The sequence below is a fragment of the Pseudomonas sp. MIACH genome (assembly GCF_001269925.1).
Lineage (GTDB): Bacteria > Pseudomonadota > Gammaproteobacteria > Pseudomonadales > Pseudomonadaceae > Aquipseudomonas.
On record NZ_LHVO01000051.1, the window covers coordinates 1 to 57,671 of the forward strand.

47 protein-coding genes, 1 tRNA gene and 2 rRNA genes (1 of these 50 running past the window's edge) are annotated in these 57,671 nt (G+C 60.4%); 40 read left to right on the plus strand and 10 right to left on the minus strand.

The window, feature by feature from the left end:
• Together AD670_RS18435 and rrf are read left to right on the plus strand one after the other, a co-directional pair.
• Positions 1-181 (plus strand): 23S ribosomal RNA (locus AD670_RS18435); the annotation flags it as partial.
• A gap of 157 nt (positions 182-338) precedes the next feature.
• Positions 339-454 (plus strand): 5S ribosomal RNA (gene rrf, locus AD670_RS18440).
• A gap of 467 nt (positions 455-921) precedes the next feature.
• On the opposite strand, the gene AD670_RS18445 is transcribed toward rrf, so the two are convergent.
• Positions 922-1,006: transfer RNA gene (locus AD670_RS18445), tRNA-Leu, on the minus strand.
• Positions 1,007-1,114: 108 nt separating this feature from the next.
• Between AD670_RS18445 and queA the strand changes: the two genes are divergently transcribed.
• The 6 genes from queA (at position 1,115) to AD670_RS18475 (ending at position 7,192) form a co-directional block, all read left to right on the plus strand.
• Positions 1,115-2,164: a tRNA preQ1(34) S-adenosylmethionine ribosyltransferase-isomerase QueA gene (gene queA, locus AD670_RS18450; protein ID WP_053135477.1), complete on the plus strand. Its 1,050-nt coding sequence runs from the start codon at positions 1,115-1,117 to the stop codon at positions 2,162-2,164.
• Between the two features lie 5 nt (positions 2,165-2,169).
• Positions 2,170-3,285, plus strand: coding sequence for a tRNA guanosine(34) transglycosylase Tgt (tgt, locus tag AD670_RS18455; protein ID WP_162303237.1), 1,116 nt, complete (start codon positions 2,170-2,172; stop codon positions 3,283-3,285).
• Positions 3,286-3,328: 43 nt separating this feature from the next.
• On the plus strand, positions 3,329-3,667 hold the full coding sequence (gene yajC / locus AD670_RS18460) for a preprotein translocase subunit YajC (protein WP_053135483.1): 339 nt from the start codon (positions 3,329-3,331) through the stop codon (positions 3,665-3,667).
• A 62-nt stretch (positions 3,668-3,729) separates the two neighbouring features.
• Positions 3,730-5,601, plus strand: coding sequence for a protein translocase subunit SecD (gene secD / locus AD670_RS18465; RefSeq protein ID WP_053135485.1), 1,872 nt, complete (start codon positions 3,730-3,732; stop codon positions 5,599-5,601).
• Between the two features lie 9 nt (positions 5,602-5,610).
• Complete coding sequence (gene secF, locus AD670_RS18470) at positions 5,611-6,525, plus strand: protein translocase subunit SecF (protein WP_053135488.1); 915 nt, start codon at positions 5,611-5,613, stop codon at positions 6,523-6,525.
• A 124-nt stretch (positions 6,526-6,649) separates the two neighbouring features.
• Positions 6,650-7,192: a glycine zipper 2TM domain-containing protein gene (locus AD670_RS18475; RefSeq protein ID WP_015885750.1), complete on the plus strand. Its 543-nt coding sequence runs from the start codon at positions 6,650-6,652 to the stop codon at positions 7,190-7,192.
• A 143-nt stretch (positions 7,193-7,335) separates the two neighbouring features.
• Here AD670_RS18475 and suhB read toward each other — a convergent pair whose 3' ends face one another.
• The gene (suhB, locus tag AD670_RS18480) at positions 7,336-8,151 is read right to left on the minus strand and encodes an inositol-phosphate phosphatase (protein ID WP_003175971.1); all 816 of its coding nucleotides are present in this window, start codon (positions 8,149-8,151) and stop codon (positions 7,336-7,338) included.
• Positions 8,152-8,296: 145 nt separating this feature from the next.
• Between suhB and trmJ the strand changes: the two genes are divergently transcribed.
• The 21 genes from trmJ (at position 8,297) to AD670_RS18585 (ending at position 27,076) form a co-directional block, all read left to right on the plus strand.
• Complete coding sequence (gene trmJ, locus AD670_RS18485; protein WP_003210307.1) at positions 8,297-9,067, plus strand: tRNA (cytosine(32)/uridine(32)-2'-O)-methyltransferase TrmJ; 771 nt, start codon at positions 8,297-8,299, stop codon at positions 9,065-9,067.
• A 2-nt stretch (positions 9,068-9,069) separates the two neighbouring features.
• Positions 9,070-9,852: a serine O-acetyltransferase gene (cysE, locus tag AD670_RS18490; protein ID WP_053135491.1), complete on the plus strand. Its 783-nt coding sequence runs from the start codon at positions 9,070-9,072 to the stop codon at positions 9,850-9,852.
• Positions 9,853-10,091: 239 nt separating this feature from the next.
• Positions 10,092-10,583 (plus strand): Fe-S cluster assembly transcriptional regulator IscR, encoded by a 492-nt coding sequence (gene iscR, locus AD670_RS18495; protein WP_003194020.1) that lies wholly within the window; start codon positions 10,092-10,094, stop codon positions 10,581-10,583.
• 50 nt (positions 10,584-10,633) lie between these two features.
• Positions 10,634-11,848, plus strand: a complete 1,215-nt coding sequence (locus tag AD670_RS18500; RefSeq protein WP_017530022.1) for an IscS subfamily cysteine desulfurase — start codon at positions 10,634-10,636, stop codon at positions 11,846-11,848.
• A 99-nt stretch (positions 11,849-11,947) separates the two neighbouring features.
• Entirely contained in the window at positions 11,948-12,334 is a 387-nt protein-coding gene (gene iscU, locus AD670_RS18505; RefSeq protein ID WP_010565229.1) for a Fe-S cluster assembly scaffold IscU, read from the plus strand.
• Positions 12,335-12,362: 28 nt separating this feature from the next.
• Positions 12,363-12,686 (plus strand): iron-sulfur cluster assembly protein IscA, encoded by a 324-nt coding sequence (iscA, locus tag AD670_RS18510; RefSeq protein ID WP_048722793.1) that lies wholly within the window; start codon positions 12,363-12,365, stop codon positions 12,684-12,686.
• An 8-nt stretch (positions 12,687-12,694) separates the two neighbouring features.
• Positions 12,695-13,216 carry a co-chaperone HscB gene (hscB, locus tag AD670_RS18515; protein ID WP_027605413.1) on the plus strand — a complete coding sequence of 174 codons (522 nt, stop codon included), beginning with the start codon at positions 12,695-12,697 and terminating at the stop codon, positions 13,214-13,216.
• A 51-nt stretch (positions 13,217-13,267) separates the two neighbouring features.
• A complete protein-coding gene (gene hscA, locus AD670_RS18520; protein WP_053135495.1) occupies positions 13,268-15,130 on the plus strand; it encodes a Fe-S protein assembly chaperone HscA in 1,863 nt (620 codons plus the stop codon).
• Positions 15,131-15,133: 3 nt separating this feature from the next.
• Positions 15,134-15,475 (plus strand): ISC system 2Fe-2S type ferredoxin, encoded by a 342-nt coding sequence (fdx, locus tag AD670_RS18525; RefSeq protein WP_015885743.1) that lies wholly within the window; start codon positions 15,134-15,136, stop codon positions 15,473-15,475.
• Between the two features lie 14 nt (positions 15,476-15,489).
• Complete coding sequence (iscX, locus tag AD670_RS18530) at positions 15,490-15,690, plus strand: Fe-S cluster assembly protein IscX (protein ID WP_017846180.1); 201 nt, start codon at positions 15,490-15,492, stop codon at positions 15,688-15,690.
• A 92-nt stretch (positions 15,691-15,782) separates the two neighbouring features.
• The gene (gene ndk, locus AD670_RS18535; RefSeq protein WP_017846179.1) at positions 15,783-16,208 is read left to right on the plus strand and encodes a nucleoside-diphosphate kinase; all 426 of its coding nucleotides are present in this window, start codon (positions 15,783-15,785) and stop codon (positions 16,206-16,208) included.
• Between the two features lie 29 nt (positions 16,209-16,237).
• Entirely contained in the window at positions 16,238-17,386 is a 1,149-nt protein-coding gene (gene rlmN / locus AD670_RS18540; RefSeq protein WP_053135498.1) for a 23S rRNA (adenine(2503)-C(2))-methyltransferase RlmN, read from the plus strand.
• Between the two features lie 12 nt (positions 17,387-17,398).
• The gene (gene pilW / locus AD670_RS18545; RefSeq protein WP_053135501.1) at positions 17,399-18,157 is read left to right on the plus strand and encodes a type IV pilus biogenesis/stability protein PilW; all 759 of its coding nucleotides are present in this window, start codon (positions 17,399-17,401) and stop codon (positions 18,155-18,157) included.
• Positions 18,157-19,152, plus strand: a complete 996-nt coding sequence (locus AD670_RS18550; RefSeq protein WP_053135504.1) for a RodZ family helix-turn-helix domain-containing protein — start codon at positions 18,157-18,159, stop codon at positions 19,150-19,152. The genes pilW and AD670_RS18550 overlap by 1 nt, the downstream gene beginning before the upstream one ends.
• Before the next feature lie 2 nt (positions 19,153-19,154).
• Positions 19,155-20,264: a flavodoxin-dependent (E)-4-hydroxy-3-methylbut-2-enyl-diphosphate synthase gene (ispG, locus tag AD670_RS18555; RefSeq protein ID WP_034115889.1), complete on the plus strand. Its 1,110-nt coding sequence runs from the start codon at positions 19,155-19,157 to the stop codon at positions 20,262-20,264.
• Positions 20,265-20,287: 23 nt separating this feature from the next.
• Positions 20,288-21,577: a histidine--tRNA ligase gene (gene hisS, locus AD670_RS18560; protein ID WP_053135507.1), complete on the plus strand. Its 1,290-nt coding sequence runs from the start codon at positions 20,288-20,290 to the stop codon at positions 21,575-21,577.
• Between the two features lie 41 nt (positions 21,578-21,618).
• Positions 21,619-22,260: a YfgM family protein gene (locus AD670_RS18565; RefSeq protein WP_027605420.1), complete on the plus strand. Its 642-nt coding sequence runs from the start codon at positions 21,619-21,621 to the stop codon at positions 22,258-22,260.
• The gene (bamB, locus tag AD670_RS18570; RefSeq protein WP_053135510.1) at positions 22,253-23,404 is read left to right on the plus strand and encodes an outer membrane protein assembly factor BamB; all 1,152 of its coding nucleotides are present in this window, start codon (positions 22,253-22,255) and stop codon (positions 23,402-23,404) included. The genes AD670_RS18565 and bamB overlap by 8 nt, the downstream gene beginning before the upstream one ends.
• A gap of 139 nt (positions 23,405-23,543) precedes the next feature.
• Positions 23,544-25,013, plus strand: a complete 1,470-nt coding sequence (gene der / locus AD670_RS18575; protein WP_053135513.1) for a ribosome biogenesis GTPase Der — start codon at positions 23,544-23,546, stop codon at positions 25,011-25,013.
• 135 nt (positions 25,014-25,148) lie between these two features.
• Positions 25,149-26,297, plus strand: coding sequence for a pyridoxal phosphate-dependent aminotransferase (locus AD670_RS18580; protein ID WP_053135516.1), 1,149 nt, complete (start codon positions 25,149-25,151; stop codon positions 26,295-26,297).
• Complete coding sequence (locus tag AD670_RS18585) at positions 26,285-27,076, plus strand: amidohydrolase (RefSeq protein WP_053135520.1); 792 nt, start codon at positions 26,285-26,287, stop codon at positions 27,074-27,076. The genes AD670_RS18580 and AD670_RS18585 overlap by 13 nt, the downstream gene beginning before the upstream one ends.
• A 116-nt stretch (positions 27,077-27,192) precedes the next feature.
• On the opposite strand, the gene leuA is transcribed toward AD670_RS18585, so the two are convergent.
• The 4 genes from leuA to AD670_RS18605 form a co-directional block, all read right to left on the minus strand.
• Positions 27,193-28,872: a 2-isopropylmalate synthase gene (gene leuA, locus AD670_RS18590; RefSeq protein WP_053135522.1), complete on the minus strand. Its 1,680-nt coding sequence runs from the start codon at positions 28,870-28,872 to the stop codon at positions 27,193-27,195.
• A 324-nt stretch (positions 28,873-29,196) separates the two neighbouring features.
• Complete coding sequence (locus AD670_RS18595) at positions 29,197-30,018, minus strand: M23 family metallopeptidase (RefSeq protein WP_053135525.1); 822 nt, start codon at positions 30,016-30,018, stop codon at positions 29,197-29,199.
• A 3-nt stretch (positions 30,019-30,021) separates the two neighbouring features.
• Positions 30,022-31,401, minus strand: a complete 1,380-nt coding sequence (xseA, locus tag AD670_RS18600; protein ID WP_053135528.1) for an exodeoxyribonuclease VII large subunit — start codon at positions 31,399-31,401, stop codon at positions 30,022-30,024.
• A gap of 10 nt (positions 31,402-31,411) precedes the next feature.
• On the minus strand, positions 31,412-32,302 hold the full coding sequence (locus tag AD670_RS18605; protein WP_053135531.1) for a LysR family transcriptional regulator: 891 nt from the start codon (positions 32,300-32,302) through the stop codon (positions 31,412-31,414).
• A 99-nt stretch (positions 32,303-32,401) separates the two neighbouring features.
• On the opposite strand from AD670_RS18605, the gene AD670_RS18610 reads away from it, so the two are divergent.
• The 4 genes from AD670_RS18610 to guaA all read left to right on the plus strand — a co-directional run bounded on the left by AD670_RS18610 (position 32,402) and on the right by guaA (position 37,026).
• Positions 32,402-33,169: a sulfite exporter TauE/SafE family protein gene (locus AD670_RS18610; protein WP_053135533.1), complete on the plus strand. Its 768-nt coding sequence runs from the start codon at positions 32,402-32,404 to the stop codon at positions 33,167-33,169.
• 75 nt (positions 33,170-33,244) lie between these two features.
• Positions 33,245-33,793 (plus strand): hypothetical protein, encoded by a 549-nt coding sequence (locus tag AD670_RS18615; protein ID WP_053135536.1) that lies wholly within the window; start codon positions 33,245-33,247, stop codon positions 33,791-33,793.
• Positions 33,794-33,897: 104 nt separating this feature from the next.
• Positions 33,898-35,367, plus strand: coding sequence for an IMP dehydrogenase (gene guaB / locus AD670_RS18620; RefSeq protein ID WP_003209646.1), 1,470 nt, complete (start codon positions 33,898-33,900; stop codon positions 35,365-35,367).
• Positions 35,368-35,448: 81 nt separating this feature from the next.
• On the plus strand, positions 35,449-37,026 hold the full coding sequence (gene guaA, locus AD670_RS18625) for a glutamine-hydrolyzing GMP synthase (RefSeq protein ID WP_053135539.1): 1,578 nt from the start codon (positions 35,449-35,451) through the stop codon (positions 37,024-37,026).
• 69 nt (positions 37,027-37,095) lie between these two features.
• On the opposite strand, the gene AD670_RS18630 is transcribed toward guaA, so the two are convergent.
• Together AD670_RS18630 and treR are read right to left on the minus strand one after the other, a co-directional pair.
• Positions 37,096-40,140 (minus strand): membrane-targeted effector domain-containing toxin, encoded by a 3,045-nt coding sequence (locus AD670_RS18630; RefSeq protein ID WP_053135541.1) that lies wholly within the window; start codon positions 40,138-40,140, stop codon positions 37,096-37,098.
• Between the two features lie 65 nt (positions 40,141-40,205).
• A complete protein-coding gene (treR, locus tag AD670_RS18635; protein WP_053135545.1) occupies positions 40,206-40,910 on the minus strand; it encodes a trehalose operon repressor in 705 nt (234 codons plus the stop codon).
• Positions 40,911-41,149: 239 nt separating this feature from the next.
• Here treR and treP point away from each other — a divergent pair, with 239 nt between their 5' ends.
• The 5 genes from treP (at position 41,150) to AD670_RS18660 (ending at position 48,565) form a co-directional block, all read left to right on the plus strand.
• Positions 41,150-42,592, plus strand: a complete 1,443-nt coding sequence (treP, locus tag AD670_RS18640; protein WP_053135548.1) for a PTS system trehalose-specific EIIBC component — start codon at positions 41,150-41,152, stop codon at positions 42,590-42,592.
• A 70-nt stretch (positions 42,593-42,662) separates the two neighbouring features.
• Positions 42,663-44,309 (plus strand): alpha,alpha-phosphotrehalase, encoded by a 1,647-nt coding sequence (treC, locus tag AD670_RS18645; protein WP_053135551.1) that lies wholly within the window; start codon positions 42,663-42,665, stop codon positions 44,307-44,309.
• Between the two features lie 164 nt (positions 44,310-44,473).
• Entirely contained in the window at positions 44,474-45,694 is a 1,221-nt protein-coding gene (locus tag AD670_RS18650) for a carbohydrate porin (RefSeq protein ID WP_053135554.1), read from the plus strand.
• A 61-nt stretch (positions 45,695-45,755) separates the two neighbouring features.
• On the plus strand, positions 45,756-48,281 hold the full coding sequence (gene ptsP / locus AD670_RS18655) for a phosphoenolpyruvate--protein phosphotransferase (RefSeq protein WP_053135557.1): 2,526 nt from the start codon (positions 45,756-45,758) through the stop codon (positions 48,279-48,281).
• Positions 48,282-48,283: 2 nt separating this feature from the next.
• A complete protein-coding gene (locus AD670_RS18660) occupies positions 48,284-48,565 on the plus strand; it encodes a PTS transporter subunit EIIB (RefSeq protein ID WP_053135560.1) in 282 nt (93 codons plus the stop codon).
• Between the two features lie 178 nt (positions 48,566-48,743).
• On the opposite strand, the gene mltF is transcribed toward AD670_RS18660, so the two are convergent.
• A complete protein-coding gene (mltF, locus tag AD670_RS18665; RefSeq protein ID WP_053135563.1) occupies positions 48,744-50,204 on the minus strand; it encodes a membrane-bound lytic murein transglycosylase MltF in 1,461 nt (486 codons plus the stop codon).
• Between the two features lie 286 nt (positions 50,205-50,490).
• On the opposite strand from mltF, the gene purL reads away from it, so the two are divergent.
• Positions 50,491-54,387, plus strand: coding sequence for a phosphoribosylformylglycinamidine synthase (purL, locus tag AD670_RS18670; protein WP_053135566.1), 3,897 nt, complete (start codon positions 50,491-50,493; stop codon positions 54,385-54,387).
• 4 nt (positions 54,388-54,391) lie between these two features.
• Positions 54,392-54,703, plus strand: a complete 312-nt coding sequence (locus AD670_RS18675) for an NGG1p interacting factor NIF3 (protein WP_053135569.1) — start codon at positions 54,392-54,394, stop codon at positions 54,701-54,703.
• Positions 54,704-54,789: 86 nt separating this feature from the next.
• On the opposite strand, the gene AD670_RS18680 is transcribed toward AD670_RS18675, so the two are convergent.
• Positions 54,790-57,671, minus strand: the 3' portion of a protein-coding gene (locus AD670_RS18680) for a membrane-targeted effector domain-containing toxin (RefSeq protein ID WP_053135572.1). 2,857 nt of this gene lie beyond the right edge of the window; 2,882 of the gene's 5,739 nt are visible here — the last part of the coding sequence; its start codon lies beyond the right edge, outside the window — the gene reads right to left on this strand; the stop codon is at positions 54,790-54,792.

Here is a 57,671-nt window from a genome sequence, read left to right on the forward strand (position 1 = left end):
TATGTTCGGAATAGATAACCGCTGAAAGCATCTAAGCGGGAAACTAGCCTCAAGATGAGATCTCACTGGGACCTTGAGTCCCCTGAAGGGCCGTCGAAGACTACGACGTTGATAGGTTGGGTGTGTAAGCGCTGTGAGGCGTTGAGCTAACCAATACTAATTGCCCGTGAGGCTTGACCATATAACACCCAAGCAATTTGACTACTCGAAAGAGCATCAGATTGCGGTGTGTGAAGACGCAATGAACCGAAAGTTCGATGCTCACAAAACACCGACAGCTGTCACATACCCAATTTGCTGAAGCGAGGCCAACTGGCCACGACTCAGTACCCGAATTTCTTGACGACCATAGAGCATTGGAACCACCTGATCCCATCCCGAACTCAGCAGTGAAACGATGCATCGCCGATGGTAGTGTGGGGTTTCCCCATGTGAGAGTAGGTCATCGTCAAGATTAAATTCCGAAACCCCATTTGCGAAAGCAGATGGGGTTTTGTTTTGGGCGGTCGAAAAGTGCGCTAAAAATTTCTAGGGTGAGTTCTTGACTGTTCTCGGCGATAAAATTGCTGCGGTCGTCCCATTACTTCTCCCCTGGCAGGCATCGGATCTATCTAGAGTCAGCATCTATCAATGGACGTGCTAACACCCTCCTGAATCTTGATGGGCCCTTTGCGCGGATTAGGAAAAGCACTATTCCAGCTCGAAGTACGAGCTATGGTCCGTATGGGCTCATTGATAATGAGTAGAGGTGTTTTCAGCGTCCTTAGAGTGCCCCTGAGAGGCTTTGCTGGATTTTATGCTGGGTGGGGTGGGTGTCGCGTTATCTCGCCCTCTGAGCGCCATTAAAGCCTCAGGGCTTCAAGTTCTCACTTTTCTGCAGGCGAAAAAAAAGACCTTGAAATTCAAGGTCTTTCTTTAAGATGGTGCCCCGAGGGAGACTCGAACTCCCACTCCTTTCGAAAACGGATTTTGAATCCGCCGCGTCTACCAATTCCGCCATCAGGGCTCAATGGCGGCGAAGTATAGAGATGAGATTACCGTTGGTCAATCACGTTTCATGGTCTATTTTCACTATTTCCGCTAGACTTCCCGGCCCTGCTAGACGAACCCCATCATGCGCGTTGCTGACTTTACTTTTGAACTCCCTGATTCGCTGATCGCTCGCCACCCTTTGGCCGAGCGTCGCGCCAGTCGACTGCTGACCCTGGACGGGGTGAGCGGTGCCCTCGCACACCGTCAATTCACTGATTTGCTTGAGCATTTACGCCCGGGCGATCTGATGGTGTTCAACAATACCCGGGTGATTCCGGCGCGGCTGTTTGGCCAGAAAGCATCCGGCGGCAAGCTGGAAATTCTGGTGGAGCGCGTGCTGGACAGCCATCGAGTGCTGGCTCATGTACGCTCCAGCAAGTCACCGAAACCGGGTTCGAGCATCCTCATAGAAGGGGGGGGTGAAGCTGAGATGGTGGCGCGCCATGATGCGCTGTTCGAGCTCCGGTTTGCCGAAGAGGTTTTGCCGCTGTTGGAGCGCGTCGGCCATATGCCATTGCCTCCTTATATCGACCGTCCCGATGAAGACTCAGATCGCGAGCGCTATCAGACGGTGTATTCCCAGCGCCTCGGTGCGGTCGCCGCGCCGACTGCCGGGCTGCATTTTGACCAGCCGCTGCTGGATGCGATTGCTGCCAAGGGGGTCGAGACTGCCTATGTGACCCTGCACGTGGGGGCCGGTACGTTTCAGCCGGTGCGTGTGGAGAACATCGAAGATCACCATATGCACAGCGAATGGCTGGAAGTCAGCCAAGACGTTGTGGACGCTGTTGAGGCGTGCAAGGCGCGCGGCGGTCGGGTGATAGCGGTGGGTACCACCAGCGTGCGTTCGCTGGAGAGTGCGGCACGCCACGGCGTGCTCAAACCGTTCAGTGGCGACACCGATATCTTTATTTACCCAGGCCGGCCGTTCCATGTGGTCGATTGCCTGGTCACCAACTTTCATTTGCCGGAATCCACGCTGTTGATGCTGGTATCGGCCTTCGCGGGTTATCCCGAAACAATGGCAGCGTATAAAGCCGCCATCGACAATGGATACCGTTTTTTCAGCTACGGTGATGCGATGTTTATCACCCGCAATCCGGCGCCGCGCGGCCCAGAGGAAACCTTATGAGTCGTATGTCGTTTGAATTATTGGCCACCGACGGCAAGGCCCGTCGCGGCCGCCTGACTTTTCCGCGCGGCACCGTCGAGACTCCGGCATTCATGCCTGTGGGCACCTACGGCACCGTCAAGGGCATGCTGCCCCGTGACATCGTCGCCACCGGCGCCGAGATCATTCTCGGCAACACCTTTCACCTGTGGCTGCGCCCAGGCACGGAAGTGATCAAGAAGCATGGCGACCTGCATGACTTCATGAAGTGGCAAGGCCCGATCCTCACTGACTCGGGTGGTTTCCAGGTGTTCAGCCTGGGCGCCATGCGCAAGATCAAGGAAGAGGGCGTGACCTTCGCCTCGCCGGTGGACGGTTCCAAAGTGTTCATGGGCCCGGAAGAGTCGATGCAGGTGCAGCGCGACTTGGGCTCCGACATCGTGATGATTTTTGACGAGTGCACGCCGTATCCGGCTGATGAAGACGTCGCGCGCATCTCCATGGAGCTGTCGCTGCGTTGGGCCCAGCGTTCGAAAAACGCTCACGGCGACAACACCGCGGCGCTGTTTGGTATCGTCCAGGGCGGCATGCATGAAAGCCTGCGCAAACGCTCGCTGGAAGGCCTCGACAAGATCGGCTTTGACGGCCTCGCCATCGGCGGTTTGTCGGTAGGTGAGCCCAAGCACGAGATGATCAAGGTGCTGGATTACCTGCCGGGCCTGATGCCTGCTGAAAAACCTCGTTACCTTATGGGTGTTGGCAAACCCGAGGATCTCGTAGAGGGTGTGCGCCGCGGTGTGGACATGTTCGATTGCGTGATGCCAACCCGTAATGCCCGCAATGGGCATCTGTTCATTGATACAGGCGTGCTGAAGATCCGTAACGCGTTCCATCGCCATGATGATTCGCCGCTGGATCCGACCTGTGATTGCTACACCTGCCAGAACTTCTCCCGTGCTTATCTGCACCATCTGGACAAGTGTGGGGAAATGCTGGGTAGCATGTTGAATACCATCCACAATTTGCGTCACTACCAAGTCCTGATGGCTGGTTTGCGCGAGGCTATTCAACAGGGTACATTGGCCGCCTTCGTCGATGCCTTCTATGCCAAGCGCGGCCTCCCTGTGCCGCCCTTGGACTGAGTTTTCCGACCCTAAGATTCACTATTTGCAACTGGAGTGCTAAATGAGCTTTTTTATCTCTAACGCCATGGCTGACGCCGCTGCGCCTGCTGCTGCCGGCCCTATGGGCGGTGGTTTCGAGTGGATTTTCCTGGTCGGCTTCCTGGTCATCTTCTACCTGATGATCTGGCGTCCACAGGCCAAGCGTGCCAAAGAGCAGAAGAACCTGCTGGGCAGCCTGCAGAAAGGTGACGAAGTTGTGACCACCGGCGGTATCGCCGGCAAGATCACCAAGGTTTCCGACGCTTTCGTGATTCTGGAAGTCTCCGACACCGTAGAAATGAAGTTCCAGAAGGGCGCCATCGCCGCCACGCTGCCAAAAGGCACGCTCAAAGCGATCTAAGTTCCAACCTTTACCAATCGACGGGGCGCGCAAGGCGCCCCGCGTTATAAGCGGGCGGCGTGATGCTGAACAAATACCCTCTGTGGAAATACGTACTGATCCTGGCGGTGCTGGCGATCGGTTTTATTTATTCCGCTCCCAATCTTTACCCTGATGACCCGGCGATCCAGATCACTGGCGCCAGCACTTCGCTGCAGGTCAACCAGGCTGATCTGGAACGCGCGAGCAAGGCACTGACCGACGCGGGTATCCAGGTTAAAGCGGCAACATTGGCAGCTGGTGCGAAGGGCGGCTTGTTGCGCCTGACCAAGCAAGAAGACCAATTGCCGGCAAAAGATGTCGTACGCAAGGCCATGGGTGACGACTACGTCGTTGCGCTGAACCTGGCACAGACCACGCCACAGTGGTTGCGCAGCATTGGCGCGCACCCGATGAAGCTGGGTCTGGACTTGTCCGGTGGTGTGCACTTCCTGCTGGAAGTCGACATGGACAAAGCCCTCGACGCACGCCTGAAAGTCTATGAAGGCGACGTGAAGAGCCTGCTGCGTAAAGAGAAGCTACGTTATCGCAGCCTGCCGCAGCTCAACGGTGCCATCCAGCTGGGCTTCTCTGATGAAGCCTCGCGCGAACAGGCCCGTGCGCTGATCCGCAAGAACTTCAACGATTTCGACATCGTACCGGCCGACCTGAATGGTCAGGCTGTACTGCGTCTGGCGATGAGCCCGGCCAAAATCGCAGAAATTCGCGAATACTCCATCAAGCAGAACTTGACCACGGTACGTAACCGCGTCAACGAGCTGGGTGTGGCCGAGCCGATCGTTCAGCGCCAAGGTGCCAACCGCATCGTAGTTGAGCTGCCGGGCGTGCAGGACACCGCTGAAGCCAAGCGTATCCTGGGTAAAACCGCCAACCTGGAGTTCCGTCTCGCGGCTGAGCCGGGTGCTTCCCGTGCTACTTCCGAAGAGTTCGAGTTCCGTGAAGGCAATCGTCCTCCAGCGCTGATCGAGCGTGGCTTGATCATCACTGGTGACCAGGTAACTGACGCCAAGGCTGGTTTCGACTCGCAGCACGGTAGTCCTGAAGTGAACATCCGCCTGGATGGTCATGGTGGCGAACTGATGAGCCGCGCCACGCGCAGCAACGTAGGTCGCAGCATGGCGGTGATCTTCATCGAGCAGCGCCCGGTGACCACTTACACCAAGCAAATGGTCAACGGCGTCGAGAAAGACGTTCCGGTGCAAACCTTCAAGGAAGAGAAGAGGATCATCAGCCTGGCGACCATCCAGTCGCCGCTGGGTGCTCAATTCCGCATCACCGGCCTGAACGGCCAGGGCGAATCCTCGGAGCTGGCCCTGTTGCTGCGTGCCGGTGGCCTGGCTGCACCGATGTACTTCGCTGAAGAACGTACCATCGGCCCGAGCCTGGGTGCCGACAACATCACCAAGGGTATCGACGCGGCCTTGTGGGGCATGCTGTTCGTCTCGCTGTTCATCATCGCCATCTACCGCTTCTTCGGCATCATTGCCACAGTGGCCCTGGCGGGCAACATGGTGATGCTGCTGGCCCTGATGTCGCTGCTGGGCGCTACGCTGACCCTGCCAGGTATCGCCGGTATCGTTCTCACCATGGGTATGGCGGTGGACGCCAACGTGCTGATCTTCTCGCGGATTCGTGAAGAGATCGCCGCGGGCATGACCGTACAGCGTGCAATCAACGAAGGCTTCGGCCGGGCATTTACCGCGATCCTCGACTCCAACCTGACCACATTGCTGGTCGGCGGGATTCTCTTTGCCATGGGCACCGGCCCGGTCAAGGGTTTTGCGGTAACCATGTCCCTCGGTATCTTTACCTCGATGTTCACGGCCATCATGGTGACCCGCGCAATGGTCAACCTGATCTTTGGCGGGCGTGACTTCAAGAAGTTGTGGATTTAAGGGGCTGCCATGTTACGTACAATCAACTTCATGGGCGTTCGCAACATTGCGTTCGGCGTCACCGTGCTCCTTACCGTTCTGGCGTTGTTCAGCTGGTTCCATAAGGGCCTGAACTACGGTCTGGACTTCACCGGCGGTACGCTCATCGAGCTGACCTACGAGAAGCCGGCCGACGTCACCCTGGTGCGCAGCGAGCTGGTCAAGGCCGGCTATCACGAAGCCGTCGTACAGAGCTTTGGCGCGACCACTGACCTGCTGGTGCGTATGCCTGGCGAAGACCCGCAGCTGGGTCATCAGGTAGCCGAAGCCTTGCAGAAGGTCGGTGGCGACAACCCTGCGTCGGTCAAGCGCGTCGAGTTCGTGGGCCCGCAAGTGGGTGAAGAGCTGCGCGACCAAGGCGGCCTCGGCATGCTGATGGCGCTGGTCGGCATCATGATCTACCTGGCATTCCGCTTTCAGTGGAAGTTCGGTGTCGGCGCCATTGTGTCGCTGATCCACGACGTGATCGTGACCGTGGGTATCCTGGCGTACTTCCAGATCACCTTCGACCTGACCGTACTGGCGGCCGTGCTGGCGATCATTGGTTACTCCCTCAACGACACCATCGTGGTATTCGACCGGGTTCGTGAGAACTTCCGCGTACTGCGCAAGGCGTCGCTGATCGAGAACATCAACATCTCGACCACCCAGACCCTGCTGCGGACCATGGCGACGTCGATCTCCACTTTGCTGGCGATCGCGGCGCTGATGATCTTCGGTGGTGACAACCTGTGGGGCTTCTCCCTGGCACTGTTCATAGGCGTTCTGGCGGGTACCTACTCGTCGATCTACATCGCCAACGTGGTGCTGATCTGGCTGAACCTCAACAGCGAAGACCTGATCCCTCCTGCCGCCACGGGCAAGGAGGTCGACGACCGTCCTTGATGGGCGCTTGTTGATCTGCTGTTACAAAATAGGCACGAGTATTGAACTCGTGCCTTTTTTTTTGCTCCAAGGCTGGGTATAGCGCGGATCTTTCGGTCCGTTTGTGATGGTCAGGAGGTTCAACGTGAACAAGTCGTTACTGGTTGGTGCGGTATTGGGTGCTGTCGGTGTGACTGCCGGGGGTGCTGTTGCCACCTACAGCCTGGTAAAAAGCGGCCCTGAGTATGCGCAAGTGCTGGCGGTGCAGCCGGTGAAAACCCAGATTAAAACGCCTCGCGAGGTCTGCAAGGACGTCGCGGTGACCCGGCAGAAGCCGGTGCAGGATCAACATCAGATCGTCGGTACAGTGGTTGGTGCGCTGGCCGGTGGCCTGTTGGGTAACCAGGTCGGTGGCGGTAACGGCAAGAAGCTGGCCACCGTAGCCGGTGCGGTCGGTGGTGGTTACGCTGGTAACAAGGTTCAGGAAGGCATGCAGAACCGCGATACCTACACCACTACCCAGACTCGCTGTAACACCGTCAACGACATCAGCGACAAAGTAGTCGGTTACGACGTGCGTTACACCCTGGACGGCAAGGAAGGTTCGGTGCGTATGGATCGTGATCCAGGTGGTCAGATCCCGGTCGACAAGGAAGGGCGTCTCGTCCTGGGTCAGAACCAGCAGTAATCCCAAAGCCTGGTTCAGTTCAAAGTGTGGGAGGGGCACGCCCCCTCCCACATTTGATTTGTGGTGCTGCTGGTATTTAAGCCCGCACCAAATCACAGGCATAAAAAAAGCACCCCGTAGGGTGCTTTTTTGTGCTCGCTCGCTTAGCGCTTCAGCGAAGCCGGCAGGTGCGGCTGGATCGCCGTCAGTACTGCCTTGAAGCATTTGGTGTTGCCGGCAACCACGTGGCCTTTTTCCAGGAAGTCATGACCGCCGGTGAAGTCGCTCACCAGGCCGCCGGCCTCTTGGATCAGCAGGGCGCCTGCAGCCATGTCCCACTCGGACAGGCCCGACTCCCAGAACGCATCAAAACGACCGGCCGCCACGTAAGCCAGGTCCAGGCTTGCCGCGCCAGCGCGACGGATGCCGGCGGTCTGGCCAACCAGGGCGCGGAACATGCCCAGGTAGTTTTCCAGGTTGTCCATCTGGTCGTCACGGAACGGGAACCCGGTACCCAGCAGGGCGCCGTCCAGGCTGGTGCGACCGCTGACGCGCAGGCGACGACCGTTCAGTTGGGCGCCACGGCCACGGCTGGCGGTGAATTCTTCCTGGCGAACCGGGTCAAGCACGACAGCGTGTTCCAGGCGGCCACGGTATTTGCAGGCAATGCTCACGGCAAAGTGCGGGATGCCGCGCAGGAAGTTGGTGGTGCCATCCAGTGGGTCGATGATCCACAGGTAGTCTTCGCCTTCGCCGCTGCCTTTGTGCAGGCCGGTTTCTTCGCCGAGGATGCCGTGGGTAGGGTAGGCCTTGCGCAGCGCGTCGATGATTTTCTGTTCGGCGGCGCGGTCCACCTCGGATACGTAATCCTTGGCGTCTTTTTCGTCGACCTTGATGGTATCCAGGCGCTCGATGGAGCGGAAGATCAATTCACTGGCGCTGCGGGCGGCGCGCAGCGCGATATTCAGCATGGGCTGCATGGATGTGTCACCTAAGGTTGTTAAAGAAAGCCGAGCATTCTAGCAGAAACTTTCTTCAGGTGAAGGACGACGTTAGCTTTCATGGCATAACCTTAGGCTGTTCTGTAAGATTTGCTCCCCTTTCCCGTGTCCGAGAGCGCCTCCCTTGCTGCAAAACATTCGTGTCGTCTTGGTCAATACCAGTCATCCCGGCAATATCGGTGGGGTGGCGCGAGCCATGAAAAACATGGGGTTGACGCGTCTGGTGCTGGTCGAACCGCGCGTGTTCCCGCACCACGAGGCCGATGCCCGCGCATCCGGCGCCAATGACATCCTGGAAAAAGCCCAGGTCGTCGCCACCCTCGAAGACGCCTTGGTCGGCTGCAATCTCGTGCTCGGCACCAGCGCCCGTGATCGCCGTATTCCCTGGCCGCTGCTGGACCCACGCGAGTGCGGGACCAAAGTGGTGGAGGAGGCGGCCGGTGGAGCTGAAATCGCCCTGGTGTTTGGCCGTGAAGACTCCGGCCTGACCAACGAAGAGCTGCAGCGATGTCATTACCACGTGCACATTCCATCAGACCCCGAGTTCAGCTCGCTGAACCTCGGGGCTGCGGTGCAGGTGTTAAGTTACGAAGTGCGCATGGCCTGGCTGGCCGCAGAAGGGCAGCCGAGCAAGGTTGAAAAGGATGAAGTGGCATCGACCAAAAGTGGCGAGCTGGCCACCATGGACGAGCTGGAGCGATTCTATGAACACCTGGAGCAAACCCTGGTGGCCATCGAATTCCTTGATCCGGAAAAGCCACGCCACTTAATGGCGCGCTTGCGCCGCCTGTACGGGCGCAGCTCGGTCAGCCGAGCGGAAATGAATATATTGCGTGGCATCCTCACGGAAACCCAGAAAGCGGCCCGTGGTGAGCTTCTTAAGCGGAAGGATTAAAAATGTTCGAGCGTTTGCGAGAAGATATCCAAAGTGTTTTCCACCGTGACCCGGCGGCGCGCAACGCCTTTGAAGTGCTGACCTGCTATCCGGGCATGCATGCGATCTGGATCCATCGCCTGTCTGGTGCCTTGTGGAATATGGGCTGGAAATGGCTGGCGCGGCTGGTGTCGAACTTCGGTCGCTGGTTGACCGGGATCGAGATCCACCCGGGTGCCAAGGTGGGGCGTCGCTTCTTTATCGATCACGGTATGGGCATCGTCATTGGTGAGACTGCCGAGATCGGTGATGACGTGACCCTGTACCAGGGCGTGACGTTGGGCGGCACCAGTTGGAACAAGGGTAAGCGCCATCCGACGCTGGAGAATGGCGTGGTGGTGGGTGCGGGCGCCAAGGTGCTGGGTCCGTTCACTGTCGGCGCGGGTGCCAAGGTTGGCTCCAATGCCGTCGTGACCAAGGCTGTGCCGCCTGGCGCAACCGTGGTGGGTATCCCTGGACGAATCATCGTCAAGCCGGAAGTCGGCGAAGAGCAGGAAGCCAAGCGCAAGGCCATGGCCGAGAAAATCGGTTTCGACGCCTACGGTGTCAGCGAAGACATGCCTGATCCGGTGGCGCGCGCCATCGGTCAGTTGCTTGACCACCTGCAAGCGGTGGACGGCAAGCTGGACGGTATGTGTGGTGCGCTGAAAGAGCTGGGCAGCAGCTACTGTGCGAAAGATCTGCCCGAGTTGCGCGAAGAAGACTTCGCGCAGATCAAGGACGAAGTTGCAACCAAGGCCGGCTGAAGTCTGATCATCACCACAAAACCCCTGTGGGAGGGGGCTTGTCCCTCCCACTTTTGATCTCCATTGGTCTCGGGATTCCTGCTTGGCCCTGTTCCCGCTGTTCGTCGCGACCCCATCCTGCTATGATTCGCGCGCCCTTTTTACGGGTAATCCTGACTAAAGTACTAGGTCTTATAGTTGACTTAAATACTCGGGAATCGCATACTTGCTCCCATTCTGAAACACCTTGGTACTTGTCCATGAGACTGACTACAAAAGGCCGATACGCGGTGACTGCCATGCTTGACCTGGCCTTGCACGCGCAAACTGGGCCGGTGTCCCTGGCCGATATCTCCGAGCGCCAAGGCATTTCCCTGTCCTACCTTGAGCAGCTGTTCGCCAAATTGCGCCGTAGCAATCTGGTCTCCAGCGTGCGTGGGCCGGGCGGTGGCTATCAACTGTCCCGCGACATGCAGGGCATTCAGGTAGCCCAGGTGATCGACGCGGTCAACGAATCCGTCGATGCGACCAAATGCCAGGGCCTGGGTGACTGCCACGCCGGCGACACCTGCCTGACACACCACTTGTGGTGTGACCTGAGCCTGCAGATCCATGAGTTTTTGAGTGGTATCAGCTTGGCTGATCTTGTGACTCGCCGTGAGGTGCAAGAAGTAGCCCAGCGTCAGGACCAGCGCCGTTGCAATACCAAGGCGCCGCGTCTGGACAAGATCGAAGCGTCCGCCGTCGAGTGACAGCCGCAGAGCTAACGGCACGCCAGCCAGCCTGATTTAGGAGAAAGTCCATGAAATTGCCGATTTACCTTGATTACTCAGCGACCACCCCGGTTGATCCGCGTGTCGCGCAAAAGATGAGCGAATGCCTGCTGGTCGACGGAAACTTCGGCAACCCGGCCTCCCGTTCCCACGTTTTCGGCTGGAAAGCCGAGGAAGCGGTCGAGAACGCTCGTCGCCAGGTTGCTGACCTGGTCGGTGCAGACCCGCGTGAAATCGTCTGGACCTCCGGTGCCACCGAATCCGACAACCTGGCTATCAAGGGCGCGGCGCATTTCTACGCGACCAAAGGCAAGCACCTGATCACCACCAAGATTGAGCACAAGGCTGTCCTCGACACCATGCGCCAACTGGAGCGTGAAGGTTTCGAGGTCACTTACCTCGAGCCAACCACCGACGGTATCGTCACCCCGGCCATGATCGAAGCCGCGCTGCGTGAAGACACCATCCTGGTTTCCGTGATCCACGTGAACAACGAAATCGGCACCATCAACGACATCGCGGCCATCGGCGAGCTGACTCGCTCCAAGGGCATTCTGCTGCACGTCGACGCTGCTCAGTCCACCGGCAAGGTCGACATCGACCTGTCCAAGCTGAAAGTCGACCTGATGTCGTTCTCGGCCCACAAGACCTATGGTCCTAAAGGTATCGGCGCGCTGTACGTGAGCCGTAAGCCACGCGTGCGCATCGAAGCCACCATGCACGGCGGCGGTCACGAACGCGGCATGCGTTCGGGCACCCTGGCGACCCATCAGATCGTCGGCATGGGCGAAGCTTTCCGTGTAGCCAAGGAAGACATGGCTGCCGAAAACGTACGTATCAAGGCCCTGAGCGATCGCTTCTACAAGCAGGTCGAGAACCTTGAAGAGCTGTACATCAACGGCAGCATGACTGCTCGTGTACCGCACAACCTGAATTTGAGCTTCAACTACGTCGAAGGCGAGTCGCTGATCATGGCGCTCAAGGACCTGGCGGTTTCGTCCGGTTCGGCCTGCACCTCGGCGTCCCTTGAGCCTTCGTACGTACTGCGCGCCCTGGGCCGCAACGACGAACTGGCACACAGCTCGATCCGCTTTACGTTCGGCCGTTTCACCACCGAAGAGCAAGTCGACTACGCCGCGCAGAAAGTCTGCGAAGCCGTCAACAAGCTGCGCGTTCTGTCGCCGCTGTGGGACATGTACAAAGACGGTGTCGATATTTCCAAGATCGAGTGGGCGGCACACTAACTATAGAAGCCGCCACCCAAGCTCTGTAGGAACGTGGCGGAAAACGCAGGCGTTTTTACAGGGTTCCAGAGCGGCCCTGATGAGTGAGGATTCAGTACCATGGCTTACAGCGAAAAGGTCATCGACCACTACGAAAACCCGCGCAACGTCGGCAAGATGGACGCGGAAGACCCTGATGTCGGCACCGGCATGGTTGGCGCTCCGGCGTGCGGCGATGTGATGCGCCTGCAGATCAAGGTCAACGAAGCTGGCGTTATCGAAGACGCCAAGTTCAAGACTTACGGCTGCGGTTCGGCCATCGCCTCCAGCTCCCTGGCGACCGAATGGATGAAAGGCAAGACCCTGGATGAGGCTGTGACTATCAGCAACACCCAGCTGGCCGAAGAGCTGGCCCTGCCGCCAGTGAAAATTCACTGCTCCGTACTCGCTGAAGACGCCATCAAGGCGGCCGTTCGCGACTACAAGCAGAAGAAAGGCTTGATCTAAGCATTTGGCGACGAGTAAGGAGTCAACGATGGCTATCAGCATGACAGAAGCGGCTGCGCGGCACGTGCGACGCTCCCTGGATGGGCGCGGTAAAGGTGAGGGGATTCGTCTGGGTGTGCGCACCACGGGCTGTTCCGGCCTTGCCTATGTGCTGGAGTTCGTCGACGAGGTGGTTGAGGAAGACCAGGTGTTCGAAAGTCACGGCGAGAAAGTGATCATCGACCCTAAAAGCCTGACCTACCTGGACGGCACCGAGCTCGATTTCGTCAAGGAAGGGTTGAACGAAGGCTTCAAGTTCAACAACCCCAACGTACGCGGTGAGTGTGGCTGCGGCGAAAGCTTCAACATCTGAGGCTATTCGTGGGTACTCCTTGTCATTTCGCTTTATTCGAGCTGCAGCCGAGTTTTCGGCTGGACCTCGAGCAGCTTGCCACGCGCTACCGAGAATTGGCGCGTGGGGTGCATCCGGACCGCTTCGCTGACGCTTCCGAGCGTGAGCAACGCCTGGCGCTGGAGCAATCGGCCAGCCTCAACGAAGCCTATCAGACCCTTAAAAGTCCTCCGAAGCGCGCGCGTTACCTGCTCGCGATGAACGGTGGTGAGCTGCCGCTGGAAGTCACGGTGCACGACCCCGACTTCCTGATGCAGCAGATGCAGTGGCGCGAAGAGCTCGAAGACCTGCAGGACGAAGCCGATGTGGCAGGTGTCGCGGTGTTCAAGCGTCGTCTGAAAGTTGCCCAGGATGAGCTCAACGAAAGCTTCGCAGCTTGTTGGGACGATGCAGCGCAGCGTGAACAGGCCGAGCGCCTGATGCGGCGCATGCAGTTCCTCGACAAGCTCACCTACGAAGTGCGCCAGCTAGAAGAGCGCCTCGACGATTAACCCAGTGCTGCCCGTGATGCACGCCTGATAGACAGATAAGACCTGATTACCATGGCTCTACTGCAAATCGCCGAACCCGGCCAAAGCCCTCAACCGCACCAGCGTCGTCTGGCGGTGGGGATTGACCTGGGCACCACCAATTCCCTGGTTGCTGCCTTGCGCAGCGGCCTGTCCGAGCCGCTGCCCGACGCTGATGGCCAGGTGATCCTGCCGTCCGCCGTGCGCTATCACGCTGACCGCACCGAAGTCGGTGAGTCGGCCAAGTTGGCGGCGTCTACCGATCCTTTGAACACCGTGCTGTCGGTCAAGCGCTTGATGGGTCGTGGTCTGTCCGACGTCAAGCAATTGGGCGACCAGCTGCCGTACCGCTTTGTGGGCGGCGAATCCCATATGCCGTTCATCGACACGGTCCAGGGGCCGAAAAGCCCGGTGGAAGTGTCGGCGGATATCCTCAAGGTGCTGCGCCAGCGCGCGGAAACCACCTTGGGTGGCGAACTGGTCGGTGCGGTGATCACCGTCCCGGCTTATTTCGATGATGCGCAACGCCAAGCCACCAAGGACGCGGCGAAGCTCGCCGGCCTGAACGTGCTGCGCCTGCTCAACGAGCCGACCGCGGCCGCCGTGGCTTATGGCCTGGACCAACACGCGGAAGGCCTCGTCGCCATCTACGACTTGGGCGGCGGAACCTTTGATATTTCGATCCTGCGCCTGACCGGCGGTGTGTTCGAAGTACTGGCTACCGGTGGCGATACGGCACTGGGCGGCGATGACTTCGACCACGCCATCGCGGGTTGGATCATCAGCAGCGCCGGCTTGTCGGCTGATCTGGATCCGGGCGAGCAGCGTAACTTGCTGCAAGCTGCCTGTGCCGCTAAAGAGGCGATGACTGACGCTGCTTCTGTTGAAGTTTCCTACGGCAGTTGGTGCGCCCAGCTGACTCGTGAAGCCTTCGATTCGTTGATCGAGCCGATGGTTGCCCGCAGCCTGAAAGCCTGCCGTCGCGCCGTGCGTGATTCCGGTATCGAGCTGGAGGATGTCGGTGCCGTGGTCATGGTCGGTGGTTCCACCCGCGTTCCGCGCGTTCGCGAAGCCGTTGCCGAAGCCTTTGGCCGTCAGCCGCTGACAGAAATCGACCCGGACCAAGTGGTTGCCATCGGCGCTGCCATCCAGGCCGATACCCTGGCCGGCAACAAGCGCGATGGCGGCGAGCTGCTGCTGCTCGACGTGATCCCGCTGTCCCTGGGGCTGGAAACCATGGGCGGGCTGATGGAGAAGGTGATTCCACGTAACACCACCATCCCCGTTGCCCGCGCCCAAGATTTCACCACCTACAAAGATGGCCAGACGGCCATGATGATTCATGTGCTGCAAGGTGAGCGCGAGCTGATCAGCGACTGCCGTTCCCTGGCGCGCTTTGAATTGCGCGGTATCCCGGCCATGGTCGCGGGTGCGGCTAAGATTCGCGTGACCTTCCAGGTCGACGCCGACGGCCTGCTCAGTGTCGCCGCGCGTGAATTGGGTTCGGGCGTGGAAGCGAGCATCCAGGTCAAGCCGTCCTACGGTCTGACTGACGGCGAAATTGCCAAGATGCTCAAGGACTCGTTCCAATACGCCGGTGACGACAAGGTCGCGCGCGTGCTGCGTGAGCAGCAAGTGGATGCCCAGCGCCTGCTCGAAGCGGTGCAGGGCGCCCTTGACGCCGACGGCGAGCGTCTGCTGGATGCCGAAGAGCGCATGGTTATCGACCTGCAGATGCAGGAGCTGGCCGAACTGATGAAAGGCAACGATGGTTATGCCATCGAGCAACAGACCAAGCGCTTGTCGCAGGTCACTGACGCCTTTGCCGCCCGCCGCATGGATCAGACGGTGAAAGCCGCACTGGCCGGGCGCAACCTGAATGAAATCGAGGAATAATTAATGCCGCAGGTCATTTTTCTGCCACACGCCGAGCATTGCCCGGACGGTATGGTTGTTGAGGCTGAGACCGGCAAGTCCATCCTCGAAGTTGCCCATGACAACCACATCGAGATCGAAAGTGCCTGTGGTGGTGTGTGCGCCTGCACCACCTGCCATTGTGTAATTCGCGAGGGCTTCAATAGCCTGGAAGAAGCCGATGAGCTGGAAGAGGACTTTCTTGACCGGGCCTGGGGCCTGGAAGCCACTTCTCGCCTAAGCTGTCAGGCAAAGGTCGGGACTGAAGACATCACCGTCGAAATTCCGAAATATTCGCTCAACCATGCTGCCGAAGCGCCGCACTGATTCAAGGAAGTGTCATGAGTCTTAAATGGGTTGATGTGCAAGAGATCGCTATCCTGTTGGCCGACGGCAACCCGGATATGGATCCCTATTCCCTGAATTTTGTTGCTTTGCGTGACATGGTCATGGCCTTGCCAGGCTTTGATGATGAGCGCGATCGCGGTGGCGAAAAGGTTCTGGAAGCTATCCAGACTGCCTGGAAAGAAGAACAGGACTGACGCCGCCCTTACGCAGGTTAGGCAATACCCAAGAACCCGCGTATAATTCGCGGGTTTAATTTTTCGTAAATTACCGTTTCTGGAGTTACACCATGGCTGTTCAACGTACTTTCTCCATCATCAAGCCTGACGCTGTTGCAAAAAACGTCATCGGCGAGATCACCACTCGTTTCGAAAAAGCCGGCCTGAAGGTTGTAGCTTCGAAACTCAAGCAACTGTCCAAGGCTGAAGCTGAAGGCTTCTACGCTGAGCACAGCGCTCGTGGCTTCTTCGGCGACCTGGTTGCCTTCATGATCTCCGGTCCTGTTGTTGTTCAGGTTCTGGAAGGCGAAAACGCTATCGCTCTGAACCGTGAGCTGATGGGCGCTACCAACCCTAAAGAAGCAGCTGCCGGCACCATCCGTGCTGATTTCGCTGACTCCATCGACGCCAACGCTGTACACGGTTCGGACTCCGAAGCCGCTGCTGCTCGCGAAATCTCGTACTTCTTCGCAGCTACTGAAGTAACCACTCGCTAAGCATCGGCTTAAAGAGTGAGGGTGAATCCATGACGACATCGACTGTAAAAACCAACCTGCTGGGTCTGACTCAACAGGAAATGGAAAAATTCTTCGACTCAATCGGGGAGAAGCGTTTCCGTGCCGGTCAGGTAATGAAATGGATTCACCACTTTGGCGTCGATGATTTCGACGCCATGACGAACGTCAGCAAGGCCCTGCGCGACAAGCTCAAGGCCATTGCTGAAGTGCGTGGCCCCGAAGTGGTCAGCGAGGACATCTCCAGCGACGGCACCCGTAAATGGGTGGTGCGCGTGGCGTCCGGCAGCTGCGTCGAGACCGTGTACATTCCCCAGGGCAAGCGCGGCACCTTGTGCGTTTCGTCCCAGGCAGGCTGTGCCCTGGATTGCAGTTTCTGCTCCACCGGCAAGCAAGGCTTCAATAGCAACCTCACCGCCGCCGAAGTGATCGGTCAGGTGTGGATTGCCAACAAATCCTTTGGCAGCGTCCCGGCGACCGTCGACCGTGCCATCACCAACGTGGTGATGATGGGCATGGGTGAGCCGCTGCTGAACTTCGACAACGTGATTGCGGCCATGCACCTGATGATGGACGACCTGGGCTACGGCATCTCCAAGCGCCGTGTGACCCTGTCGACCTCCGGCGTGGTACCGATGATCGATGAGCTGGCCAAGCACATCGACGTCTCCCTGGCGTTGTCGCTGCACGCACCCAATGACGCATTGCGTAACCAATTGGTGCCGATCAACAAGAAGTATCCGCTTAAGATGCTGCTCGAGTCCTGTCAGCGTTACATGGCGACCTTGGGCGAGAAACGCGTGCTGACCATTGAGTACACCATGCTCAAGGACATCAACGACAAGGTCGAACACGCGGTCGAGATGATCGAGTTGCTCAAGAACACCCCGTGCAAGATCAACCTGATTCCGTTCAACCCGTTTCCACATTCTGGCTACGAGCGTCCGAGCAACAACGCCATCCGCCGTTTCCAGGATCAACTGCACCAGGCCGGCTACAACGTCACCGTGCGCACCACCCGTGGTGAAGACATCGACGCTGCCTGTGGCCAATTGGTAGGACAGGTGCTGGATCGCACCCGTCGCAGCGAACGTTATATTGCGGTGCGCGAACTGAGCGCTGCCGACGATATGCCGCAAAGCGCTGTGAATCGAACCTGAGAGAGGATCTCTATGCCCTTGCGCCTTGCGCTGCTCCTGCTTGTTACCGGTCTCCTGGCCGGGTGTATTTCATCGGGCCATGACAGCCCTGTGCAAACCGGCAAGAGCCGTGACGAGGCGCGAGTTGCCTATGTGCAACTGGGGCTGGGTTACCTGCGGCAAGGCATGAGCGAACAGGCCAAGGTGCCGTTGAAAAAGGCGCTTGAGCTGGACAGTGACGATGCCGACGCCAATGCCGCACTGGCGCTGGTATTCCAGGCCCAGGCCGAGCCTGAACTGGCCGACCGTTATTTCAACAAAGCCTTGGCCGCAAAGCCTGCCGACCCGCGGCTGCTGAACAATTACGGCAGCTTCCTGTTCGAGCAGAAGCGTTATGACCAGGCTTCCCGCTATTTCCAGCAAGCATCCTCCGACGTCCTCTACCCAGAGCGTTCGCGGGTGTTCGAGAACCTTGGGGTGACCTCGATGCGCCTCGGCCAGCGCGACAGCGCACGCCAGCAACTGGAAAAAGCCCTGCATTTGAACGGTCATCAGCCACGAGCGCTGCTCGAAATGGCTGAGTTGTCTTACGAAGACAGGCATTATGTGCCGGCACGTGACTATTACGAGCGTTTTAGCCTGCTCAGCGGGCAAAATGCACGTAGTCTATTGCTCGGTGTGCGCCTGGCGACGGTTCATGAAGAACGCGACACGGCCGCACGTTTTGGCCAGCAACTCGAACGACTCTATCCCGGTACGCCGGAATATCAGCAATACCTGTCGGAGCAATGATGAAAGCGGCGCACCCGGAAGTTGTAGCAGCTAATCGCGTAAACCCAGGCGACACCTTGCGTCAGGCCCGCGAAAGCAATGGTTGGTCGCTGGCGGAAGTGGCCCTCAAGCTCAATTTGACCACCACGTCCCTGGGCAACCTTGAGGCCGGCGCATTCGACAAGCTGCCTGGGCATACCTTCGCCCGCGGCTACATTCGCGCCTACGCCAAATTGCTGGGCATTGACCAAGCCATATTGGTCCAGCAATTCGATCAATTCACCGGTACCGACTCCCAGGGTAGCAATGTCCATGGCTTGGGTCGTATTGAAGAACCGGTGCGGGTTTCCCACACGATCCTGCGTATTGTCAGCCTCTTGCTGCTGATCGCCGTGATCGGCGGCGGTTTTGTCTGGTGGCAAGACCAGGCTTCCCAGCGCAGCAAGGACCTGACCAGCAACGCGATGGAGCACGTCGAAGTCGAGAGCGCCGACGGCACAACCCAGATTCATCCGTTGGACGAGCCGGAAGACCAGGCCGTGGCCCAATCCCAGACGGCTCCTGAAGCCCCGGCCACCACCGAGCAGTCCGAACCGGAAACCGCTCAGGCCCCTATCGCTGCCGTACCGGCCCCAGTCACACCGGCCGCGCCAGCGGCTCCGGTTGCCCAGGCTCACACACCAGCCGCTCCGGCCCCGGCCCCAGTGACTACAGCGCCAGCCGCACCGGCAGCCTCGACTATTTCACCGCCCACCACCCCTGCGTTGATCGCCGGTGACGGGCGTGTACAAGTTACCTTCGTTGCTGACTGCTGGACGCAAGTCACCGATGGCAACGGCAAAGTGCTGGTCAGTGGTCTCAAGCGTAAGGGAGATACGCTCGATCTGGGCGGCAAGCCTCCTTTGACGCTGCGTCTGGGCTTTGCCCGTGGCGCGCAAGTGGCCTACAACGGCCAGCCTGTGGACGTGGCGCCGTTCACCAGTGGCGAGACTGCTCGCCTGAAGTTGGGACAATAGTCATGCACGGCGAATCTCCAATCAAACGTCGCGTATCGCGCAAGATCTGGGTCGGCTCGGTGCCGGTGGGTGGTGATGCCCCCATCGCGGTACAGAGCATGACCAACAGCGACACCAATGATGTCGCCGCCACCGTTGCCCAGATCAATCGTCTGGAAGCGGCCGGGGTAGACATCGTGCGGGTATCCGTCCCGGACATGGATGCTGCCGAAGCTTTCGGTCGCATCAAGCAGTTGGTCAAGGTGCCGCTGGTCGCCGACATTCACTTCGACTACAAGATCGCCCTGCGCGTGGCCGAACTGGGTGTCGATTGCCTGCGTATAAACCCGGGCAACATCGGTCGTGAAGACCGTGTGCGCGCCGTGGTGGATGCGGCCCGTGATCGCGGGATCCCGATCCGTATCGGCGTCAACGCCGGTTCCCTGGAAAAAGACCTGCAAAAGAAGTACGGCGAACCCACTCCGGCAGCGCTGGTTGAGTCGGCACTGCGCCACGTTGAACACCTGGAACGCCTGAACTTCCAGGACTTCAAGGTCAGCGTAAAGGCCTCCGACGTGTTCATGGCGGTCGAAGCCTACCGCCTGCTGGCCAAGGAAATCGTGCAACCGTTGCACCTGGGCATCACCGAAGCCGGCGGTTTGCGCTCAGGCACAGTGAAATCTGCGGTGGGTCTCGGTATGCTGCTCGCCGAAGGGATTGGCGATACTATCCGCATCTCGTTGGCGGCAGACCCGGTAGAGGAAGTGAAAGTCGGCTACGACATTCTCAAATCCCTGCGCTTGCGTTCCCGCGGTATCAACTTCATTGCCTGCCCGAGTTGCTCGCGGCAGAACTTCGACGTGGTGAAAACCATGAACGACCTGGAGTTGCGACTCGAAGACCTGCTGGTCCCGCTGGATGTTGCAGTGATCGGCTGTGTGGTCAACGGCCCGGGTGAAGCCAAGGAAGCCCATGTGGGCTTGACCGGCGGCACACCGAACCTGATTTACATCGACGGTAAGCCGTCGCAGAAGTTAACGAATGACAATCTGGTGGATCAGCTGGAAAAGCTGATCCGCGAGAAAGCGGCCGAAAAGGTCGCCGCTGACGCAGCGCTGATCGCTCGCGGCTGATTGAACGAATTTAAGGATTTGATGTGAGCAAGTCTCTGCAAGCCATTCGTGGCATGAACGACATCCTGCCGGAGCAAACGCCGCTGTGGCGCTACTTCGAGAGCACGGTCGCGCGCCTGCTGGATAACTACGGTTACAAGCAGATCCGCATGCCGATCGTCGAATTCACCGAGCTGTTCAAGCGCTCCATCGGTGAAGTGACCGACATCGTCGAAAAAGAGATGTACACCTTTGAAGACCGTAACGGCGACTCCCTGACCTTGCGTCCGGAAGGTACCGCCGCGTGCGTGCGCGCCGTGCTCGAACATGGCCTCACCGGTGGTGGCCAGCCGCAGAAGCTGTGGTACATCGGTCCGATGTTCCGTCACGAGCGCCCACAGAAAGGCCGTTATCGCCAGTTCCACCAGATCGGCCTGGAAGTCTTCAATCTCGACGGCCCGGACATCGATGCCGAGTTGATCGTGCTGACCTGGCGCCTGTGGGGCATGCTGGGTATCCGCGATGCGGTCAAGCTTGAGCTCAACAGCCTGGGCACCAGCGAATCCCGGGGCCGCTACCGCGAAGCCCTGGTGGAATTCCTGTCCGCCCACCTGGACAAGTTGGACGAAGACAGCCAGCGCCGTCTGAAAACCAACCCGTTGCGCGTGCTGGACACCAAGAACGCCGACACGCAAGCCGTACTGGTCGACGCGCCGAAAATGGCCGACTACCTGGACGACGAGTCCCGCACGCACTTCGAGGGCCTCAAGGCCCGCCTGGATGCGGCCGGTATTCCCTACGTGATCAACCCGAAGCTGGTGCGTGGTCTCGATTACTACAGCAAGACCGTGTTCGAGTGGGTCACCGACAAACTCGGCGCCCAGGGCACTGTGTGTGCAGGCGGCCGTTACGACGGCCTGGTCGAGCAAATGGGCGGCAAGCCGACCACCGGCGTAGGTTTTGCCATGGGCATCGAGCGGCTGATCCTGCTGCTGGAAACCCTGGAGCAGGTTCCGGAAGAAATCTCCCGTCAGGTGGATGTGTACCTGTGCGCCTTTGGCGAGGCCGCCGAACTGGCCGCCCTGGCCCTGAGCGAAAAAGTACGTGACCAGTTGCCCAACCTGCGCCTGCAGATCAATGCCGGCGCAGGCAGCTTCAAGAGCCAGTTCAAAAAGGCCGACAAGAGCGGTGCGCTGTACGCGCTGATCCTCGGCGATGACGAGTTGGCCCAGCAAGTGATAGGTTTCAAACCCCTGCGTGGTCAGGGCGAGCAACAGAACATTGCCTTTGATGCGCTCGCCGCACACTTGGCCACCTGCGTCGTGCAGGGTTGAAGCTGTCGAACAGCCGAATTTAGCGATTAAGGAGTATTGGGGTGTCGAGTACTGATGATGAGCAACTGGCCGAGTTCAAGGACTGGTGGCAGCGTAACGGCAAGCCTCTGGTTACCGGCGGCCTGCTGGCTTTAGTGGTGGTGTTCGGCTGGCAAGCCTGGACCAAGTATCAGGCCAACCAATCCCAAGGCGCCTCGATCGTTTATCAGCAATTGCTGGAAACCACCCTGACGCCGGACGGCAAGCCTGATCCTGCGCAAGTGGCGGACCTGGCTGGGAAACTGAAGAACGAATTCGGCGGCAGTACCTACGCCCAATACGGCAGCCTGTTCGTCGCGAAAGTTGCGGTCGATACCGGCAAGCTGGATGACGCTGCTGCAGAACTGAAGGCCATCGCCGACAAACCGACCAACCCGACCCTGGGTGAAATCGCACGTCAGCGCCTGGCCCAGGTCCTGGCGGCACAGAACAAGGCTGACGAAGCACTCAAACTGCTCGACGGCGATGCGGACAAGGCATTTGTAGCCACTCGCGAAGAGCTCAAGGGCGACCTGTTGGTCCAATTGGGTCGTACCGACGAAGCCAATGCTGCGTACAAGAAAGCCAAGGCGGCGCTGTCTGATGAAGCGGCGGTCGGTGGCTTACAAATCAAGCTGGACGACTTGGCCAAAGGGGATGCGTGACGTGATCCGTTGGAAACATGCAGCATTGCTGGCTCTGGCCGTTCTGGCCGCGGGTTGCAGCAGCAACAGTAAAAAAGAACTGCCTCCGGCCGAGCTGACCAGCTTCAAGGAAGAAGTCGTCCTGCAAAAGCAATGGAGCCGCTCCATCGGTGACGGCCAGGGCGAGACCTACAACATGTTGGTGCCGGCAATCGACGGTGACAACATTGTGGCCGCTGACGTGACCGGCGTGGTGATCTCCATGGATCGCATGAACGGCGACGTGAAGTGGAAGAAAGACCTTGAATTGCCAGTGTCCGGCGCCGTAGGCGTGGGGTACGGCATGGTCATGCTCGGCACGCTCAAGGGTGAAGTCGTGGCGCTGGACTCCAGCACCGGTGAAGAGAAATGGCGCGCTCGCGTGACCAGTGAAGTCCTCGCACCGCCTGCCACCAACGGCGATATCGTCGTGGTGCAAACCCAGGACGACCGTGTGATCGGCCTGGACGCCAGCACTGGCGAGCAGCGTTGGTTGTACGACAGCACCCCTGCGGTGCTGACCCTGCGCGGTACCAGTGGTCCGGTTGTGACCAACAATCTGGCCGTTGCAGGCCTGTCGACCGGTAAAGTGGTCGCCCTTGACACCAAGAACGGCGTGCCGGCCTGGGAAACCCGTGTGGCCATCCCACAAGGTCGTTCCGAGCTGGATCGCGTAGTGGACATCGACGGTGGCTTGCTGCTGTCGGGTGAAACCCTCTACGTCGCGACTTACCAGGGCCGCGTTGCCGCGCTGGACCTGCAGAGCGGCCGTGTTAACTGGCAGCGTGATGCTTCCAGTTATGCGGGTGTCGCCCAAGGGTTTGGCAGCGTCTACGTAAGCCTGTCGTCCGGCACCGTTGAAAGTGTCGACGAGCGTTCCACCACTGCACTGTGGAGCAACGACTCCCTGGCCCGTCGTCAACTGTCGGCCCCGGAAGTGTTCTCCAGCTACGTAGCGGTCGGCGACTTCGAAGGCTACCTGCACCTGCTGAGCCAGGTGGATGGTCGTTTTGTAGGTCGTGAGCGTATCGACAGCGATGGCCTGCGTGCCCGTCCGCTGGTCGTGGGTAACATGCTTTATGTGTTTGGCAACAGCGGCAAGCTGGAAGCCCTGACCATCAAGTAAAGGTTTGACTATGCTTGGGGTAAAACCCAGGCGGCCCCGCTTCGGCGGGGCATGCGGCATTTGAATATGCTGCCCCGAGCACCAGCCGCTGCCTTGCAGCGGCTTTTGTATTTTCTGAAATAACGAAGTGGAGAGCCGCATGGTTCCCGTAATCGCCCTGGTGGGCCGACCTAACGTCGGCAAGTCCACCTTGTTCAACCGCCTGACCAGGACTCGCGACGCCATTGTCGGCGACTTGTCCGGTTTGACCCGTGATCGCCAATACGGTGAGGCAAAGTGGCAAGGGCGCTCCTACATTATTGTCGACACCGGTGGTATCTCCGGTGATGAGCATGGCATGGACGAAAAGATGGCCGAGCAGTCTCTGCTGGCTATTGAAGAAGCCGATGTCGTGTTGTTCCTGGTGGACGCCCGCGCGGGCTACACCGCTGCCGACCAGATGATTGGCGAGCACCTGCGCAAGCGCAACAAGCGTTCCTATCTGGTCGCCAACAAGATCGACAACATCGATCCTGAGGCGGCCCGTGCCGAATTCAGCCCGATGGGCCTTGGCGACGCGATCCCGGTCGCCGGTGCCCACGGTCGCGGCATCACCCAGATGCTGGAAATCGCCCTGCGCGACTTCCCTAAGGATGACGCCGAGGAAGAAGAAGGCGAAGAAGAGATCGTTGCCGAAGGCGAGGAAGCCAAGCGCATTCCTGGCCCTAGTGAAAAAGACGGTATCAAGATCGCGATCATCGGTCGCCCGAACGTGGGCAAGTCGACCCTGGTCAACCGTATGCTCGGTGAAGACCGTGTAATCGTCTACGACCAGCCCGGCACCACCCGCGACAGTATCTACATCCCGTTTGAGCGTAACGACGAGAAGTACACGCTGATCGACACCGCCGGTGTGCGCAAGCGCGGCAAGATCCACGAGGAAGTTGAAAAGTTCTCCGTGGTGAAAACCCTGCAGGCGATCAAAGACGCCAACGTGGTGATCTTCGTGATGGACGCCCGCGAAGGCGTGGTGGACCACGATCTCAACCTGCTGGGCTTTGCCCTCGAAGCCGGTCGTGCCCTGGTCATCGCGATCAACAAGTGGGACGGCATGACGCCGAGCGAGCGCGATTTCGTCAAGATCGAACTGCAGCGCCGCCTGTTCTTCGTCGAATTCGCCGATATTCACTTTATCTCGGCCCTGCACGGCACGGGTGTGGGCAACCTCTACGCCTCCGTACAGAACTCGTTCAAGTCTGCCGTGACCCGCTGGCCGACCAACCGTCTGACCCAGATCCTCGAAGACGCCGTTGGCGAGCACGCGCCGCCGATGGTCAACAACCGTCGGATCAAACTGCGTTACGCCCACTTGGGTGGTGCCAACCCGCCGATTATCGTGATCCACGGTAACCAGATCGAGAAGGTGCCCAAGTCCTACGTGCGTTACCTGGAAAACACCTACCGCCGTGTCTTGAAACTGGTCGGTACGCCGATCCGCATCGAGTTCAAGGGTGGCGAGAACCCATACGAAGGCAACAAGAACACGCTGACGGACCGTCAGGTGAACAAGAAGCGTCGTTTGATGACTCACCACAAGAAGGCCGACAAGAAGCGCCGCGACAAGAAATAGCAGCCGCTTCACGTTGTAAGCTACAAGCCGCAAGAGAGGGCTCCTTTGGAGCCCTTTTTTGTGCCTGGCGGTTTGTCGCTTGACCTGCTTGCAGCTTGCAGCTTAAAACTTGCAGCTCACCTGCAGGGGCCTCCGATGATCACCAGCAAGCTGCCAAATGTCGGCACGACCATTTTCACCACCATGTCGCAACTCGCTGCCGAAACCGGCGCGCTCAACCTGTCCCAGGGGTTTCCCGACTTCAACGGCCCTCAGGCGTTGCTCGATGCCGTGGGCAAACATGTTGCCAGCGGGCATAACCAATATTCCCCCATGACCGGCCTGCCGGCCCTGCGTCAGCAAGTGGCGGCCAAGATCGCCCGTAGCTATGGCGCCGCGGTCAGCCCTGACAGTGAAGTGACCATCACCCCCGGCGCCACTGCTGCGATCTTCTGCGCCATCCAGGCAGTGATTCGCAGTGGCGATGAAGTCATTGTGTTTGACCCCTGCTACGACAGCTATGAGCCCTCGGTCGAGTTGGCCGGTGGTCGCTGCGTGCATGTGCAACTGAGCCTGCAGGGCTTTGCATTGGACTTCGAGAAGATCAAGGCCGCGCTGTCGCCACGCACGCGCATGATCATCCTTAACACCCCGCACAACCCAACCGGCGCGCTGATCAGTCGTGCCGAGCTCGATCAATTGGCGGCATTGATCAGCGACCGCGATATCTACCTGGTCAGCGACGAGGTCTACGAGCACCTGGTATTCGACGGTGTGCCCCACGTCAGCGTGCTAGCGCACGAAGAGCTGTACCAGCGGGCGTTCGTGGTCAGTTCCTTCGGCAAGACCTACCATGTCACCGGCTGGAAAACCGGTTACGTCGTCGCGCCACCGGCCCTGACGGCGGAACTGCGCAAGGTGCATCAGTACGTCAACTTCTGTGGCGTGACCCCGTTGCAGTTCGCGTTGGCTGACTTTATGGCCGAACACCCGGAACACGTCGACGAACTACCGGCGTTCTACCAGGCCAAACGCGACCTGTTCTGCGACCTGCTGGCGCCGTCGCGCTTCCACTTTACCCGGGTGACCGGAACCTACTTCCAGTTGGTCGATTACTCACACATACGCCCGGACCTGGATGACGTCGCCATGTCCCTGTGGATGACCCGCGAACACGGCGTGGCGACCATCCCTGTCTCAGTGTTCTACCAGAGCCCACCGCAAGGCCAGCGCCTGGTGCGGCTGTGTTTTGCCAAGCGTGAGGAGACGCTGCGACAAGCAGCGGAAAAACTATGCGTGATCTGACTGCATTGCCTGACCTGACGATCGCCCTGGTCCAGACCACCCTGGCCTGGCATGACCGCCAGGCCAACCTTGAGCATTTCGAAGGCCTGCTGGAACAAGCCCGCGGTGCCGATCTGATCGTGCTGCCGGAGATGTTCACCACTGGTTTTTCCATGGAGTCGCAAACCCTCGCCGAGCCGGAAAACGGTGTGACCCATCGTTGGCTGCAAACCCAGGCGGCGAAGTACGACGCGGTGATCACCGGCAGCGTGATCATCCAAGCCGCCGACGGCAGCCACCGCAACCGCCTGCTCTGGGCGCGACCGGATGGTGAGGTGTGGCATTACGACAAGCGCCACCTGTTCCGCATGGCCGGTGAGCACGATCACTACACGCCCGGCGAGCGTCAGGTGCAGTTTGAGTTGAAGGGCTGGCGTATTCGTCCGCTGATTTGCTACGACCTGCGCTTCCCGGTGTGGAGTCGGGATGCCCAGGACACGGACTTGCTGCTGTACACCGCCAATTGGCCGGGAGCGCGGCGCCAACATTGGAACCGGTTGTTGCCGGCGCGGGCTATCGAGAACCTGTGCTACGTGGCAGCGGTGAATCGCGTAGGCACCGACGGTAAGGGCTTTGCCTACACCGGCGATAGCCAGGTGCTGGATTTCCAAGGCGAGTGCCTGCTGAGTGCGGGGGAGGCCGACGGCGTGTTCCAGGTGCGCCTGGGCGCGGCTGAACTGGCGGCGTATCGCACCAAGTTTCCGGCGAACCTGGATGCAGATAGCTTTCAGTTTGTCTGACACACCGCTATCGGGGACAAGCCCCCGATGAGTCCCTGACAGGCAACCCAAATCTGAAACTCAATAAAAAAGGCCCCTGGGTTCTCACCCAGGGGCCTTCTGTATGACGGCGAAGGTTACGCCGCTTTCGCTTCCTGCTGACTCAACGAACGGTTCAGTGCACTGAACAGTGCCTTGAAGCTCGCCGTGGTGATGTTTTCATCAATGCCCACACCATGCACCGGACGTTCACCGTTCACACGCAGTTCGATATAGGCCGCTGCCTTGGCATTGGTGCCCGCGCCGATCGCATGTTCGTTGTAGTCCATGATTTCCACACCAATCGGCAGGCCGGCCACCAGGGCTTCCAGCGCGCCATTGCCTTTGCCTTTCCAGTGCAGGTTGGTTTCGCCCTGGCCCTTGCCCGAGACTTCCACTTCGACAAAGCTGTTGCCGTTTTCTTCCTGCAGGCGATGGCTGACCAGCGCGTACGGGGTGTTGGCCTGCAGGTATTCGCGCTGCAGCAAGGCGTAGATCTGCGGTGCAGTCATTTCCAGGCCCACACGGTCGGTTTCGGCCTGGACCACTTGGCTGAACTCGATCTGCATGCGGCGTGGCAAGCTGATGTCGTATTCCTGCTCCAGCAAGTAGGCGATGCCGCCTTTGCCCGACTGGCTGTTCACCCGAATCACCGCCTCGTAGCTGCGACCGATATCGGCTGGGTCGATCGGCAAGTACGGCACTTCCCACAGCGCATCATCTTTCTGTTGGGAGAAGCCTTTGCGGATCGCGTCCTGGTGAGAACCGGAGAAAGCGGTGTGCACCAGGTCGCCGACGTATGGATGACGTGGATGTACCTGGATCTGGTTGCACTCCTCGACGACTTTACGCACGCCGTCAATATCGGAGAAATCCAACTGCGGGTCGAGGCCCTGGGTGTACATGTTCAATGCCACGGTGACGAGGTCGACGTTACCGGTGCGCTCGCCGTTGCCGAACAGGCAACCTTCGACACGGTCTGCGCCGGCCATCAGGCCCAGTTCAGTGGCGGCTACACCGGTGCCACGGTCATTGTGGGTGTGCAGGCTGATGATCACGCTGTCACGACGATTGATATGGCGACCGAACCACTCGATCTGGTCGGCATAGATGTTCGGCGTAGCGCACTCGACGGTGGCTGGCAGGTTGAGGATCATCTTGTGTTCAGGCGTCGGGTTCCACACCTCGATCACCGCATCGCAAACTTCCTTGGCGAACTCCAGTTCGGTAGCGCTGAAGGTCTCCGGCGAGTATTCGAAGGTCCACTGGGTTTCGGGCTGCTGGGCGGCGTATTTGACGAACAGCTTGGCCGCATTGACCGCGATGGCCTTGATCCCGTCCTTGTCCTGGTTGAAGACGATGCGGCGGAACGACGGCGAGGTGGCGTTGTACAGGTGCACGATGGCCTTTTTGGCGCCGCGCAGGGATTCGAAGGTACGTGCGATCAGGTCTTCACGACCCTGGGTCAGCACCTGGATGGTGGTGTCCTCGGGGATGTGGTTGTCTTCGATCAGGGTACGCACGAAGTCGAAGTCGGTTTGCGATGCGGCCGGGAACGAGGCCTCGATCTCTTTCACGCCGACGGCGACCAGGGTCTTCCAGAAGCGCAGCTTTTTCACCGCGTCCATGGGCTCGATCAGCGATTGGTTGCCATCACGCAGGTCGGAGCTGCACCAGATCGGCGCGCTGGTGATGGTTTTGGAAGGCCAGGTGCGATCCGGGATATCGATGGTCGGAAACGCGCGGTACTTCGAAGACGGGTCTTTGAGCATGCTCATCGGGAAATCCTTTGTTGTAGGGGCCGAGAAAAGGCGGCCTGCCGTAAAACTGTTTTTAGGGATAAAGCTTAAAGACGAGGCAGATCGATTCAGCCTGGCAGTCGTGCGCTGACAAGGCACAGGCTGCGGTGCTGGCGGAGCTGAATGAGGGTGTGAGAGGTTTTCATAAGCTCAACCCTAACCGCCGGGGTGAAAGATGGCAAGCAGTCGCTAAAAATTGAGAGAAGTTCTTTTATCTGTGTATGAAACGGGATTTTATGCTTGTGAATGACGCCAGGGCTAGATTAAATTGCGCGACCGTTATCGGGCGCGCAATCGCTTCATTCACGGTTGGAAGGCCCCGATGAAAATCGCCGGGTCGACTCGCGCATCGTTCAGGCTGACATTCCAATGCATATGCGGCCCGGTCGCGCGGCCGGTCGCGCCGACCTTGCCCACCACAGCACCGCGCGCCAGTTGCTGGCCGACCTTCACGTCGATCTTCGACATGTGGCAGAACATGCTGATAAAGCCCTGGCCATGGTCGACGAACACGGTGTTGCCGTTAAAGAAATAGTTGCCTACCAGAATCACCTTACCGTTCGCCGGCGTCTTGATCGGCGTGCCGGCCGGCACTGCGAAGTCCAGGCCCGAATGGGGATTGCGCTCTTCACCGTTGAAGAAGCGACGCACGCCGAACTTGCTCGACAGCGGTCCGTTCACCGGTTTGTCCAGCACCAGGTTGCTCGGCACGTTCGGGCTGAAACTGCGATAGGCCTTGAGCTGCACGGCCAACTCGCCCTCGATGCGCTTGAGTTGCGCCGGGTCGGGGTTGACCTGGCTCTTGTTCTTCAAGGTGATGCGTTGCTCGGGGTACTTCTTGTAACCAACGATAAACGGCAGGGTGCGCCCGCCGCTGCTGATGCGCTCGTTGCCCGGCTTGACCGTCAGCGGAATACCTACAATCGCCAGCCAGTTGTCTTGCTCCTTCACCACCAGCACCGGTTTGCCTTGGTACGTGGCTTTCGGCGCTGCGGCGGCGGGGCCCAGTTCGACCACGGCAACACCACCCGGTACGGGTTTGTTAAGGGTGCGGGTGATGTAGCTGTCGGCATGGGCATTAATGGCAAGGCATAGCAGCATCAACAGGCTGAATAAACGTGGCATCGATCAATCCAGTAGCGAAAGGGTAACGGGTGTCAGGTGGTTGTCTTCCACCCGCACTTGCAATTGACCTTCACCGAGGCGCGCGGTGAGGCGTTGGCCGGTGTGGGTTTGCGCGGCGTTGCGGATGGCCTGGCCACGTTCGTCGAGCAAAATGCTGTAGCCACGGCCCAGGGTCGCCAGCGGGCTGACCACCTGCAACGTCTGCACCTGGCTTTGCAGTTGCAGGCGACGCGCCTTGAGGCCTTCGCGCATGGCACGCGGCAGGCGTTCGGCGAGGCTGTCGAGGCGCTGGCGCAGCAGGGCCAACTGGCGGCCTGGATGCTGGCCGGCGAGGCGGGTTTCCAGACGGATCAGGCGTTCGCGACGGGTATTGAGGCTGCGCTCGAAGGCGCGGCGCAAGCGCATATCCAGGTCATCCAGGCGCTGGGCCTGCTGGCGCAGACGTTCGCCGGGGTGGCGCAGGCGCCGGGCCATGCCTTCCAGGCGCAGGCGGTCGTGGGTCAGGCGATTGCGCATCAGCATCACCAGGCGGCGATGCAGGTTTTCCACCTGGCGCACCAGGTGGCTGGCGTCCGGTGCCAGCAACTCGGCGGCGGCGGACGGCGTAGGCGCGCGCACGTCCGCCACAAAGTCGCTGATGGACACATCGGTCTCATGGCCGACGGCGCTGACGATCGGCGTCACGCAAGCGTCCACCGCACGGGCCACGGCCTCTTCGTTGAAGCACCAGAGGTCCTCCAGGGAGCCACCGCCACGGGCCAGGATCAGCGCGTCAAAGCCTCGGGCGTCCGCCAGCTTCAACGCCCGCACAATCTGCGGGATCGCTTCGCGGCCTTGCACGGCGGTAGGGATCAATGTCAGCTCGACGTTCGGCGCGCGACGACGGAACACGCTGATGATGTCGCGGATCACCGCACCCGTGGGCGAACTGATAATGCCGATGCGGCGCGGGTGGGCCGGCAGCGGCACCTTGCGCTCGGCGCTGAACAGGCCTTCGGCGCTGAGCTTTTCCTTCAGTGCATCGAAGGCCAGGCGCAGCGCACCATCGCCGGCGGGTTCGACGGTATCGAGGATCAACTGGTAGTCGCCCCGGCCCTCGAACAGCGAGACCTTGCCGCGCACCTTCACCGCCAGGCCATCCTTCAGCGCCTGGCGCACCCGAGCGGCATTGTTGCGAAACAACGCACACCGCACCTGGGCGCCGCTGTCCTTGAGGGTGAAGTACACGTGGCCGGAGGCCGGGCGGGCGAGGTTGGAGATCTCGCCTTCGACCCAGATATTGGTGAACACGTCTTCCAGCAACACCCGCGCGCGGCCGTTGAGTTGGCTGACAGTCAGGACTTCGCGGTCGAGGCCCAAGCGGGCAAAAGGATCTTTAATCATGGGCGGCAGTTTATAGGCATTCGCGCAAGGTTTGACAGAATTGCTCCACCAGCGCGCTCGGTGATGGCGGGCAGGCCAGGGCCACGGTGCTCAGGCAGTCCGGGTCGGCCAGGGGCAAAAAGTGCACGTCGGCCGGGGCGATGTCCTGCATGGACGTTGGCAGCAAGGCTATACCGAAGCCGGCCTGGATCAACTGCAACTGTGTAGTCTTGCGTGACATCACCCGCGCGGCCTTGGGGAAAAATCCCGCACGCATGCACAGCTCGGCCGACAGATAACTCAGGCCGCCGCGCTGGGGATGGGGGATAGAGATAAACGCCTCGTCCCTCAATTGCCCCAGTTCGACGGGAGCCCGGTTGCGTGCCAGCGCATGATTCGCAGGCACGGCCAGCAGCAGTTGCTCACTGTATAAAGGCATGACCCGCACACCGTCGCGCTGGCGCAACACGGGCAAGCGCAGCACCCCGACATCCAGGCGACCGTCGGCAATTTCTTCCAACTGCGCTTCGGAGGACAGTTTGGCGATATCCATCGACACGCCGGGACAGCGTTCCAGCCAAGTGCTGATGCCTCGCAGTAACGGGCCGCTCATCGGCACAGTGCTCGAATGGCTCAGGCGCAGGGTGCCGAGTTCGCCATTGCCGACCTGGGTCGCCATTTCACTGGCCTTGTGCAGCTCACCCAGCAGGTTGCGCGCCCGAGGATAAAAGGCTTCGCCGGCAGCGGTCAGCCGGGGCTGGCGCGCGGTGCGTTCAAACAGCGGGGTTTGCAGTTGGATTTCCAGCTCCTTGATCTGCCGGCTCAGGGCCGACTGCGCGACAAACAAACGTTCGGCGGCAGCGCTGAAGCTGCCGCTGTCGGCGATTTCGACGAAGTAACGCAGTTGGCGGGTGGAAATCACGCGTCATGCCTTTTCGAGATGGGTGGAGGACTTTGAAGATATTAGTCGCAACCCTCACCGCTGGCTAAAGTGATGGCAATCTCCTACAAGGAATATCCCATGAGCCCGGTTGAGCTGATGAGTCAGTGGTCATTTGGCGGTGTCGATTGGCTGGTGATCGGCCTGGGCATCGTCGTGGCCTATATCGTGTTTGGCATCGCGGGATTCGGCACGGCGTTGGTGGCCGGTCCGGTCCTGCTTGTGTTTATGCCCCTGTCGAAAATCATCCCGCTGCTGGTGCTGCTGGATTTTGTCGCGGCGTTTGGTGGCCTGCTGCAAACGCGACGAGAGGTGAACAAGCCGGAGCTGCTGCGATTGCTGCCGTGCATGGCGATTGGCTGCACCCTCGGCGTGGTGTTTTTGCTCAATCTGCATTCGGATCTGTTGCTGCTGTTGATGGGGCTGTTTATCAGCGCCTATGCGATTTACAGCCTGGCGGTGAAAACCCGGCCCACGCAAATGGCGGCGGGGTGGTCGATCCCGATGGGCACCGTGGGCGGGCTGTTTGGGGCGTTGTTCGGCAGTGGTGGCTTTTTATATGCAATCTATCTGAACAGCCGCTTGCCCAAGGACGCGGCACGCGCCACCCAAAGCGCGCTGATCAGTTGCAGCACGGTGGTGCGCCTGAGTCTGTTCCTGATCGCCGGGGTGTATGCTGATTTGCCGCTGCTGATGTTGGCACTCTGCCTGTTGCCCGCAATGGCCCTGGGGCTGTGGTGTGGGCGCAGGCTGACGATGCGCATGTCTCGTGAGGCCTTCGTTCGGTTGGTGACCTGGCTGGTATTGGCCAGTGGCATTGCATTGATTGGGCGGTACTTGAGCACTTGACCTGATTTCTTCAGGGATTAAGCTGCCGTCCTCCCGGGCCCGCGATGGGGCCAGAAGCCACACCGCAGGACTCTCATGAATTCCCAAAGCATCCTTGTCCCGAAAATCTCCACCTTGCCCGTCCACGAACCCCGCGCCCGGGCGATCGTGCGTTGGCTGGTGCGCAAGAACATCATCAAGGAAGAACTGACCACCTGTGGCCGCACCGGCAACCGCATGGCCTACGCCCTGGCCGACGGCGCCCGCGCCGTGGTGCTGCACCCCGAAGCGCTGCCGTTCAGCGAGCCGGTCAATGGCCTGGAGATCATCTACAAGCGCTGCATCTACACCCCGGCCAAGGGCTTTCTCGAAGAAGCCGGCTGCCCGGAATGCCTCAAGGAAGTCGGCGAGGCGTTGTTCGAAAGCCTGGAAGACTGGATGCCCGGCCACACCGACAACTTCACCTGCCCGCTGTGTGGGCATGAAGATGACATCAACGGGTTTCTGTTCTTGCAGGAGTGCGGGTTTTCCAACCTGGGGTTCATCTTCAACAACTGGGCGGAGGCGGGGTTCAAGCAGAGCTTTATCGACGAATTCGCCGATTGGCTGGACCAGAAGATCAGTTGGGTCAAAGTCGAGCTGTAGCCCTTCTATCACTATTCCCAAATATGTCAGAGTTTTACATTGAGACCTGGGGGGTGTCTGAGTATAATGGCGCGCTTCCATTTTCCCGCTCGGGAGCCCCCGCGATGCTGCGTATCAGCCAAGAAGCTCTGACATTCGACGACATTCTCCTAGTGCCCGGTTATTCCGAGGTGCTTCCTAACGAAGTCAGTCTCAAGACCCGCCTAACCCGTGGCATCGAGCTGAATATTCCCCTGGTTTCCGCTGCCATGGACACCGTCACCGAAGCCCGTTTGGCAATCGCCATGGCTCAGGAAGGCGGCATCGGCATCATCCACAAGAACATGACCATCGAGCAGCAAGCTGCCGAAGTGCGCAAGGTCAAGCGTTACGAAGCCGGTGTGGTGAAAGATCCGATCACCATCGAAGCCGACGCTACCGTGCGTGATCTGTTCGACCTGACCCGCCTGCACAACATCTCCGGCGTTCCAGTACTGCACGATGGCGACCTGGTCGGCATCGTCACTTCCCGTGACGTGCGTTTCGAGAACCGTCTTGAAGTCACCGTCCGCGAAGTGATGACGCCTAAAGAGCGCCTCGTGACTGTCAAGGAAGGCGCCGACAAGAACGATGTGCGCGAACTGCTGCACAAGCACCGCATCGAGCGCGTGCTGATCGTCGACGACAAATTCGCCCTCAAAGGCATGATGACCGTCAATGACATCGAAAAAGCCAAGGCTTACCCGCTGGCCAGCAAGGATGACCAAGGTCGTCTGCGCGTCGGCGCTGCGGTCGGTACCGGCAAAGACACTGGCGACCGCGTAGCGGCCCTGGTCGCTGCCGGCGTTGACGTGGTAGTGGTCGACACTGCCCACGGTCACTCCAAAGGCGTGATCGACCGCGTTCGCTGGGTCAAGCAGAACTTCCCTGACGTGCAGGTGATCGGCGGCAACATTGCCACCGGCGCTGCCGCCAAGGCCCTGGCCGAAGCCGGTGCCGATGCGGTCAAGGTCGGTATCGGCCCTGGCTCGATCTGCACCACGCGTATCGTTGCCGGTGTGGGCGTGCCGCAAATCAGCGCCATCGCCAACGTCGCTGCTGCCCTTGAAGGCACCGGCGTGCCGTTGATCGCTGACGGCGGCATCCGTTTCTCCGGTGACCTGTCCAAGGCCATCGTTGCCGGTGCTTCCTGCGTGATGATGGGCTCGATGTTCGCCGGTACTGAAGAAGCGCCGGGCGAGATCGAACTGTTCCAGGGTCGTTCCTACAAGGCTTACCGCGGCATGGGTTCGCTGGGCGCCATGTCCCAGGCGCAAGGCTCTTCCGACCGTTACTTCCAGGACTCCTCGGCAGGCGCCGAGAAGCTCGTACCGGAAGGCATCGAAGGCCGTGTGCCGTACAAGGGCACCCTGAGCGCCATTATCCATCAACTGATGGGCGGCCTGCGTTCCTCGATGGGCTACACCGGCAGCGCCGACATCGAAGAAATGCGCACCAAGCCAGAGTTCGTACGGATCACCGGCGCCGGCATGGCTGAATCCCATGTCCACGACGTGCAGATCACCAAGGAAGCGCCAAACTACCGCGTAGGTTGAGGCTTCCAGCAAAACGTTAAGTAACCGGGGCTGTTCTTTCAGCCCCGAGTTGTTTCTGATTCATTAGACGAGACTGACTTCATGGCCCTCGACATTCACGCCCACCGCATCCTGATCCTCGACTTCGGTTCCCAGTACACCCAACTGATCGCCCGCCGCGTGCGTGAAATCGGCGTGTACTGCGAACTGCACCCGTTCGACATGGATGACGAAGCGATTCGCGAATTCGCACCGAAAGGCGTCATCCTCGCCGGTGGCCCCGAGTCCGTGCACGAAGCCAACAGCCCGCGTTGCCCGCAAGCCGTGTTCGACCTGGGTGTTCCTGTCTTTGGTATCTGCTACGGCATGCAGACCATGGCCGAGCAACTGGGCGGCAAGGTTGAAGGTTCCGAACTGCGTGAATTCGGTTATGCCCGTGTCGACGTGGTCGGCAAGAGCCGCCTGCTGGACGGCATCGAAGACCACGTCGACGCCGACGGCCTGTTTGGCCTCGATGTATGGATGAGCCACGGTGACAAGGTCACCAGGATGCCGGAAGACTTCCACATCCTGGCCAGCACCCCAAGCTGCCCGATCGCCGGCATGTTCAGCGACGAGCGTCGTTACTACGGCGTGCAGTTCCACCCGGAAGTGACCCACACCAAGCAAGGCGGGCGCATCCTGTCGCGCTTCATCCTCGACATCTGCGAGTGTGAAGCCCTGTGGACCCCGTCGAAAATCGCTGAAGACGCCATCGCCAACGTGCGCGCCCAGGTCGGCACCGACAACGTCCTGCTCGGCCTGTCCGGCGGCGTTGACTCCTCCGTGGTCGCGGCATTGCTGCACAAGGCCATTGGCGACCAGCTGACCTGCGTGTTCGTCGACAACGGCCTGCTGCGCCTGCACGAAGGCGAGCAAGTGATGGCCATGTTCGCCGAGAACATGGGCGTCAAGGTGATCCGCGCCAACGCCGAAGAACAGTTCCTGAACAACCTGGCCGGCGAGTCCGACCCGGAGAAGAAGCGCAAGATCATCGGTCGTACCTTCATCGACGTATTCGATGCCCAGTCCAACAAACTGGACAACATCAAGTACCTCGCCCAGGGCACCATCTACCCCGACGTGATCGAGTCGGCCGGCGCCAAGAGCGGCAAGGCCCACGTGATCAAGTCCCACCACAACGTGGGTGGCCTGCCTGAGGAGATGAACCTCAAGCTGGTAGAACCACTGCGCGAACTGTTCAAGGACGAAGTCCGCCGTCTGGGCCTGGAACTGGGCCTGCCGTACGACATGGTCTACCGCCACCCATTCCCAGGCCCGGGCCTGGGCGTGCGCATCCTCGGTGAAGTGAAGAAGGAATACGCCGACCTGCTGCGTCGTGCCGACCACATCTTCATTGAAGAACTGCGCAAGGCCGACTGGTACCACAAAGTCAGCCAGGCTTTCGTGGTGTTCCAACCGGTGAAATCGGTTGGCGTGGTCGGCGACGGCCGTCGTTACGCCTGGGTCGTGGCCCTGCGTGCCGTAGAGACCATCGACTTCATGACTGCCCGTTGGGCGCACCTGCCGTACGAACTGCTGGAAACCGTCAGCGGCCGTATCATCAATGAGATCGAAGGTATTTCGCGCGTTACTTATGACGTGTCGAGCAAGCCGCCGGCGACGATTGAGTGGGAATAAGCAACCCCGGTCGTAAGGCCTGCGTTGAATCCTAAAAAACCTGGCCTCGGCCAGGTTTTTTATTGCCTGTTAAACGGGAAGCCGGCTTTGCAGGCTCATGCCCATATTGGTAAGGGCGCTGGAGAGTCTTTCCAGAGTGGGGAAGTGCACCTCATGCACGCCTGCCCAGGCGGGGCGGTCGATGTAAAAACTGCCATCGGCCAGCCGATTGATGGGCGTGGTGACGATCCCCATGGCGCGGCTGTGATGCAGCAGGGTATAGCGGCCCTGGCTTGCGTCGATCAGGTACATGCCCTTGCGCGTCAGCAGTCGCTGCTGTTGCTCCAGCGTGCGGTGTACCCGCGGGGCCTCCACTTGCACCTGCAGGTCGGCATGAAAGATATCGAAGCTGTCGCTGACGTCTTGATCGGAGGGGGCGCTGTCGCGATCAATGGCGATGCCGGGGTCCAGGCGTACCTCGTTGCCTTGCCCAGGTAGCACCTCTTCGATGCGCAACCCGATGCCACCTTCCAGTTCACTGATCCCGGCGAAACCCTTGAAGGTGTTGATGTTCCTTGCGCCGGTCAGCACCAGCCATTTACCGCCACCATTCAGGGCCCTGTCGGCCTGGATAACGCTATGGGTGAGATAATTGCTCATCGCCTGTTCTGAAAGGTCGGCGATAGGGCTGGGGTATATGGAGTGAGCCGCGCAGTCGGTGGCCTGCACGCGTATGCCGTTGGCCCTGGCGGTCTTGATCAGTTCCAGTTCGTTGAATTGCCCGGATGGATCGGTGCCCAGCTTGCCAAGGTAGCTTTCCAGGTCCTCGGACATCTCACCGGTCTGGAAGTAGCGATTCAGATCATCCTGGGCGAAATCGTTGAGCAGGCGGCGCATGTACAGGGTTTTTACGCCCTTGCGCGCGAAGACGGGCATGTTTTCGATCACCAGGCGGGTGCTGGTGACGCGGTCCAGGGTTTCACCGATGACGTAGCCCGGCAGGTCTTCGGGCAGGCGTTCGAGAGCGTCGGCGAATGGTGTGGCAGGCTCAAACGCCGGGATATCCGGGCGAGGGGGCAAGCGGGCCCAGGACAGTTCGTTGTAAAAGTCTTGCGCCGATTGCAGCAGCCTGCGGTGGGTGTCGCCGTAGTAGTAGTAGTTGAAGCGGTCTATGCGGCCGAACCGAGTGTGAACGTGGGTTTCGGTGAGCCCCATTGCCCAGCGTTTTGTTTCCGCACGGGTCGAGGGTGGGGTATCGAAAGGTGTGGTGACCCTGCGCACTGGGTTGGTCGGCGCAATCCTGGGTTGCGGTGGAGGCGTGAGAGGTGAGGGCGCTGTTCCCCTCGCGGCTTTACTGGAGTTACCACCGCCGCCCTTCAGGCCTTTGCCGGCGTAAACTCGTTGCCATTGGTTGAACTCGTCCAGGCGCACCGGCAGCGAGCCGTAGAAACTGTGGGGGTTGTTAGGGTCGACAATGGCCCAATAACCCCTGCCGTTGGGATCGCCTTCGTAGCGCACGTAATACGCCTCATCGTTCAGCAGGATGGCATGTTGTGGCATGCCGTCGGAGGTCCTGAGGGAATACACCTGGTGAAACTTTCCGGGAGCCGTGTTGAGGGTTTCGCCCTCCAGTATCAGGTTGGTCTGGTAGGCAAGGGGCACCACCGGTTCAGGCACTGCGGGTGTGACAACCGGTACCTGGGTTTCAACCGCCACGGTATCGGCCGCTTCGGCGATGTCGGGCACAACCCCATCGGCTTTCAGCAGCGCCAGGTTAAACAGCGTGTCGATGGCACTGAGAATCGCACCCAGCTCCCCGGCTCGGCGTTCGGCCAGGGTTTTGCCGTTGATCGCCTGGTCGATATTCAGGCCTAGATTGGCCACGCTGGCGCCTACCACCACCAGGGCCACCGGCCAGCCGGCCACCGCCATCGGGCCGAAGGTTTTGCCAAAGGCGTTCAGGTAGCCGATCCAGAGTTTCTTGCGCAGGTCGCCATTGCTGCGCAGGGCGAAGTCGGCATCGTTGTGCATGCGCGCCTGGCTCGATTGTGCCAGCCAGGTGAAGGCATCGTGTTCGAGGGTGTGGTCGGTCTGATTGATCAGGTGGTGGTCCCAGGTGCCCCAGTCGATAAACAGCTGGTCGAGTTGGTGGCACAAGCCCTTGTCCACCCAGTCCGGCGGCAGGGTGCCCGCCAGGGCCTGGGCGCTGCGGTAGATCAGCACGGGGGTGAGCAGCATCTGCTTCCAGGTGACGGCGTCGGTGTCGTCCTGTTGGACCTGGGCCGACAGCGGGAAGTGGGCCATGAAGCGGGCGCGGTTATCCGCATGGTTGGTCTGGTTCAGCAGCCAGAAATGCAGGTCGGCGGGGGTCTCGAAACCATAGAAGGTCTGGGACTCGCCTGGCACATAGAGGATTTGCCGGCCATCGCCGTCGATGATGCGCAGGATATCCGTGGCGATATGCCCACCGATATCCAGCGCCGCCACACGCAGTCCGTCGGCGGAAGTGACCTTGGCTTGCAGGTTGGACAGGCTTGGGGGCCAGGACAGGTTGCTGGCGAGGGCTTGCAGCACCGTGTGCAACTGGGGCTCGGTGAGGTGCCCGGCCTGTCGCGCCTGCAGGGCCTGGGCCAGGCAGTTGACTTTGGCCAGGGTGCGGAAGTCGTCGAAGTGGGCGCTCCAGAACTTCTCCATGCGGGTGGTATAGCGGTCGCTGAAATCGATGCTCCAGAAGTCGTTGAGCACCGCGCTGGCGGACAGCTGCACTTCGTTGTGTCGATCGAATAACCGTGCTTCGGCACCCTCGCGATAAAAACCACCGTCGCCATCGAGCAAGTCGGCATTGTCCTGGTCGTGCACCTCGAAGCGGTGAATGACCAACTGCGTCAGCGTCATCGACTGCTGGGGTTTTTGGTTGTGGCTCCAGCCGGTAAAGGTCGCAGGGTCACCGATGCCACTGTCGAAGCGGTGCCAGTAGACATGATCGGGATCCAGGTCTGGCAGGCCATGCTTGGTCAGAATCTCACGCGCAGCCTTGATCGCCATCGTCTGCATATTCGGACAGGCATCCAGCACCACAGGGGCCAGGGCGCGGAGTTTTTGCTGGGCGGCGGGGGAGGTGTCGGTCAGCGGCATGTTGCTCTCCTTGAAGGGGGAGAGCCGAGCATGCCAAGCGCTTCAGAGGGACAGCGGGTAGATAATTAACGCCTGGCGATATCGGAGAAGTAAAACTTATCCAACGTGTGCCGCGACTCGGTGTACTCGAACTGCCGCCCATCCTGCAAAAACGTCTGGTTGCTCACCACGATCACATGGCTTTGGCCGTCGAGGTCCAGGTGTGCCTGGTCGTCCTTGCTGCGGGGCAGCGCTTCGATGGTGCGCTGGGCGTAGCTGATCTGCAGTTGCAGGGTCTGCTCGATGAAGGCGTAGATCGACTGTTCGGCAATCGCCTGGTCCAGACCGGGGATCAGGTCGGCGACGAAGTGGTTGATGTCGAGGATCACCCGTTTGCCGCCGATGCGCCGTACCCGTTTGATGCGCGTGATGAGGCTGCCGGGCTCGGCTTCGATGTGTTGCAACAGCGGGCCTTCCAGCGGGAACTGGGTGAATTCGACCACTTCGGTACGTACGTCATCGCCCAGGTCGGCGTGGGTTTCGTGGAAGCTGACGATGCCACCGAGTTGGAACTCGATCGGGTTGGGCGAGAGCACGAAGGTGCCCTTGCCGTGGATCTTTTGCGCGAACCCACGCTCCTGCAACTGCTCGATGGCGCGACGCACGGTGCCGCGGCTGGCCTGGTAGCTGTCCATCAATTCGGTTTCGGAGGGCAGGCGCGTGCCGCGTTGCAGGCGTTCGGTGGTGATGCTGGCAAGCAGATCGGTATAGATCTGGTTGTATTTGCTCATGGATAGGGCTCTGTGCCGTGTTGGCGTTCAAGGCAGGAACCTTAGAGGCAGAGAGGGGGTTTGTCCATTAGACCCTTGGATTACTGCGGCTTGCAGCGGTGTGGTGTCCTACAGGAATTAAACAAATTGTAACTCGTACAGACGAGTTATTGCTTTAACTCGTCTGTACGAGTACTTTTGGCTTCGGCGTGCTGCCAATGACTGCCCCCCAATAAAAAAAATCAAAGTGGAAACCAAGCATGAGCCACGACTATTCGAACATTGCCCGCGAGATTCTTGAGCACCTCGGGGGCCGCGACAACCTTGAGCAAGCTGCCCACTGTGTGACCCGCCTGCGCCTGGCGCTCAAGGACCCGAGCCTGGTCAACAACAGCACGTTGAACCAGGTCGATCTGGTCAAGGGCTCGTTCTTCACCGGCGGTTTGTTCCAGGTGGTGATCGGCCCTGGCGAAGTGGAAAAGGTCTACGCTGCCCTGCGCGAACAGACCGGCCTCGCCGCCGCCACCATCGCCGACGTGAAGAAGAAGGGCGCCGACAAGACCAATGCCATGCAGCGTCTGGTGCGGGTGTTCTCCGATGTGTTCATGCCGATCCTGCCTGCGCTGATCATCGCCGGTCTGCTGATGGGCGTGAACAACCTGATGGGCGCCAAGGGCATGTTCATCGAGGGCCAGACGCTGCTGGAGGCGTATCCGAACCTGGATGGCCTGTGGAGCCTGATCAACCTGATGGCCAACACCTCGTTCGTGTTCCTGCCGGCGTTGGTGGGCTGGTCGGCGGCCAAGCGTTTTGGTGGCAGTGAAATCCTCGGCATTGTGCTCGGCCTGATGCTGGTGCATCCCGATCTGCTCAACGCCTGGAACTACGGCAAGGCGGTCGCCGGGCTCGACGGCCAGAGCCTGCCTTACTTCGATATTTTCGGTTGGTTCAAGATCGAGAAAGTCGGCTACCAGGGGCAGATCCTGCCGATCCTGATGGCGGCGTATGTGATGAGCGTCATCGAGAAATGGCTGCGCGCTCGCGTGCCCAATGCCATTCAACTGCTGGTCGTGCCGATCACCACCATCGTCGTTACCGGCGTGCTGGCGTTGGCAATTATCGGCCCGGTGACCCGTCACCTCGGCATCCTGATTACCGAAGGCGTGGTCACCCTGTTTGACCTGGCGCCGATGGTCGGCGGCGCGATTTTCGGCCTGCTGTACGCGCCGCTGGTGATCACCGGCATGCACCACATGTTCCTCGCGGTGGACCTGCAATTGATCTCCACCCAGGGCGGCACGTTTATCTGGCCGATGATCGTCATGTCCAACCTGGCCCAGGGCAGCGCCGCGCTCGCGGTGTTCTACACCACCCGCAATGCGCGGGATAAAAGCATGGCTTCGACTTCGGCGATTTCCGCGTACTTCGGTATCACTGAGCCGGCGATGTTCGGGGTGAACCTGCGCTTCAAGTTTCCGTTTTATGCGGCCCTGGTGGGCTCGGCGCTGGGCAGCATTTTCCTGTCGCTGAACAAGGTGCAGGCCTCGGCCATCGGGGTGGGTGGCTTGCCTGGGTTTATTTCGATCGTGCCGAGTGCCATTCCGATGTTTGTGATTGGGATGGTGGTCGCGATGGTGGTGCCGTTTGTTCTGACCTGTGCGTTGAGCGTGAAGATTGTTCGGCCGGGTTATCGCGTCGCCTGATCGACCGCTATCGGGGGCAAGCCCCCTCCCACATTTGACCGCGCTCACAATTCTACTGAAGGAGCCCACCATGCAAGACTGGCAACACTCGGTGATCTACCAGATCTACCCCAAAAGCTTCCACAGCCACGCGGGTAACGCCACCGGTGACCTGCTGGGTATCGTGGACAAACTCGACTACCTCAAATGGCTGGGCGTGGATTGCCTGTGGATCACCCCATTCCTGCGCTCGCCGCAACGCGACAACGGCTACGACATCAGCGACTACTACGCCATCGACCCCAGCTACGGAACCATGGCCGACTGCGACCTGCTGATCAGCGAAGCGGCCAAGCGCGGCATCAAGCTGATGCTCGACATCGTGGTCAATCACACGTCCATCGAACATGCGTGGTTCCAGCAGGCGCGCAGCAGCCTCGACAACCCCTACCGCGACTTCTACATCTGGCGCGACCAGCCCAACAACTGGGAATCCAAGTTCGGCGGTTCGGCCTGGGAATACGAGGCGCAAACCGGCCAATACTTCCTGCACCTGTTCGACCACACCCAGGCCGACCTCAATTGGGACAACCCCCAGGTACGTGCCGAGGTGTTCAAGTTGATGCGCTTCTGGCGTGACAAGGGCGTAGGCGGTTTCCGCCTGGACGTGATCAACCTGATCTCCAAACCCGCCGATTTCCCCGAAGACAACAGCGACGGCCGCCGCTTCTACACTGACGGCCCCAACGTGCATGAATACCTGCAGGAGATGCACCGCGAAGTCTTCGAAGGCTACGACCTGATCAACGTCGGCGAGATGTCGTCCACCAGCCTGGAGCACTGCATCCGCTACTCGCGGCCGGAGTCGAAAGAGCTGTCGATGACCTTCAACTTTCATCACCTGAAAGTCGATTACCCGAACCTGCAGAAGTGGGTGAAGGCTGACTTCGATTTCCTGCAACTCAAGCAGATCCTCTCCGACTGGCAACTGGGTATGCAGGCCGGTGGCGGCTGGAACGCGCTGTTCTGGTGTAACCACGATCAGCCCCGAGTGGTCTCGCGGTTTGGTGACGACGGTGAGCACCGCGTGGTCTCGGCCAAGATGCTCGCCACCGCGCTGCACTTCCTCCAGGGCACGCCGTTTGTGTACCAGGGCGAAGAGCTGGGCATGACCAATCCGGGCTTCGACAGCATCGACCAGTACCGCGATGTGGAGACCCTGAACATCTTCCGCCTCAAGCGCGATGCCGGTGAATCCGAAGCGGCGAGCATGGCGGCGATCATGCAGAAATCCCGCGACAACGGCCGCACGCCGATGCAGTGGAACGCGCAACCCCATGCAGGTTTCAGCACCGGCGAGCCGTGGATCGGCATCCCGGCGAATGCCGCGCAGATCAACGTTGAACACCAACTCGATGATCCCGACTCCGTGCTGCATCACTACCGCGCGCTGATCGCCTTGCGTCGTCACGAACCGCTGATTCAAGAGGGGGTGTACCGCCAACTGCTGCAGGACCATTTGCAGGTCTGGGCCTACCTGCGCGAAGGCCACGGCGAGCGCCTGCTGGTGCTGAATAATTTCTACCGCCAGCCCTGTGAGATCCAACTGCCTGACGACGTGATCGGCACTGCGACCGAGCAACGCCTGCTGATCAGCAACTACCCCGACTGCCCGCAACGCACGGCCACGGTTGTCTTGCGTCCCTACGAATCGTTCGTGCTGCATCTGATCGATTGATACGCCCCCTGTAGGCGCGGGCTTGCTCGCGAGAAACCTGAGAGCGCCGCGTTAAACCAGTCTCGCTGCGTAATCGTTAACGTTCTTCGCGAGCAAGCTCGCTCCTACAGGGAATCGTGTCGTGCAAGGACAGTAATAAAACAATAAAAATAGAAGGAGCATTCATGAAAACAACAATAAAGCTGGGCCTCGTTGCATCCTGCCTGAGCCTGCCATTCGGTGCGCAGGCCCTGGAATTTGCCGGTTACTTGCGCAGCGGCGCGGGGACGTCGACAGGCAGTGGCAAGCAGCAATGTTTCCAACTGCCGGGGGCGCAATCCAAATACCGACTGGGCAACGAATGTGAGCAGTACGGCGAACTAGAATTGCGACAAGACCTGCTGACCCTCGACGACGGTTCGGTACTCAGCGTCGATGCGATGGCATCGCTGTACAACAAATACGACCGCGCCCTTAAATTCCAGGGCGAAGACAACGGCTCGGCGCGCATGCCGCAGATGTATGCGCAGTGGTCCAACCTGCCGGCCCTCAATGGCGGTTCACTGTGGGCCGGTCGGCGTTACTACAAACGCAATGACATCCATATTTCCGACTTCTACTACTGGAACCAGAGCGCCACTGGCGGCGGTATTGAGGACGTGCTGATCGGCGACCTGAAATACAGCTACGCCCTTTCGCGCAAGGACAACCTGTACCAGAAGGAATACGCCACCCGTCATGACTTCAACGTCGCGGGCTTCAAGACCAACCCCGGCGGCGAGCTGGAACTGGGCCTGAGCTACATCGAAAAGGCCGGCGGGCGCGACACCAACAGCGGTTGGGCGCTCACCGCGCAGCATGTGCAAAAACCTTTTCTGGGCGGCAAGAACAAATTCGCCCTGCAGTACGGCGAAGGCCCCGGCACCGGCCTGGGCTACACCGGCAATACCTTCCTGGACAACAGCAGCAAAAGTTATCGCGCCGTGGAGTTCTTCGACTGGCAAGTGACCCCGCGCTTTGGTGGGCAGATCGAGGCGGTGTACCAGAAGGATATTCGTCCCGGCAGCCAGGACCAGACTTGGATGTCCATCGGCGTACGCCCCGCGTATGCGATCAGCGAACAATTCAAACTGGTCACCGAACTTGGGCATGATCAGGTCGATGCCACCGGCGGCACGCGCAAACTGAGCAAATTTACCTTCGCCCCGACCTGGTCGCCCAAGGGCCCGGATTTCTGGGCGCGGCCGGAAGTGCGGTTGTACTACACCTATGCGAGCTGGAACGAAGCGGCCAAACGTGCAGCGAATGAGCTGGCGGCGGGCTCGGCACTGTCCGATACCGGTGCCTACGGCACCGCGCGGCATGGGTCTAACGTTGGCGTGCAGGTTGAATACTGGTGGAAATAAGTCATCCGTGGGATAGGCATCCACCCAAGGATTTTTACAGAACAAAACAGCAGGTGACGTCATGACCGCAACTCAACCCCTGGAATTGCTGGCGCCTTTGTCGGGTGTGCTGCTGGCACTGGACAAGGTGCCTGACCCGGTGTTCGCCAGCCGCATGATCGGCGACGGCCTGTGCATTGATCCGACCTCGCAGACCCTGTGTGCGCCGCTGGCCGGCGTAATCAGCAATATCCAGGACAGTGGGCATGCGGTCAGCGTCACCGACGACAATGGCGTGCAGGTGCTGATGCATATCGGCCTGGACACCGTGAGCCTGGCGGGCAAGGGCTTCACCCGCCTGGTCGAGGAAGGCCAGCGGGTCGAGGCCGGGCAAGCGCTGATCGAATTCGACGCCGACTACGTGGCGCTCCACGCGCGCAGTTTGCTGACCTTGATGCTGGTGGTCAGCGGCGAGTCGTTCACGCCGTTGGCAAGCGGCCTGGTGGAACGGGGCCAGCCGGTGTTGCAGGTAGCGCCCGGCAACCGGGTAGAGGAGGCCGATGAGGAGGAGGGCGATGCACGCTTCTCCAAGCCGTTGATCTTGCCCAACGCCAACGGTTTGCACGCGCGCCCGGCAGCGGTATTTGCCCAGGCGGCGAAAGGTTTTAACGCGAGCATTTACCTGCACAAACAAACCCAGAGTGCTAACGCCAAGTCGCTGGTGGCGATCATGGCGCTGCAAACCGTACAGGGCGATACCTTGCAAGTGAGTGCGGCCGGTGACGATGCCGATGCGGCGATCAAGGCGCTGGTCGCACTGTTAATTGAAGGCTGCGGCGAGGCAATCGCGGCGCCGGCTGCACAGGTTGAAGCGCGCGTGCCGGCGTCGTCGGCGACGTTGCTGCGAGGCGTTTGCGCATCGCCGGGGTCGGCGTTTGGCCAAGTGGTTCAGGTTGCTGAGCCCGAGCTGAAGGTGACTGAACAGGGGGTGGGAGAAACCTTCGAACGCGCTGCTTTGGCGCGTGGCCTGTTGGCTGCAAACGAAGCGCTGCAAGCCCTGCAAACCCAGGCGGCAGGCAGTGCCCAGGCGGAGATTTTCCGCGCCCATCAGGAATTGCTCGAAGACCCGACGCTGCTGGAACAAGCCCACGGCCTGCTGGCCGAAGGCAAGAGCGCGGCATTTGCCTGGAACAGCGCCACGGTTGCCACCGCCCAACTGTTCCAGGGCCTGGGCAATGCCCTGTTGGCCGAACGTGCGGCGGACCTGGCGGATGTCGGTCAGCGCGTGCTGAAACTGATCCTCGGTATTCAAGACCACGCCTGGGATCTGCCCGACCGCGCGATCCTGGTCGCCGAGCAACTGACGCCTTCGCAAACCGCCAGCCTCGACACCCAAAAGGTGCTGGGGTTTGTCACCGTCGGCGGCGGGGCGACCAGTCATGTCGCGATCCTGGCGCGTGCCCTTGGCCTGCCTGCCATGTGCGGGGTTGGGCCTGAGGTGTTGGCACTGGCCAACGGCAAACAGGTCCTGCTCGACGCCGACAAGGGCGAGTTGCACCTGGACCCCAACCTGGCCGAGATCGAACAGCTGGAAGCTGCGCGTAAGCAGCAGGTGCTGCGACGTCAGCGTGACGTGGCGCAGGCTTCAGTGCCTGCGATTACCCGCGACGGCCATCACGTCGAGGTGACCGCCAACGTCGCGTCGTTGCAGGAAGTGGAGCAATCCCTGACCCTGGGGGGCGAAGGTGTCGGCCTGCTGCGGTCGGAGTTCCTCTACCTGGATCGCAATCGCGCGCCAAGCGTGGATGAGCAGGCCGCTACCTACAGCGCCATCGCTCGCGCCCTTGGCACCGAGCGCAATCTGGTGGTGCGCACCCTGGATGTCGGCGGCGATAAACCGCTGGCGTATGTGCCGATGGACACTGAAACCAACCCGTTCCTGGGCCTGCGCGGCATACGCCTGTGCCTGGAGCGCCCGGAGCTGTTGCGTGAACAGTTGCGCGCGATCCTTGCGAGTGCCGGGCTGGCACGCCTGCATATCATGTTGCCGATGGTCAGCCTGTTGTCGGAGCTGCATCTGGCGCGCAAGATTCTGGAAGAAGAAGCCCAGGCCCTTGGGCTCAGCGAGTTGCCCAAGCTGGGCATCATGATCGAGGTACCGTCAGCGGCGTTGATGGCGGATGTGTTTGCGCCCCATGTGGACTTCTTCTCCATCGGCACCAACGACCTGACCCAATACACCCTGGCCATGGACCGCGATCACCCACGGCTGGCCAGCCAGGCCGACAGCTTTCACCCGGCGGTATTGCGGCTGATCGCCACCACCGTCAAGGCCGCCCACGCCCATGGCAAGTGGGTCGGAGTGTGCGGTGCACTGGCGTCCGAAGCGCTGGCGGTGCCGGTGTTGATCGGGCTGGGCGTGGATGAGTTGTCGGTCAGTGTGCCGCTGATCCCCACCATCAAAGCCACTGTGCGCGAGCTGGACCTGGCTGACTGCCAGACCATCGCCCGCCAGGTACTGGGCCTGGAAGAAGCCTCCCAGGTGCGCGAGGCCTTGCGCCTGTACCACGCGGCTACTGTTGAAACCTCACCTGTCGTGGAGCACTGAGCATGTTCGAGAAATTGCAGCGGGCGTTCTGGAAAGCCTTGACCCCGGATTTGATTGCCGAGACGGTGCCGACACAGGGGCTTTTGTCGGCCGATGTGCTGAGTGCGTTGGGAGGTGCGGATAACCTCAAGTCGCAACAGCGTGTGGCGCTGACGCGGGTGAGGGTGCAATTGCAGGATGCTGAGAAGTTTGATGCTGCGGCGTTAAAGGCCGCGGGGGTCTCTGGGGTGATGGTATTGACGGGTGGGGTGGTCCATTTGCTCATCGGGCTCGAAGCCAAGTAGATATCCTGTAGGAGCGAGCTTGCTCGCGAAAAACGTCAACGATAACGCGTGCTTCCTGAATGAACGCGGCGCCTGTGAGTTTTTCGCGAGCAAGCTCGCTCCTACAAAAAGCCTTAACTGACTGGCATTAGGGCAAGCCCCCTCCCACATTGGTTTTGTGGTGTTGGGAAGATCAGTTTTACAGCTGCGGGGTGTCTTCCGGCGGCTTGGTCTTGTCCACACCCGGCACATGCAAATTGCCTTCCACCACCTGGTTGCCTTCCAGCTGCGGCTGGGTCACCCACGTCAGGATGTCGTAGTAACGCCGGATGTTCGCCACAAAGTGCACCGGCTCGCCGCCTCGGGCGTAGCCGTAGCGGGTCTTGCTGTACCACTGCTTCTGCGACAGGCGCGGCAGCATCTTCTTCACGTCCAGCCACTTGTTCGGGTTCAGGCCTTCCTTCTTCGCCAGAATGCGCGCGTCGTCCAAGTGGCCGGTGCCGACGTTATAAGCGGCGAGGGCGAACCAGGTGCGGTCGGGCTCGGCGATCTTGTCGTCCAGCTCGTCCTTGATCTTGGCCAGGTACTTGGCGCCGCCCATGATGCTTTGCTTGGCATCCAGGCGATTGGACACGCCCATGGCCTGGGCGGTGTTCTGGGTCAGCATCATCAGGCCGCGCACGCCGGTCTTGGACGTGACCGCCGGTTGCCACAGCGATTCCTGATAGCCGATGGCCGCGAGCAGGCGCCAATCGACTTTTTCTTCCTTGGCGTAAGCACGAAAGTGCTTCTCGTATTTGGGTAGCCGCTGCTGCAAATGCTGGGCGAAGGTGTAGGCGCCGACGTAGCCGAGTACATCGACGTGCCCGTAATAGCGGTCTTTGAGGCGTTGCAGGGTGCCGTTCTTTTCTACCTTGTCCAGGTAGCTGTTGATCTCGTTGAGCAGGCTGTTGTCGTCGCCGGCGGCCACGGCCCAGCTCTGGTTGCTGGCATTGCCGAGATCGAACGCCACGCGCACGTTTGGGAAATACACCTGGTTCATCGCCACTTCGTTGGAGTCCACCAGGGTCAGGTCGATTTGCCCCTCGTCCACCATGCGCAGCAGGTCGACCACCTCAACGGCGTCGGATTCTTCGTATTCAATTGCAGGGTTCTGCTGTTTAAGCGCCGCCAATTGTTCGGCGTGGGTGCTGCCCTTGAGCACCATGATCTTCTTGCCGACCAGGTCCGCCGCGTTCGTCGGGCGTGACTGGCCGTTGCGGTAGATGACCTGCGGGGTGACTTCAAGATAAGGATGGGAGAAACGCACCTGCTGCTGGCGCTGCTCGCTGCTGACCAGGCCGGCGGCGGCGAGCACCGGGCCGTTGGGTTTGCCCAACTGGCCGAACAGGTCGTCGAGGTTGTCGGCGGTCTCGATCTCCAGCTTCACCCCCAGGTCATCGGCAAAGCGCTTGACCAGTTCGTATTCGAAACCGGTTTCACCGTTGCGGTCCTGGAAATAAGTCGCCGGGCTGTTTCGGGTAATCACCCGCAATACGCCATCCTCCTTGATTCGCTCGAGCGTGCTGGGTTTATCAACACAGGCGCTGAGCATCAGGAAGAGTCCGGTTGCGATGAGCCATCTGGCGCATCGCGGGCGCAAAGCAGTTGGGGAGAACATCTGCGCAGTATACGCAAACGGCCCACGGCGCCATATCTCGACAGCGGCGGACTTGTCTGCTAGCGCCGCCAAAACTGTGCTGCAGCCCGCAGAAACGTGGCCTGGGGACCGATTGTGACGGTTAAAATAACTGCACGGATTGCCTGGGATAGTGCCCCGATACCGTGCAAACCGTGCCAACTGACGTTCGGCAGCAGCCAGCGGTGCCGTTTCGGGTGCCGTTGGCGATGGTTTACGCTAGAATGCACGGCCTCAAAGCACACCCCTTCCCGAGGCTGTCCCGAAGATGTTGATCCTGCGCGGCGCTCCTGCCCTTTCTGCCTTTCGCCACAGCAAACTCCTTGAACAACTGAGCCAGAAGGTTCCAGCGGTTACAGGCCTGTATGCTGAATTTGCTCACTTCGCCGACGTTACCGGCGTCTTGACCGCCGACGAACAGCAAGTGCTCGCACGCCTTCTGAAGTACGGCCCCAGCGTTCCCGTTCAAGAGCCGACCGGCCGCTTGTTCCTGGTTCTGCCACGGTTCGGCACCATCTCGCCCTGGTCGAGCAAGGCCAGCGACATCGCCCGTAACTGCGGCCTGGAAAAAATCCAGCGCCTGGAACGCGGCATCGCCTTCTATGTAGCAGGGCAGTTCAGCGACGCCGAGGCCGAGCTGATCGCCAGCAGCCTGCACGACCGCATGACCCAGATCATCGTCAGCCAGCTGGAACAGGCTGCCGGCCTGTTCAGCCACGCCGAGCCCAAGCCGCTGACCGCGATTGACGTGCTGGGCGGTGGCCGCGCTGCGCTGGAGAAGGCCAATACCGAACTGGGCCTGGCCCTGGCCGAAGACGAGATCGACTACCTGGTCAACGCCTTCACCGGCCTTGCGCGCAACCCGCACGACATCGAACTGATGATGTTCGCCCAGGCCAACTCCGAGCACTGCCGTCACAAGATCTTCAACGCCAGTTGGGACATCGACGGCGAGAGCCAGGAAAAAAGCCTGTTCGGCATGATCAAGAACACCTACGTGATGCACAGCGAAGGCGTTCTGTCGGCTTACAAGGACAACGCCTCGGTGATCGTCGGCTCGGTTGCCGGCCGTTTCTTCCCGGACCCTGAGACCCGCCAGTACGGCGCGGTGCAGGAACCGGTGCACATCCTGATGAAGGTCGAGACCCACAACCACCCGACCGCGATTGCCCCGTTCCCGGGCGCAGCCACCGGTTCCGGCGGCGAGATCCGCGACGAAGGTGCCACCGGCCGTGGCGCCAAGCCAAAGGCCGGCCTGACCGGTTTCACCGTGTCCAACCTGCAGATCCCTGGCTTCGAACAGCCGTGGGAAGTGCCGTACGGCAAGCCTGAGCGCATCGTCACCGCGCTCGACATCATGATCGAAGGCCCGCTGGGTGGCGCCGCGTTCAACAACGAGTTCGGGCGTCCGGCGCTGACCGGTTATTTCCGTACCTTCGAACAGTCCATCACCACCCCGCGTGGCGATGAAGTGCGCGGCTACCACAAGCCAATCATGCTGGCTGGCGGCATGGGCAACATCCGTGAAGAACACGTCAAGAAAGGCGAGATACTGGTCGGCTCCAAGCTGATCGTCCTCGGCGGCCCGGCGATGTTGATCGGCCTCGGCGGCGGCGCTGCTTCCTCCATGGCCACCGGCACCAGCTCGGCAGACCTCGACTTCGCTTCCGTACAGCGTGAAAACCCTGAGATGGAACGCCGCTGCCAGGAAGTCATCGACCGTTGCTGGCAGTTGGGTGACAAGAACCCGATCAGCTTCATCCACGACGTCGGCGCCGGCGGTTTGTCCAACGCCTTCCCGGAACTGGTCAACGATGGCGACCGCGGTGGCCGCTTCGAACTGCGCAACATTCCAAACGACGAGCCGGGCATGGCCCCGCACGAAATCTGGAGCAACGAATCCCAGGAACGTTACGTACTGGCGGTCGGCCCTGAAGACTTCGCGCGCTTCCAGGCCATCTGCGAACGCGAGCGTTGCCCGTTTGCCGTGGTCGGCGAAGCCACTGCCGAGCCGCAACTGACGGTCACCGACAGCCACTTCGGCAACAGCCCGGTGGACATGCCCCTTGAAGTGCTGCTGGGCAAAGCCCCGCGCATGCACCGCTCTGCGGTTCGTGAAACCGAGCTGGGCGATGATTTCGACCCAAGCACGCTGGACCTGACTGAGAGCATTGAACGCGTGCTGCACCACCCGGCCGTGGCGAGCAAAAGCTTCCTGATCACCATTGGCGACCGCACCATCACCGGCCTTGTTGCCCGTGACCAAATGGTCGGCCCATGGCAGGTTCCGGTGGCCGACGTTGCCGTCACCGCCACCAGCTTCGACGTCTACACCGGTGAAGCCATGGCCATGGGCGAGCGTACGCCGCTGGCCCTGCTGGACGCCCCGGCGTCGGGCCGCATGGCCATTGGTGAAACCCTCACCAACATCGCCGCGTCGCGTATCGGCAAGCTGTCCGACATCAAGCTGTCGGCCAACTGGATGTCCGCTGCCGGTCACCCCGGTGAAGACGCGCGTCTATACGACACCGTAAAAGCGGTCGGCATGGAGCTGTGCCCGGAGCTGGGCATCACCATTCCGGTGGGCAAGGACTCCATGTCCATGGCCACCCGTTGGAACGATGAAGGCGTGGACAAGAGCGTCACCTCGCCGCTGTCGTTGATCGTCACCGGCTTTGCGCCGGTCACCGACATCCGCCAGACCCTGACCCCGCAACTGCGCATGGACAAGGGCACCACCGACCTGATCCTGATCGACCTGGGCCGTGGCCAGAACCGCATGGGCGCCTCGATCCTCGCGCAAACCCACGGCAAGCTCGGCAAGCACGCGCCGGACGTGGATGACGCCGAAGACCTGAAAGCCTTCTTCGCCGTGATCCAGGGCCTCAACGCCGACGGCCACCTGCTGGCTTACCACGACCGTTCCGACGGTGGTTTGCTGACCAGCGTTGTCGAGATGGCGTTTGCCGGTCACTGCGGCCTGAACATCGTGCTCGACAGCGTTGCCGAGGACGCCTCTGAAATCAACGGCATCCTCTTCAACGAAGAGTTGGGCGCCGTGATCCAGGTTCGCCAGGACGCTACCCCAGACGTACTCGCACAGTTCAGCGCCGCTGGCCTGGACGACTGCGTCGCGGTGATCGGCCAGCCGATCAACAACGGCGAGATCAATATCTCCTTCAACGGCGACACCGTGTTTGCCGGCCAGCGCCGCTTGCTGCAACGCCAGTGGGCCGAGACCAGCTACCAGATCCAACGCCTGCGTGACAACGCCGACTGCGCCGAGCAGGAATTCGACGTGATCCTGGAAGAAGACAACCCAGGCCTGAGCACCAAGCTCAGCTTCGACGTCAACCAGGACATCGCCGCGCCGTACATCAAGAAAGGCATCCGCCCACAAGTTGCCGTGCTGCGTGAGCAGGGCGTCAACGGCCAGGTGGAAATGGCGGCCGCGTTCGACCGCGCCGGCTTCAATGCGATCGATGTGCACATGAGCGACATCCTCGCCGGTCGCGTTGACCTCAACGAGTTCAAAGGCCTGGTGGCCTGCGGCGGTTTCTCCTACGGCGACGTACTGGGTGCCGGCGAAGGCTGGGCCAAGTCGGCCCTGTTCAACAGCCGTGCCCGCGATGCGTTCCAGGGCTTCTTCGAGCGCAACGACAGCTTTACCCTGGGTGTGTGCAACGGTTGCCAGATGATGTCCAACCTCCACGAGCTGATCCCGGGCAGCGAGTTCTGGCCGCACTTTGTGCGTAACCGTTCCGAGCAGTTCGAAGCCCGTGTCGCCATGGTGCAGGTGCAGGAATCCAACTCGATCTTCCTGCAGGGCATGGCCGGTTCGCGCATGCCAATCGCCATCGCCCACGGTGAAGGCCATGCCGAGTTCGAAAGCGAAGAAGCCTTGCTCGAAGCCGACTTGTCCGGTTGCGTGGCCATGCGTTTCGTCGACAACCACGGCAAGGTCACCGAAAGCTATCCAGCCAACCCGAACGGCTCGCCGCGCGGGATCACCGGCCTCACCAGTCGCGACGGTCGCGTCACCATCATGATGCCGCACCCGGAGCGTGTATTCCGCGCCGTGCAGAACTCGTGGCGCCCGGAAGAGTGGGACGAAGACGGTGCGTGGATGCGCATGTTCCGCAACGCCCGCGTGTGGGTGAACTAAGGCCGTGTACAAACTTGCCTTCTTTGTGCCCGACAGCCATGTGGAGTCGGTGAAAACCGCCATCTTCGCCGCTGGCGGCGGGCGCATCGGCGACTACGACAGCTGCGCCTGGCAAGTGCTGGGCCAGGGCCAGTTTCGCGCGTTGGACGGCAGCCAGCCGTTTATCGGGCAAGTGGGCCAGGTTGAAGTGGTTGAGGAGTGGAAGGTTGAGTTGGTGGTGGCGGATGAATTAATTGTGGCCGTTGTGGCCGCGTTGAAACTCAGCCACCCCTACGAAACACCGGCTTATGAAGTGTGGCAGTTGGCGGATTTTTGATCGGCCTTCTGTTCTAACAAGAAACCCGCTGGGCCAGGTTGGCCAGCGGGTTTTTTGTGGGCGGTCAATCAGACAGGGTCAGCGCTTTACGGTGCGGGAATTAACCCCACTTCAGCCCGCAACGCTTCGATCAATGTGTTTTCGTAGCTGAAGCGCTGGCCTTGCATCGGCGCCCAGCGGTCGACATAAAACAGCCCATCGTGATCGATCTTGATCGGTGTCGACACGATCTCTCCACTGCGGGAGCGATGCAGCAGGTTGTTCTGTGACGGCGACGGGCGTTCGATCAGGAACAGGCCCGGTCGATTCAAGCGTGACCTGTCTACCGGCACGAAAGGCGCGGGCGCTTGGATACCGGCGACGCCGGCGTCGAGGGTGAAGTCGCTGCGCAGGGCTCTCCTGTAGGGGCTCATCCCCTCGGCAAATGACTCCCAGGTGCCCGGGCGAATGTTCTGGGCCAGTGCCGGGGCGGTGTCCCTGACATGCAGGCTGACCGCGCCTTGCAGTTCCGCCAGGCCGGGTACCCCCAGGTGCGTGTTGGTGTGGGCGCTGCCAACGAAGGCGACCCATTTATGAGGTCCGTGCGCCGCCTGGTCGGCCGCGATGACCTTGGACGCAAAGTAGCTGAACATCTGGTTGCGGGACACGTCTGTGTCCCCGAGCCCCTTGACGTAGTAACTGGCGGTGCAATCCAGGGCGCGGATGCGCAGGCCGTGCCTGGCTGCCACCTGGACAACTTCTGTATAGGTATCGCTGCCTTTGTAGCCGTGCATATGACCCTGATCCAGCTGTGTGAGGTAGCGCTTGAGGTCGTCCGGAAGCCGTTGCGTACTCAAGAACAGGTCCAGTTGTGCCTGGTGCATATCGGTCAGCAGGTGCTCCACGTACAACGTCTTGAATTCCAGCGCCTTGAGGTTCCTCATAAAGTCGCGCAGCCATCGCTTGCTGGATTGAGCGTTATGCCCTTCTCCGAGTACCAGCCCGGCAAAGTCGCTCTGGTGGATGTTCTCCAGGAACGCCTCCGGCGTCTTTGCTGTGGCCAGGGAGGAGGGGGCGGGCCTGGTGGGCGGCACGTGGTTGGCCAAGTAATTTTGCGCATCCGTACTTAAGCGATGCCTGGCATTCTGGAACGCCAGGAACGCTTCGGTATGGGCCGGATTCTGCGGAACATAGCGAGTGTCGAGCCCATGCGGCGCCGCCGCCTGGCGGGTGATGCTGTCATGTAGCGCGGGGGCAATGTCGTATTCGCTGTAGTGCGTCACCGCGTCCGCCACCGCGCTGGACACCGCTGCAGCCTTGGGCGCTGTGTACGGGGTCTGCAGGGTCAGGCGGTAATCGCCCTTGGCCAGCGAGTCACCGGCAATGGCGCCCGGTGTGTCGAGCCACAGGCCGACGGGCTGATCCGCGCCCACATCCACCACGCGCAGTGCGACGGCGTCCTGCAGGTCTGCCAGGCCAGGGGTGCCCTCGAACGTGCGCAGGCGGGAATGATCCACCAGGGCTACCCAGCGTTCACCCTGCTCGTTGAGGGCATCGGCCTCGATGACCTTGTGAGAGTAGAAATTCCTCACACTGTTGCTGCGTGGCAGGGTCGGTGGGGTGTCGCCCACCTGCAGGGCATCGTCCAGCAGGTAAGAGGTGGAGGCGTCAAGGGCCCTGACCTTCATACCCTTCTCCTGGGCCTTGCGCACCAGGCTGACGTAGGAATACTCGGCGTTCTCGGCAAAGCCCAAGGCTTTATCCACAGCCTTGAGGTGCTTTTCGATGTGTTGCCAGGATTTGCCGCTGTTGAGCTTCTGCAGTTTCGAGCGGAAGACATCGGTGGGCAGGTACTCGATATAGAGATGTTTGAAGCCTTTGCTGATCAGGGTGTCCATCTGGGTGATCAGCAGTTGTTTGCTGGCAATGGAGCCGGGTATCGCGCCAATCATCAGGTTCTTGTTGGCGCTGAAGGTGTCACTGGCGACGAGTTGCGAGAATGGCGTGCTGGCGTCTACGGCCGAGGGTTCGGCACGCGCCGGCAGCGGGTCGAGGTGTTTGAAAAAATCCTCGGCGTCGGTAGCCAGGCGTTTGGCGTGCTGCAGGTAGGTTGTGCGCAGGGGTTGGAGGTCTTTGGCTGCGCTGGCAATCATCACGTCCCGAGAGCCGAAATCCCATTCAGACCGCAGCAGCATCCCTTCGCGCACCTCCGGGTTGAGGACCAACTCCAGTTTGCTGGCGTGCTTCGTCGGAACCTCATAAGGCATGAGCTGTTCCGGTGCCTCGGGCAATTTTTCATATTTGGGCGCGCCACCGGTAACCCCGGTACGGCGCCACACGCCTTGCGCATCGGGGGCTGCCACGCGCGTGGTGGAGACCAGCTTGCCGGTGGCCGGGTCGAGCCGGTAGAGCAAATAGCGGCCGATCGGATCCGGGGTGTTTTTCGCCCACAGGGCCTCACCGTCGAACAGCACGGGCTGCATGTTCTGCAGCGCCGGCGGCTTGGGTTGCAGGGGCTCGACCAGGTCCAACAGCTCGCTCGACGAGGCGCTGTTTTTAGCTGCCTGGCGCAAGCTCGGGCGTGCAAGCTGTTTGAGGGACGCGAGGGCCGGGCGCAGGTCGGTGAACGCCGCGCCGGCGCTGTTGAGCACGTAACCGATCAAGTGCTGCACGGCCGCTTCGTTGTCACCCTGCTGATAAGCGTGCAGAGCCAGCATGCTGTCCTTGAATGCCAACAGCATGCCCAGGCTCAGGCTGAGAGTCGGGAACGGCGCAGTGGCGATGGAGGTGACCCACTCCACGCAAGTCCAGAGAATGCCAGTGACCATTTGGGTGCGGTTGTTCGTGGTGCCCTCAACGTCGTCGATCTTGCGCTGCAATGGCATGTCATACAGGGCCCGGCGCAGATCCTGCAGCGGCGTTTGTTCGTGGGTCGAGTCATAGCGTGGCGGGCTGATGTCGGTTCGGTTCAGATCCTCGGGCAGCTGTG

What these genes read in the sequence shown, in the direction of transcription:
- queA (WP_053135477.1), top strand. Translation starts at nt 1,115, where the DNA reads ATGCGCGTTGCTGACTTTACTTTTGAACTCCCTGATTCGCTGATCGCT.
- tgt (WP_162303237.1), top strand. Translation starts at nt 2,170, where the DNA reads ATGTCGTTTGAATTATTGGCCACCGACGGCAAGGCCCGTCGCGGCCGC.
- yajC (WP_053135483.1), top strand. Translation starts at nt 3,329, where the DNA reads ATGAGCTTTTTTATCTCTAACGCCATGGCTGACGCCGCTGCGCCTGCT.
- secD (WP_053135485.1), top strand. Translation starts at nt 3,730, where the DNA reads ATGCTGAACAAATACCCTCTGTGGAAATACGTACTGATCCTGGCGGTG.
- secF (WP_053135488.1), top strand. Translation starts at nt 5,611, where the DNA reads ATGTTACGTACAATCAACTTCATGGGCGTTCGCAACATTGCGTTCGGC.
- suhB (WP_003175971.1), bottom strand. Translation starts at nt 8,151, where the DNA reads ATGCAGCCCATGCTGAATATCGCGCTGCGCGCCGCCCGCAGCGCCAGT.
- cysE (WP_053135491.1), top strand. Translation starts at nt 9,070, where the DNA reads ATGTTCGAGCGTTTGCGAGAAGATATCCAAAGTGTTTTCCACCGTGAC.
- iscR (WP_003194020.1), top strand. Translation starts at nt 10,092, where the DNA reads ATGAGACTGACTACAAAAGGCCGATACGCGGTGACTGCCATGCTTGAC.
- AD670_RS18500 (WP_017530022.1), top strand. Translation starts at nt 10,634, where the DNA reads ATGAAATTGCCGATTTACCTTGATTACTCAGCGACCACCCCGGTTGAT.
- iscU (WP_010565229.1), top strand. Translation starts at nt 11,948, where the DNA reads ATGGCTTACAGCGAAAAGGTCATCGACCACTACGAAAACCCGCGCAAC.
- iscA (WP_048722793.1), top strand. Translation starts at nt 12,363, where the DNA reads ATGGCTATCAGCATGACAGAAGCGGCTGCGCGGCACGTGCGACGCTCC.
- hscA (WP_053135495.1), top strand. Translation starts at nt 13,268, where the DNA reads ATGGCTCTACTGCAAATCGCCGAACCCGGCCAAAGCCCTCAACCGCAC.
- fdx (WP_015885743.1), top strand. Translation starts at nt 15,134, where the DNA reads ATGCCGCAGGTCATTTTTCTGCCACACGCCGAGCATTGCCCGGACGGT.
- iscX (WP_017846180.1), top strand. Translation starts at nt 15,490, where the DNA reads ATGAGTCTTAAATGGGTTGATGTGCAAGAGATCGCTATCCTGTTGGCC.
- ndk (WP_017846179.1), top strand. Translation starts at nt 15,783, where the DNA reads ATGGCTGTTCAACGTACTTTCTCCATCATCAAGCCTGACGCTGTTGCA.
- rlmN (WP_053135498.1), top strand. Translation starts at nt 16,238, where the DNA reads ATGACGACATCGACTGTAAAAACCAACCTGCTGGGTCTGACTCAACAG.
- pilW (WP_053135501.1), top strand. Translation starts at nt 17,399, where the DNA reads ATGCCCTTGCGCCTTGCGCTGCTCCTGCTTGTTACCGGTCTCCTGGCC.
- AD670_RS18550 (WP_053135504.1), top strand. Translation starts at nt 18,157, where the DNA reads ATGAAAGCGGCGCACCCGGAAGTTGTAGCAGCTAATCGCGTAAACCCA.
- ispG (WP_034115889.1), top strand. Translation starts at nt 19,155, where the DNA reads ATGCACGGCGAATCTCCAATCAAACGTCGCGTATCGCGCAAGATCTGG.
- bamB (WP_053135510.1), top strand. Translation starts at nt 22,253, where the DNA reads ATGCGTGACGTGATCCGTTGGAAACATGCAGCATTGCTGGCTCTGGCC.
- der (WP_053135513.1), top strand. Translation starts at nt 23,544, where the DNA reads ATGGTTCCCGTAATCGCCCTGGTGGGCCGACCTAACGTCGGCAAGTCC.
- AD670_RS18580 (WP_053135516.1), top strand. Translation starts at nt 25,149, where the DNA reads ATGATCACCAGCAAGCTGCCAAATGTCGGCACGACCATTTTCACCACC.
- AD670_RS18585 (WP_053135520.1), top strand. Translation starts at nt 26,285, where the DNA reads ATGCGTGATCTGACTGCATTGCCTGACCTGACGATCGCCCTGGTCCAG.
- leuA (WP_053135522.1), bottom strand. Translation starts at nt 28,872, where the DNA reads ATGAGCATGCTCAAAGACCCGTCTTCGAAGTACCGCGCGTTTCCGACC.
- AD670_RS18595 (WP_053135525.1), bottom strand. Translation starts at nt 30,018, where the DNA reads ATGCCACGTTTATTCAGCCTGTTGATGCTGCTATGCCTTGCCATTAAT.
- xseA (WP_053135528.1), bottom strand. Translation starts at nt 31,401, where the DNA reads ATGATTAAAGATCCTTTTGCCCGCTTGGGCCTCGACCGCGAAGTCCTG.
- AD670_RS18610 (WP_053135533.1), top strand. Translation starts at nt 32,402, where the DNA reads ATGAGCCCGGTTGAGCTGATGAGTCAGTGGTCATTTGGCGGTGTCGAT.
- AD670_RS18615 (WP_053135536.1), top strand. Translation starts at nt 33,245, where the DNA reads ATGAATTCCCAAAGCATCCTTGTCCCGAAAATCTCCACCTTGCCCGTC.
- guaB (WP_003209646.1), top strand. Translation starts at nt 33,898, where the DNA reads ATGCTGCGTATCAGCCAAGAAGCTCTGACATTCGACGACATTCTCCTA.
- guaA (WP_053135539.1), top strand. Translation starts at nt 35,449, where the DNA reads ATGGCCCTCGACATTCACGCCCACCGCATCCTGATCCTCGACTTCGGT.
- AD670_RS18630 (WP_053135541.1), bottom strand. Translation starts at nt 40,140, where the DNA reads ATGCCGCTGACCGACACCTCCCCCGCCGCCCAGCAAAAACTCCGCGCC.
- treR (WP_053135545.1), bottom strand. Translation starts at nt 40,910, where the DNA reads ATGAGCAAATACAACCAGATCTATACCGATCTGCTTGCCAGCATCACC.
- treP (WP_053135548.1), top strand. Translation starts at nt 41,150, where the DNA reads ATGAGCCACGACTATTCGAACATTGCCCGCGAGATTCTTGAGCACCTC.
- treC (WP_053135551.1), top strand. Translation starts at nt 42,663, where the DNA reads ATGCAAGACTGGCAACACTCGGTGATCTACCAGATCTACCCCAAAAGC.
- AD670_RS18650 (WP_053135554.1), top strand. Translation starts at nt 44,474, where the DNA reads ATGAAAACAACAATAAAGCTGGGCCTCGTTGCATCCTGCCTGAGCCTG.
- ptsP (WP_053135557.1), top strand. Translation starts at nt 45,756, where the DNA reads ATGACCGCAACTCAACCCCTGGAATTGCTGGCGCCTTTGTCGGGTGTG.
- AD670_RS18660 (WP_053135560.1), top strand. Translation starts at nt 48,284, where the DNA reads ATGTTCGAGAAATTGCAGCGGGCGTTCTGGAAAGCCTTGACCCCGGAT.
- mltF (WP_053135563.1), bottom strand. Translation starts at nt 50,204, where the DNA reads ATGTTCTCCCCAACTGCTTTGCGCCCGCGATGCGCCAGATGGCTCATC.
- purL (WP_053135566.1), top strand. Translation starts at nt 50,491, where the DNA reads ATGTTGATCCTGCGCGGCGCTCCTGCCCTTTCTGCCTTTCGCCACAGC.